The 57,671-nt window shown below is 39.9% G+C and carries 52 protein-coding genes and 1 other RNA gene (1 of these 53 running past the window's edge); 30 read left to right on the forward strand and 23 right to left on the reverse strand.

Annotated features, from left to right (window positions below; translation table 11 throughout):
- Positions 1 to 194: 194 nt before the first annotated feature.
- Positions 195 to 491, reverse strand: coding sequence for an antibiotic biosynthesis monooxygenase family protein (locus AAC026_RS12295; RefSeq protein ID WP_339698462.1), 297 nt, complete (start codon positions 489 to 491; stop codon positions 195 to 197).
- Entirely contained in the window at positions 491 to 1,258 is a 768-nt protein-coding gene (locus AAC026_RS12300; RefSeq protein WP_339698465.1) for an SAM-dependent chlorinase/fluorinase, read from the reverse strand. Before AAC026_RS12300 ends, AAC026_RS12295 begins: the two co-directional genes overlap by 1 nt.
- 94 nt (positions 1,259 to 1,352) lie before the next feature.
- On the opposite strand from AAC026_RS12300, the gene AAC026_RS12305 reads away from it, so the two are divergent.
- From AAC026_RS12305 to AAC026_RS12320, 4 genes are all read left to right on the forward strand, one after another.
- Positions 1,353 to 2,324 carry a PhoH family protein gene (locus AAC026_RS12305; protein WP_339698468.1) on the forward strand — a complete coding sequence of 324 codons (972 nt, stop codon included), beginning with the start codon at positions 1,353 to 1,355 and terminating at the stop codon, positions 2,322 to 2,324.
- Entirely contained in the window at positions 2,296 to 2,730 is a 435-nt protein-coding gene (locus AAC026_RS12310; RefSeq protein ID WP_339698471.1) for a GNAT family N-acetyltransferase, read from the forward strand. The genes AAC026_RS12305 and AAC026_RS12310 overlap by 29 nt, the downstream gene beginning before the upstream one ends.
- 137 nt (positions 2,731 to 2,867) lie before the next feature.
- A complete protein-coding gene (locus AAC026_RS12315) occupies positions 2,868 to 6,050 on the forward strand; it encodes a carboxypeptidase regulatory-like domain-containing protein (protein WP_339698474.1) in 3,183 nt (1,060 codons plus the stop codon).
- Positions 6,051 to 6,128: 78 nt separating this feature from the next.
- Positions 6,129 to 7,469 carry an ectonucleotide pyrophosphatase/phosphodiesterase gene (locus AAC026_RS12320; protein ID WP_339698477.1) on the forward strand — a complete coding sequence of 447 codons (1,341 nt, stop codon included), beginning with the start codon at positions 6,129 to 6,131 and terminating at the stop codon, positions 7,467 to 7,469.
- Positions 7,470 to 7,558: 89 nt separating this feature from the next.
- Here AAC026_RS12320 and AAC026_RS12325 read toward each other — a convergent pair whose 3' ends face one another.
- A complete protein-coding gene (locus AAC026_RS12325; RefSeq protein ID WP_339698479.1) occupies positions 7,559 to 8,158 on the reverse strand; it encodes a Crp/Fnr family transcriptional regulator in 600 nt (199 codons plus the stop codon).
- A 148-nt stretch (positions 8,159 to 8,306) separates the two neighbouring features.
- On the opposite strand from AAC026_RS12325, the gene AAC026_RS12330 reads away from it, so the two are divergent.
- From AAC026_RS12330 to AAC026_RS12380, 11 genes are all read left to right on the forward strand, one after another.
- The gene (locus AAC026_RS12330; RefSeq protein ID WP_339698482.1) at positions 8,307 to 10,388 is read left to right on the forward strand and encodes a ComEC/Rec2 family competence protein; all 2,082 of its coding nucleotides are present in this window, start codon (positions 8,307 to 8,309) and stop codon (positions 10,386 to 10,388) included.
- Entirely contained in the window at positions 10,385 to 11,158 is a 774-nt protein-coding gene (locus tag AAC026_RS12335; RefSeq protein WP_339698911.1) for an enoyl-CoA hydratase-related protein, read from the forward strand. The genes AAC026_RS12330 and AAC026_RS12335 overlap by 4 nt, the downstream gene beginning before the upstream one ends.
- Positions 11,159 to 11,294: 136 nt before the next feature.
- Positions 11,295 to 13,670, forward strand: coding sequence for an ABC transporter permease (locus tag AAC026_RS12340; protein ID WP_339698485.1), 2,376 nt, complete (start codon positions 11,295 to 11,297; stop codon positions 13,668 to 13,670).
- 120 nt (positions 13,671 to 13,790) lie between these two features.
- Positions 13,791 to 15,725 carry an ATP-dependent DNA helicase RecQ gene (locus AAC026_RS12345; RefSeq protein ID WP_339698488.1) on the forward strand — a complete coding sequence of 645 codons (1,935 nt, stop codon included), beginning with the start codon at positions 13,791 to 13,793 and terminating at the stop codon, positions 15,723 to 15,725.
- A gap of 9 nt (positions 15,726 to 15,734) precedes the next feature.
- Complete coding sequence (locus AAC026_RS12350) at positions 15,735 to 16,328, forward strand: hypothetical protein (RefSeq protein ID WP_339698491.1); 594 nt, start codon at positions 15,735 to 15,737, stop codon at positions 16,326 to 16,328.
- Between the two features lie 10 nt (positions 16,329 to 16,338).
- A complete protein-coding gene (locus tag AAC026_RS12355; protein ID WP_339698493.1) occupies positions 16,339 to 16,707 on the forward strand; it encodes a carboxypeptidase regulatory-like domain-containing protein in 369 nt (122 codons plus the stop codon).
- Entirely contained in the window at positions 16,697 to 17,251 is a 555-nt protein-coding gene (locus tag AAC026_RS12360) for an NUDIX hydrolase (RefSeq protein ID WP_339698495.1), read from the forward strand. The genes AAC026_RS12355 and AAC026_RS12360 overlap by 11 nt, the downstream gene beginning before the upstream one ends.
- 56 nt (positions 17,252 to 17,307) lie before the next feature.
- The gene (locus AAC026_RS12365; RefSeq protein ID WP_339698497.1) at positions 17,308 to 20,145 is read left to right on the forward strand and encodes a FlgD immunoglobulin-like domain containing protein; all 2,838 of its coding nucleotides are present in this window, start codon (positions 17,308 to 17,310) and stop codon (positions 20,143 to 20,145) included.
- 51 nt (positions 20,146 to 20,196) lie between these two features.
- Positions 20,197 to 20,913: a tetratricopeptide repeat protein gene (locus tag AAC026_RS12370; protein ID WP_339698500.1), complete on the forward strand. Its 717-nt coding sequence runs from the start codon at positions 20,197 to 20,199 to the stop codon at positions 20,911 to 20,913.
- The gene (locus AAC026_RS12375) at positions 20,913 to 21,869 is read left to right on the forward strand and encodes an L-threonylcarbamoyladenylate synthase (RefSeq protein ID WP_339698503.1); all 957 of its coding nucleotides are present in this window, start codon (positions 20,913 to 20,915) and stop codon (positions 21,867 to 21,869) included. Before AAC026_RS12370 ends, AAC026_RS12375 begins: the two co-directional genes overlap by 1 nt.
- A 15-nt stretch (positions 21,870 to 21,884) precedes the next feature.
- The gene (locus AAC026_RS12380) at positions 21,885 to 23,069 is read left to right on the forward strand and encodes a phosphoglycerate kinase (protein ID WP_339607224.1); all 1,185 of its coding nucleotides are present in this window, start codon (positions 21,885 to 21,887) and stop codon (positions 23,067 to 23,069) included.
- An 84-nt stretch (positions 23,070 to 23,153) separates the two neighbouring features.
- On the opposite strand, the gene AAC026_RS12385 is transcribed toward AAC026_RS12380, so the two are convergent.
- The 6 genes from AAC026_RS12385 to AAC026_RS12410 all read right to left on the reverse strand — a co-directional run bounded on the left by AAC026_RS12385 (position 23,154) and on the right by AAC026_RS12410 (position 28,779).
- Entirely contained in the window at positions 23,154 to 23,639 is a 486-nt protein-coding gene (locus AAC026_RS12385) for a hypothetical protein (protein WP_339698506.1), read from the reverse strand.
- Positions 23,640 to 23,701: 62 nt separating this feature from the next.
- On the reverse strand, positions 23,702 to 24,319 hold the full coding sequence (locus tag AAC026_RS12390; RefSeq protein ID WP_339698509.1) for an ATP-binding cassette domain-containing protein: 618 nt from the start codon (positions 24,317 to 24,319) through the stop codon (positions 23,702 to 23,704).
- A 1-nt stretch (position 24,320) separates the two neighbouring features.
- Positions 24,321 to 25,103 (reverse strand): acyl-ACP--UDP-N-acetylglucosamine O-acyltransferase, encoded by a 783-nt coding sequence (gene lpxA, locus AAC026_RS12395; protein WP_339607221.1) that lies wholly within the window; start codon positions 25,101 to 25,103, stop codon positions 24,321 to 24,323.
- Complete coding sequence (locus tag AAC026_RS12400) at positions 25,100 to 26,488, reverse strand: bifunctional UDP-3-O-[3-hydroxymyristoyl] N-acetylglucosamine deacetylase/3-hydroxyacyl-ACP dehydratase (RefSeq protein ID WP_339698512.1); 1,389 nt, start codon at positions 26,486 to 26,488, stop codon at positions 25,100 to 25,102. Before AAC026_RS12400 ends, lpxA begins: the two co-directional genes overlap by 4 nt.
- Positions 26,489 to 26,512: 24 nt before the next feature.
- Positions 26,513 to 27,532 (reverse strand): UDP-3-O-(3-hydroxymyristoyl)glucosamine N-acyltransferase, encoded by a 1,020-nt coding sequence (lpxD, locus tag AAC026_RS12405; protein WP_339698515.1) that lies wholly within the window; start codon positions 27,530 to 27,532, stop codon positions 26,513 to 26,515.
- A 17-nt stretch (positions 27,533 to 27,549) separates the two neighbouring features.
- Entirely contained in the window at positions 27,550 to 28,779 is a 1,230-nt protein-coding gene (locus tag AAC026_RS12410) for an HD domain-containing protein (protein ID WP_339607218.1), read from the reverse strand.
- 50 nt (positions 28,780 to 28,829) lie between these two features.
- Here AAC026_RS12410 and AAC026_RS12415 point away from each other — a divergent pair, with 50 nt between their 5' ends.
- The 3 genes from AAC026_RS12415 to AAC026_RS12425 are packed head-to-tail and all read left to right on the forward strand — an operon-like array spanning position 28,830 to position 32,048.
- Positions 28,830 to 30,395: a PglZ domain-containing protein gene (locus AAC026_RS12415; RefSeq protein ID WP_339607217.1), complete on the forward strand. Its 1,566-nt coding sequence runs from the start codon at positions 28,830 to 28,832 to the stop codon at positions 30,393 to 30,395.
- Positions 30,395 to 30,829, forward strand: a complete 435-nt coding sequence (tsaE, locus tag AAC026_RS12420; RefSeq protein ID WP_339698518.1) for a tRNA (adenosine(37)-N6)-threonylcarbamoyltransferase complex ATPase subunit type 1 TsaE — start codon at positions 30,395 to 30,397, stop codon at positions 30,827 to 30,829. The genes AAC026_RS12415 and tsaE overlap by 1 nt, the downstream gene beginning before the upstream one ends.
- The gene (locus tag AAC026_RS12425; protein ID WP_339608247.1) at positions 30,822 to 32,048 is read left to right on the forward strand and encodes an alanine dehydrogenase; all 1,227 of its coding nucleotides are present in this window, start codon (positions 30,822 to 30,824) and stop codon (positions 32,046 to 32,048) included. Before tsaE ends, AAC026_RS12425 begins: the two co-directional genes overlap by 8 nt.
- Here AAC026_RS12425 and AAC026_RS12430 read toward each other — a convergent pair.
- Positions 32,045 to 32,464 carry a BLUF domain-containing protein gene (locus tag AAC026_RS12430; protein ID WP_339698521.1) on the reverse strand — a complete coding sequence of 140 codons (420 nt, stop codon included), beginning with the start codon at positions 32,462 to 32,464 and terminating at the stop codon, positions 32,045 to 32,047. The two genes, AAC026_RS12425 and AAC026_RS12430, sit on opposite strands and share 4 nt — an antisense overlap.
- 131 nt (positions 32,465 to 32,595) lie before the next feature.
- On the opposite strand from AAC026_RS12430, the gene AAC026_RS12435 reads away from it, so the two are divergent.
- Positions 32,596 to 33,048, forward strand: coding sequence for a GreA/GreB family elongation factor (locus AAC026_RS12435; RefSeq protein WP_339698524.1), 453 nt, complete (start codon positions 32,596 to 32,598; stop codon positions 33,046 to 33,048).
- A gap of 9 nt (positions 33,049 to 33,057) precedes the next feature.
- On the opposite strand, the gene AAC026_RS12440 is transcribed toward AAC026_RS12435, so the two are convergent.
- The 4 genes from AAC026_RS12440 to AAC026_RS12455 form a co-directional block, all read right to left on the reverse strand.
- On the reverse strand, positions 33,058 to 33,267 hold the full coding sequence (locus AAC026_RS12440; RefSeq protein WP_339698526.1) for an alkylphosphonate utilization protein: 210 nt from the start codon (positions 33,265 to 33,267) through the stop codon (positions 33,058 to 33,060).
- A gap of 65 nt (positions 33,268 to 33,332) precedes the next feature.
- Positions 33,333 to 34,928, reverse strand: a complete 1,596-nt coding sequence (locus AAC026_RS12445; RefSeq protein WP_339698529.1) for a M1 family metallopeptidase — start codon at positions 34,926 to 34,928, stop codon at positions 33,333 to 33,335.
- Positions 34,929 to 34,982: 54 nt separating this feature from the next.
- On the reverse strand, positions 34,983 to 35,435 hold the full coding sequence (locus tag AAC026_RS12450; protein WP_339698532.1) for a DUF1569 domain-containing protein: 453 nt from the start codon (positions 35,433 to 35,435) through the stop codon (positions 34,983 to 34,985).
- Between the two features lie 24 nt (positions 35,436 to 35,459).
- Positions 35,460 to 36,884, reverse strand: coding sequence for an amidohydrolase family protein (locus AAC026_RS12455; protein WP_339698535.1), 1,425 nt, complete (start codon positions 36,882 to 36,884; stop codon positions 35,460 to 35,462).
- 92 nt (positions 36,885 to 36,976) lie between these two features.
- Here AAC026_RS12455 and AAC026_RS12460 point away from each other — a divergent pair, with 92 nt between their 5' ends.
- Both AAC026_RS12460 and AAC026_RS12465 read left to right on the forward strand, forming a co-directional pair.
- Positions 36,977 to 37,831 carry a sterol desaturase family protein gene (locus AAC026_RS12460; protein ID WP_339698538.1) on the forward strand — a complete coding sequence of 285 codons (855 nt, stop codon included), beginning with the start codon at positions 36,977 to 36,979 and terminating at the stop codon, positions 37,829 to 37,831.
- Positions 37,832 to 38,347, forward strand: coding sequence for an MOSC domain-containing protein (locus tag AAC026_RS12465; protein ID WP_339698541.1), 516 nt, complete (start codon positions 37,832 to 37,834; stop codon positions 38,345 to 38,347).
- Here AAC026_RS12465 and AAC026_RS12470 read toward each other — a convergent pair.
- On the reverse strand, positions 38,313 to 38,624 hold the full coding sequence (locus AAC026_RS12470) for a hypothetical protein (RefSeq protein WP_339698544.1): 312 nt from the start codon (positions 38,622 to 38,624) through the stop codon (positions 38,313 to 38,315). The two genes, AAC026_RS12465 and AAC026_RS12470, sit on opposite strands and share 35 nt — an antisense overlap.
- Before the next feature lie 187 nt (positions 38,625 to 38,811).
- On the opposite strand from AAC026_RS12470, the gene ssrA reads away from it, so the two are divergent.
- Positions 38,812 to 39,181: a transfer-messenger RNA gene (ssrA, locus tag AAC026_RS12475) on the forward strand.
- A gap of 39 nt (positions 39,182 to 39,220) precedes the next feature.
- Here ssrA and AAC026_RS12480 read toward each other — a convergent pair.
- Positions 39,221 to 39,367, reverse strand: a complete 147-nt coding sequence (locus AAC026_RS12480) for a hypothetical protein (RefSeq protein ID WP_339698547.1) — start codon at positions 39,365 to 39,367, stop codon at positions 39,221 to 39,223.
- 65 nt (positions 39,368 to 39,432) lie between these two features.
- Between AAC026_RS12480 and AAC026_RS12485 the strand changes: the two genes are divergently transcribed.
- Positions 39,433 to 39,678, forward strand: coding sequence for a GIY-YIG nuclease family protein (locus tag AAC026_RS12485; RefSeq protein WP_339698550.1), 246 nt, complete (start codon positions 39,433 to 39,435; stop codon positions 39,676 to 39,678).
- A gap of 21 nt (positions 39,679 to 39,699) precedes the next feature.
- Here AAC026_RS12485 and AAC026_RS12490 read toward each other — a convergent pair whose 3' ends face one another.
- Complete coding sequence (locus tag AAC026_RS12490) at positions 39,700 to 40,740, reverse strand: hypothetical protein (protein WP_339698553.1); 1,041 nt, start codon at positions 40,738 to 40,740, stop codon at positions 39,700 to 39,702.
- 473 nt (positions 40,741 to 41,213) lie between these two features.
- Between AAC026_RS12490 and AAC026_RS12495 the strand changes: the two genes are divergently transcribed.
- Positions 41,214 to 42,101, forward strand: coding sequence for an ABC transporter ATP-binding protein (locus AAC026_RS12495; protein ID WP_339698556.1), 888 nt, complete (start codon positions 41,214 to 41,216; stop codon positions 42,099 to 42,101).
- Positions 42,102 to 42,112: 11 nt separating this feature from the next.
- Positions 42,113 to 45,685, forward strand: coding sequence for a M1 family aminopeptidase (locus AAC026_RS12500; RefSeq protein ID WP_339698559.1), 3,573 nt, complete (start codon positions 42,113 to 42,115; stop codon positions 45,683 to 45,685).
- A gap of 69 nt (positions 45,686 to 45,754) precedes the next feature.
- On the opposite strand, the gene AAC026_RS12505 is transcribed toward AAC026_RS12500, so the two are convergent.
- From AAC026_RS12505 to AAC026_RS12515, 3 genes are read right to left on the reverse strand one after another with little or no spacing between them, the layout of a single operon-like run.
- Positions 45,755 to 46,813: a HipA domain-containing protein gene (locus AAC026_RS12505; RefSeq protein WP_339698562.1), complete on the reverse strand. Its 1,059-nt coding sequence runs from the start codon at positions 46,811 to 46,813 to the stop codon at positions 45,755 to 45,757.
- Positions 46,810 to 47,136, reverse strand: coding sequence for a HipA N-terminal domain-containing protein (locus AAC026_RS12510; RefSeq protein WP_339698564.1), 327 nt, complete (start codon positions 47,134 to 47,136; stop codon positions 46,810 to 46,812). Before AAC026_RS12510 ends, AAC026_RS12505 begins: the two co-directional genes overlap by 4 nt.
- 4 nt (positions 47,137 to 47,140) lie before the next feature.
- Positions 47,141 to 47,353: a helix-turn-helix domain-containing protein gene (locus AAC026_RS12515; protein ID WP_339608539.1), complete on the reverse strand. Its 213-nt coding sequence runs from the start codon at positions 47,351 to 47,353 to the stop codon at positions 47,141 to 47,143.
- 200 nt (positions 47,354 to 47,553) lie between these two features.
- On the opposite strand from AAC026_RS12515, the gene AAC026_RS12520 reads away from it, so the two are divergent.
- Together AAC026_RS12520 and AAC026_RS12525 are read left to right on the forward strand one after the other, a co-directional pair.
- Positions 47,554 to 47,802, forward strand: a complete 249-nt coding sequence (locus AAC026_RS12520; protein ID WP_339608538.1) for a hypothetical protein — start codon at positions 47,554 to 47,556, stop codon at positions 47,800 to 47,802.
- A 134-nt stretch (positions 47,803 to 47,936) separates the two neighbouring features.
- A complete protein-coding gene (locus tag AAC026_RS12525; protein ID WP_339698913.1) occupies positions 47,937 to 49,199 on the forward strand; it encodes a replication-associated recombination protein A in 1,263 nt (420 codons plus the stop codon).
- 161 nt (positions 49,200 to 49,360) lie between these two features.
- On the opposite strand, the gene AAC026_RS12530 is transcribed toward AAC026_RS12525, so the two are convergent.
- From AAC026_RS12530 to AAC026_RS12540, 3 genes are read right to left on the reverse strand one after another with little or no spacing between them, the layout of a single operon-like run.
- A complete protein-coding gene (locus tag AAC026_RS12530; protein ID WP_339698567.1) occupies positions 49,361 to 50,137 on the reverse strand; it encodes an SGNH/GDSL hydrolase family protein in 777 nt (258 codons plus the stop codon).
- Between the two features lie 3 nt (positions 50,138 to 50,140).
- Positions 50,141 to 50,398: a hypothetical protein gene (locus AAC026_RS12535; protein WP_339698570.1), complete on the reverse strand. Its 258-nt coding sequence runs from the start codon at positions 50,396 to 50,398 to the stop codon at positions 50,141 to 50,143.
- Entirely contained in the window at positions 50,385 to 50,897 is a 513-nt protein-coding gene (locus tag AAC026_RS12540) for a DUF4494 domain-containing protein (protein WP_339698573.1), read from the reverse strand. The genes AAC026_RS12535 and AAC026_RS12540 overlap by 14 nt, the downstream gene beginning before the upstream one ends.
- 156 nt (positions 50,898 to 51,053) lie before the next feature.
- Between AAC026_RS12540 and AAC026_RS12545 the strand changes: the two genes are divergently transcribed.
- The 3 genes from AAC026_RS12545 to AAC026_RS12555 all read left to right on the forward strand — a co-directional run.
- Complete coding sequence (locus AAC026_RS12545) at positions 51,054 to 52,250, forward strand: THUMP domain-containing protein (RefSeq protein ID WP_339698576.1); 1,197 nt, start codon at positions 51,054 to 51,056, stop codon at positions 52,248 to 52,250.
- 9 nt (positions 52,251 to 52,259) lie between these two features.
- The gene (locus tag AAC026_RS12550) at positions 52,260 to 54,437 is read left to right on the forward strand and encodes a patatin-like phospholipase family protein (protein WP_339698579.1); all 2,178 of its coding nucleotides are present in this window, start codon (positions 52,260 to 52,262) and stop codon (positions 54,435 to 54,437) included.
- A 137-nt stretch (positions 54,438 to 54,574) separates the two neighbouring features.
- Positions 54,575 to 57,671, forward strand: the 5' portion of a protein-coding gene (locus AAC026_RS12555) for a methylmalonyl-CoA mutase family protein (protein ID WP_339698582.1). 284 nt of this gene lie beyond the right edge of the window; the window shows 3,097 of its 3,381 coding nt (coding positions 1–3,097); its start codon is at positions 54,575 to 54,577; its stop codon lies beyond the right edge, outside the window.

The raw sequence follows: 57,671 nt of genomic DNA on the forward strand, positions 1-57,671 counted from the left end.
CGTCTACCAATTCCGCCACCTGGGCATTTGTTTGCTTCAGCGGCTACCTCCCGAAACTTCGGGACCGCCACCTGAAATTAAAGCCTCTGTAATGATTTCTCTATATTTTGGAGAATCCACCGAGGAGGTGTTGTATTGGGGTTGCAAAAATGAGTAAAGATTTTTTATGAAACAATAGCTTCTGCCAGTAAATTTTAGTCTACTTGAATAAAGCCTTTGAGCGAAAAAGCAACGGGTTTAGCGGCAAATTTAGCCTTGGTGGCTTTCCATACTTCGCCAAATAATTCCGAATGGCGATAGCGGTTTAGCGCCTCTTCGTTTTCCCAATGACTGTAAGTAGCAAAAACGCAGTCATCATTATAATCTCGCATCAACTCAAGATATTGGCAGCCTTCAAAATGACGAATACGGTCTTTGGTTTCATTGAACAATTCGATAAAGGCTTCAACTTCTTCAGCCTTAAAAGTCATTCTTACAATTCTTGTTAACATTATTCTTCAAATTGAATGAGAATTGGGCTGTCGTAGCTCAACCCCAAAAGTGTAGAGGCATTCCCCTGATTGATTCCTATTTCCAAAACGTTCAGGCTATTGAATACAAAGAAGACTTCGCCAGGGTCTACATCGTAATATTGTGAATGAATACTAGGTGCAGATTCTCTTCCAAATACCAGTTTATAATTTCTGTTTTTACTGAGAATATCGAAATCCACTTTACTGATATTGGTAATGAGGTTGCCGTAACGATCCACTCGAATGACATGGCCAGAAATTTCTTTTTTGGTAGCCCTAGGCTTTCTTAGCATCAGTTGCGTGTATGCTGTAACGGCCTCACCTAGATTGGAAACGTCTTCATTTGTGGCCAAGCGCAGCACAAAATCGGCCAGAACACCGCGCTGAGGAAAAGTAGAATGATCGTCAATGGATAACTTTACAATAGCTTCTGGAGTTTTATCACTGATCAAACTTAATATTCCGTTATCAGGGGCAACAAAAAAATGATCTTCAATTTTAGCGGCTAAATAAGAATCTTGATTAGCTTGTGCTACGTTAGTGCTAAGCATGTGAATAGTGCCTTTGGGAAAATCTCTAAACACGGCACTTACCACAAATGCCATATGGGCAATATCGAAAGGTTCGATATCGTGGCTAATGTCAATAAGTTTTAATGCATTGTCCTTAGAAATCAAAGAGGCCTTTAACGCGGCCACGTAATGGTCGGTGTGTCCAAAATCAGAAGTTAAAGTGACAATGGCCATAAAAGACTATTCGGTTAAAATTTCTAAGTTTGTGAATAGCAAAAGTATTGAAATTTTTGGGGCTTAATCAATCAAATAAAACATAGTTCAGCGTTTGGTAGAAAAATTAATTATACTCGAAAACATAGCCATGGTCGACTTTTTAGGCGTGGCAAATGAGAACATCAAAGAAGTGGCCTCTGCTTTTCCTAAAAGCAAGATTGTATCTAGAGGTAACGAGATTCTCATTCAAGGGAATGCATCTGAGATTATCCAAATCAATGATATTCTGAACTCGTTGGTGCAGCACTACCATAAGTATGGAAAGGTGACGCATGACAATGTGAAATCGTACATCAAGAGCGAAGCAGAGTATATCAATGGGCAAAGTGATGAAGGCGTCTTGGTTTATGGTAACAGAGGAAATACCATTAAGCCTAAAACAGCTAATCAAAAAGCATTGGTGAAAGCGGTTGAAGAAAATGATTTGGTTTTTGCTGTGGGGCCAGCTGGTACAGGTAAAACCTACATTTCTGTGGCCATGGCTGTTCAAGCTTTAAAAAACAAAGAGGTAAAGAAAATCATCATTACGCGCCCTGCGGTTGAAGCAGGTGAAAATTTGGGTTTCCTTCCGGGAGATCTTAAGGAGAAAATTGACCCTTATTTAAGGCCGATTTACGATGCCTTAGATGAAATGATACCTTCAGAAAAACTAAAATTTTATCAGGAGAACAGAGTTATAGAAATAGCGCCTTTGGCTTATATGCGGGGTAGAACGCTGAATCATGCATTTATTCTTTTGGATGAAGCTCAGAATACCACGGCCATGCAAATGAAAATGTTCTTGACACGTATGGGGCCAAACTCGAAGGTAATTGTTACAGGAGATATATCTCAGATAGATTTACCTCGAAATCAAAAGTCGGGTTTGGGAGAGTCGCTTAAAATTTTGAGTGGCGTTAAAGGAATTGCAAGAGTAGATTTAGATGCCAAAGATGTGGTGCGCCATAAATTGGTAAAGGAGATAATTTCGGCTTACGATAAACATCAAGAAAAAAATGATAAGAGTAAAAAAAGTGGAGAATAAGGAAGAGCTTAATCAAGCTTTTGCCATCCGTGAAAAAGTGTTTATTGAAGAACAACTTTGCGATCGCGAAGAGGAATTCGATGAATTCGATGCGGATTCCGCTCATTTTATTGCTTATTATAATGGAGAGCCAGCAGGGACATCGCGTTACCGAGCCACAAAAAAAGGTGTGAAACTAGAGCGTTTTGCTGTGTATGAAGAATACAGAGGTAAAGGGGTAGGGAAGCGTTTGGTTCAAATGGTTTTGGCTGATGTTGAAAATAATGCTGCCAAACCCGGCACTTTAATTTACCTCCATGCCCAGCTCACTGCCATGCCATTGTATACTAAATATGGCTTTGTGAAAGTGGGCGAAAAATTCGTAGAAGCTGCTATTGAGCACTTCGAAATGCAGAAGAAAGTTTAGTCTTTTGTTTCCCCAATATTAAGAAAATGTAATACTAACCAGTAGGCTGGTTAGGGTATTGTTAACCTTTTTGCAGATGTTAAAATCTAACATTTGCTCGAGAATGGTAGCCATAGTTTTGTGCAAAAAACAACACTATGAAACTAAAATTCTACCTAATCAAAATCAATAGTAGGCAACTGGGGATGGCCTTACTATTGTTGACCTTCACGGTTTTTCAATCCCTAGCGCAAGCAACTGATGCAACAATTCAAGGGGTTATCACAGCTACAGATAACAGCACACTGCCAGGAGCAACAGTACTTATAAAAAACACGGCTACTGGTTTTCAAACAGGTACCGTAACCAATGCAAATGGTGAATATCGCTTTATTCAGGTGCCATTAGGTGGTCCTTACGAGATCACCGCTTCTTTTGTGGGCTATGGTTCAAAAAAGAAGGAAGGCTTTATGGTCAACCAAGGCGATCAATTAAAAATCAACTTTGAATTATCTGAGGCGGTTACAGAAATGGAAACCATTGTGGTAACTGGTGATCAAATCCGCTCTTCTATCGATAGACAAGGAGAAGCGACTATTGTAAGTACGCAGCAAATTCAAAACTTGCCTTCTGAAGGAAGAAACTTTACTCGTTTGGTAAGCCTTTCTCCATTACAAGGTGGAGGAAGCTTGAACTTGGGTGGACAAAGAAGAACCTCTACAGGTGTTACTATTGACGGTTTGAACGCTAGGAATACATTGACTGCGGGTGAAATCGGGCAGGGGCCATATACCATTTCACAAGAAGCGATTAGAACTTTCGAAATTTCTACCAATGACTATGATGTAACGCAAGGCCGACAAGGTGGTGGAGCTATTAAGGCGGTAACCAAGTCTGGTACCAATGATTTACAAGGAAGTGCTTTTATATACCATAGAAACGACAAGCTTCAGAACGATCTTGACATTAGAGAAAACCCAAGAACGGCTGACTTCAATAACACACAATACGGTGTGAGTTTAGGCGGGCCAATTGTAAAGGATAAGGTTCATTTTTTCGCAGTGTTCGAAAGACAGGAAGCAACCGACCCACTTTTTATTGCAGACATTCAAACTGCTGATGACGAGAACAGATCAGGCTTGACCAAAGCCAATTTGGACCGTTATTTACAAATAGCAAGAGCGAAATATGGCTTGAGCAATGACCAGCAGGTTGGTCAATTTGAGCGTTCGTCTGAAGCAAGTACCTTCTTTGCCCGTGTTGACTGGCAGTTGAATAACATTCACAGACTGACGATTAGAAATAACTATAATAAATACACAAACCCATTTAGCACTAGCGATAACTCTAGTTTTGAATTGGCCGAAAGTTATTCTGACTTCAATTCTCAAGAGAACACTTTGGGCGTTTCATTGCGATCGGCATTCAACGCCAACTTAACCAATGAATTCAAATTGCAATATCAGCATGCTGAAAGAGCTTACAACCCAAGTTCGCAATTGCCTTCTTCAAACATTCCCAGAGCGATTGTAAATGTGCAGTCTACACTTCCTGATGGATCTTCGGCCAGCAGAACTGTTCAGTTGGGTGGTCAGCGTTATTCTCCTGAAACTAACTTGGAGAACATGATCCAGTTCACCAACACGGCTTATTTGTCTAGAGGAAATGTGAATTTCACTTTCGGAACGGACAACATGATTACTTATTTGGAGACCTTACTTTCAAATGAGCAAAACGGTCGTTTCTTCTTCGATTCACTTGATGACTTCGAGAACTTAACGCCAAGTCGTTATGCCAGAGAAGTGCCATTGCAAGGTTTGCCAATTGTAAAACAAACCGTATTGGATTTATCTCTTTTCGCGCAAGCAGAATTTAGCCTACACCGTGATTTGGAAGTGATTGCTGGAGTAAGATGGGATGGAACAATCTTCACTGAAGGTGCAGAATTCAACCAAACTGTTTTCAATGAATTAGGAATTAGAACGGATAACCGTCCGCAAGATTTGGACAACATTCAGCCAAGGTTACAAGGGATATGGAATATTGGAGGTAAAGATTCAGACATCATCAAATTGGGTGGAGGTATCTTTAACTCTCAGCCACATTACTATGCTCAGGTAAACAACATTCAGAATTCTGGAACCTTGTTGGGGGCTATTGATGTGACGGGTGCGGATGTTCCAACTCCTGATTTCAACGCATACAGAAATGATCCAAGCACAGTGCCTGGCGTACCAGCAGGCCAAGTGCCATTCAGCACCATTAACGCAGTAGGCGACAATTTTGAAGTGCCAACCACGGCTAAATTCAACGTTGATTACACGCACTACTTCGGTGATAAGTATTCTGTTTCAGTAAACTACTTGGCAAGTAAAACCACCAATAACTATGTTTATCAGGAAGCCAACTTGGCGAAAGACCCATACTTTGTGACCAACGAAGGTAGAGAAGTGTTTGTGCCTGCGAATACCATTACCGCAAGCGGAATTACTGACTGGACCAACAGTAGAATTTCGAACCAAGTAGGTAGAGCATTAGTATTGGAATCTGACGGTGAAGTAAAGCAGCATGCCATTATCATTTCCGGATCTGCTCAAGTAGGAAAGGATGGATACTTTAACATTTCCTATACAAGAAACAGCTCTAAGGATAACTCTTCTTACAACTGCTGTGTAGCCAACACTTCTACTTTCTTGCCAGTTACTGGCGATCCAAGAGACTTGAACTACGGTTATTCTGACAACAACTTCCGTTCGAAATTTGTAGTGAACACTGCTTCACCTTCTTTCCATGGTTTTGTTTTAGGAGCTACCATAACGGGTTCAGGCGGAAGTCCTTTCAACTTTGTAGTAGATAATAACAACAGAAGTGCAAATGGAGACTTTAACCTTTCCAACGATCAGGCTTACATATTCGATCCCAACGATGCAAATACGCCACAGGCTATTAAAGATGGTTACATGAATATTTTGAATAATCCTGATGTGCCTCAAAACTTCAAAGACTACCTACAAGATAACTTCGGTCGTTTTGCAGAAAGAAACGCAGGTGTCAATGGTTTCTATGCCAACATCGACCTTCGTTTATTGAAGAAGATTAAGTTAACAAATGGTCATGGCTTAGAACTTTCTGCTGATCTATTCAACTTCGCAAACTTCTTAAATAGCTCAAAAGGGAACAGCCATGAATACAGCAGAAACTTAGAGTTAATGCGAATTACAGGCTTTGATCAAGTAGCTAAATCTTATGATTACTCGGTGCAAACTGGAGCTGGTAACAAACCAATTGGCGGAACGCCATGGAGGGTTCAGCTAGGTTTACGCTATACTTTCGGCCAGTAATGGTATTTTAAAATAGATAGATTAATGCTAAGGGTAGGTGCGAAAGCGCCTGCTCTTTCCTTTTAAAATTAGAAACAGATGAAAAAGTATATAGCAATAGTTTTAGTAATGATTTTAGGCTTGAGTTTAAAGGCCCAGCAGTCAGAACATGTGGTTTTGATCTCTATTGACGGTTTCCGTCCCGATTTTTACATGGAAGCCAAATGGCCTGCGCCAAACATGAAATGGATGGCCGAAAACGGAACAAAAGCGGAAGGCGTTCGTGGTGTTTACCCTTCGGTAACTTATCCATCGCACACTACATTAATTACTGGGGCTAAGCCTGCCCGTCATGGTATTTACTACAACTCTCCATTCGAAGAAAAAGGCCAGACGGGCGCTTGGTATTGGTACGAAAACCAAATTAAAGTACCAACACTTTGGGACGCAGTTCGAGCGAAAGGAATGAAATCAGCAGCCTTTATTTGGCCTGTTTCCGTAGATGCACCTATCGATTATAATATTCCTGAATTCTGGTATTTGAAAGAAGGAACAGATCGTATTGAGCCAATGCGGGATAAGGACATTCCGAATGGTTTTTTCGAAGAACTAGAGAGAGAAGTTTTAGGGAAAATGAATAACAACACTTTTAATGGTGAGTTTTTCAACAGAGAAGATAGAACTGGTGAAATGGCTGCTTATGTGTTGGAAAAGCACAAGCCTAATTTCATTGCACTACACTTAATCGGTACAGATCATTTTCAGCACCAAGGCGGAAGAGACGGTGAAATGGTGCCTTTTGCTGTAGCCGCAGCCGATAGGGCGATAGGTAAAATTAAGGAGGCCGCAGAAAGAGCTGGAATTCTAGATAAAACCACTTTTATCATTTCAGGAGACCATGGTTTTGTGGATGTACATTCACTTTTGAGCCCGAATGTTTGGTTGGCAAATGCAGGCTTAATGTCTACTGCCCAAGATCGAGGAAACTGGAAAGCTGCTTTTCACACTTCTGGCGCAGCCGCGTTTTTAATGTTGAAAGACCCCAAGGACACTAAAACTTTAAATCAAGTAAAGCAGATTTTAAACGACCTTCCTGAGAAAACCAAAAAGCTTTTTAGAGTAGTATCGAAAGAAGAGTTGGCTCAAGTAGGTGCCGACCCAAATGCGCTTTTGGCTATAGCACCTATACCGGGCGTGGCAATGTCGGGTTCAGCATCTGGCGATGATTTGAAAAGAGGTTCAGGCGGAACACACGGGTATTTTCCAGACTTCAAACAGATTGAAACTGGTTTTGTAGCTTGGGGCGCAGGTGTTACTAAAGGTAAACTTGTACACAAAATGGGCTTGGAAGATGTAGCGCCTGTAATCGCAACTTTATTGGGCTTAGACTTTACAGCACCTGATGGAGTTTTGTTTCCGGGTATTATTGAAAAGAAGTAAGTATCGCCCCTGGTTTGTTTGCTTTGCTAGCAGGAAGTGTTGAATAAGAAGAGGGATCATGACGATCCCTTTTTTTATTGCTGATGTTTTTAGGCAGTTTTCTTTAACCTCGTGGGTTTTAATTTTTTAATGATCTGACTTACGGTTTGACGTGTCATGCCAGTTAAATCACCTATTTCTTGTTTGGTGAGCAATGAAAAAAGGTGGTGCTTTTTATTTTCCGAGTCTAAAACCTCCCTGTCAAAATCATTGTAAATTACTTGCAGTCGCTCAATACTATTGGCCGAACGAATACTGAATAAGCGTGCTTCAGCAATACTCCATCGTCTTACTGCATTTTTATTAAACCACTCAGAAACTTTGGGGTCTTCTACGATGATACGCTTAAAAAAATCGAGTTGATAGACACGCAAACGGCAGGGGATTATCGTTTTTGCGAACTCAAAAAACTGCCCATTCAAGTATTTTAAATTTCCAAAGGTGTCTGGAGCGCTCAGAATATCATAAGTAATATCTTGCCCTTGACTTCCATAACTGCCCAATTTTACAGCGCCAGATACAATTTCATAAATAGAATTGGTCTGTTGGCCAGGTTGATAAATCTGCTGATCCTTAGCAACGTAGATTTCTTTTACTACTCTATCTAATGAATAGTCATCAGCAGAACGCAAGTATTCAATCAGGTTCATTGTTTAGATCGATGAGTCAGTTCAAATTTAAAGATTGATTGCCTGATCAATTTAACCTTAGTGTTATGCTTTCTTTACTTGGTATAAGTGGTGTCAGTATTATTCACAACCCCTTCATTGTAATAAAATAAATAATTATTTTGACTGTGTGAATTTTAATTCGTTTCCATTTATTCGATTCTCTGCTGCCTTTATCCTTGGGGTGGTTGTTTACCATTATGATAATGAATGGATTGATATTAAGATTTGGTTACCTGTTACGCTTTTCATTATCTATGTTTTTCTAGCGCTCCGTAATTCGTTGCGCTTTCAGTATGTGCTCTCTGTTTTGGCTTTGGTCATTCTTTTTTGCTCAGGATTTCTTCGGTTGAAGGAACATAGAGTTGATAATTCACCCGACCATTTGCTTCACATCAACCAAGAAATTGAAGCGTACCGAGCGGTGATATATGAAGAGCCAGCCGTGAAGGCCAACTCGATCAATGTTCGGCTTAAGGTTACAGATGTACTCACTGGAAAATGGCAAACTGCTTCGGGTTATGTAAATGCTTATGTAAGTAAAGAGGTGGGTGCAAACCTTCAGTATGGTGATATTTTATTGGTCAAAGGTTCACCAAACCTTACAGAAGCACCTGCCAATCCGGGCGAATTCAACTTCAAGAACTATTTGGTCTATAACAATATCTTCCATCAGCAATTTATCGGAGAGAATTTTCAATTGCTTGGCCATGATTTACCTTGGTGGAAATGGCCTGTTGCGACTTCGATTAAAATTAGGAATAAATGTGCCGAATTACTCAAAGCCAGAATTTCAGATCCTGACGCTAGGGGTGTTTTGTTGGCCATTACTTTGGGGGTGAAAGATGAGTTGGATACTGAACTTCAAACCTCATTTTCGGCAGCAGGTGCTATGCATGTTTTGGCCGTTTCGGGTTTGCATGTGGGCATTATCTACGGAATTATTCTACTGATTTTTAAGCGGCTTAAACTCAATACTTGGAAAAGGCGCTGGTGGATGGCGGTGATCAGTATTGTGCTTTTATGGTGCTACGCATTCATTACTGGCCTTTCTCCCTCTGTGCTTCGTGCCGTGACGATGTTTTCGTTTGTTGCAATTGCTAAAGCGAAAAACACCAACAGCAGCATTTATAATACGCTGGCCGCTTCGGCTTTTGTGCTGCTTTGCTGGAATCCCTATTTGATCATGAGTGTAGGTTTTCAGTTGTCGTATTTGGCTGTTTTTGGCATCGTATACCTTCAACCTAAGTTTTACAACTTATTCGATATTCATAATACTTGGCTTGACAAGGTTTGGGCAATAAGTTGTGTTTCTTTAGCAGCTCAAATTGCGACCGCCCCTTTGAGTATTCTATATTTCCATCAATTTCCGAGCTATTTTCTATTCTCCAATTTGTTCGTAATCCCAGCCGCTTTTGCCATGCTTATTCTGGGTTTGGTGGTACTGGCCTTGGGTGGAATTCCTTATTTGGGCGAAGCCGTAAATTGGCTTACAGAATCCTTTGTTCAAATCGTTAATTGGCTGGTGCATTGGGTAAGATGGCTTCCGGGCAGTACTTTAGATGGCATTCATTTAACTACAGGCGAAACATGGCTGATTTACGCAGTCATTATAATGCTTATCATTTTATTGGCTGAAAGGCAATTCAAATACTTAATGTGGGCATTGAGTTTTTGCCTTTTGTTTGTGTTGAGTCAAATGAATCATTGGAATGAATACAGAAATGCAGAGTTCAGCGTATTAAATGTTTCTGGTGAATCCGTATTGGATTTTAGGGTGGGAAATAAAAGTAAGCTGGTGGCAGATACTTCATTCTCACAAAATTTAGATCGAATTCAATTCCATTTAGAACCCAAGCGGCAATTAGCAGGCAGCAGCCTTCTACCTTTCGAAGATGAATTAGAATTAGCGATCGAAGATTTTAATGGGTATCAGTTGATTGTTTTTCAAGGCCAGCGAATTTTTAAACTTAATCAAAAAATCAAGGTTGAATTTGAAAGACCAGTGGAAGTGGACTGCCTCATTCTTTCAAATGAAAGTGTTTACGACCTAAAGGATTTAGAAGGCAAATTTGAGTTTCAAGAATTAATTATCGACAAATCAAATCGGAAGTTCTTGGCCGATAAGCTCACAAATCAGGCAGAAACGCTAAATTTGAAAGTGCACTCCATCTATCGCGATGGCTATTATTCAAGAATATGGAAGAAATGACTTTAGTGAAATACGAAGTGGCCAACCGCATTGCCACCATTACTCTTAACCGACCAGAAAAAAGGAATGCCCTAAATGCCGAAATGGTTACGCAACTCAAGCAGGCATTCACTCAGGCGGCAGTAGATGAAAATGCAAAAGTCATTGTATTGGATGCCGCTGGTGATTCCTTTTGCGCTGGTGCCGACTTGGCGTATTTACAGCAACTTCAGAATAATACCTTCGAAGAAAATCTGGCCGATTCAAATCATTTAAAAGAGCTTTTCTTACAAATCTATCAACACCCTAAAGTGGTGATTGCCAAAATTCAGGGGCATGCTATCGCTGGCGGTTGTGGTTTGGCTACGGTTTGCGATTTTTCATTCACCGTACCCGAAGCCAAATTCGGTTATACTGAAGTCCGCATCGGTTTTATTCCGGCCATTGTAAAGGTTTTCTTGCTTCGGAAAATAGGAGAAGGAAAAGCGAAGTCACTATTGCTCACTGGTGAGTTGATTCCAGCCGAACTGGCCGAATCCATGGGCTTGGTAAACACCGTAGTGGAGGCTATTGACTTGGATATGGAAGTGGCCAATTTTGCTCAAATGTTGGTAGAGAAAAACTCAGGTCAGTCTATGGCTTTCACCAAGCAAATGATTGCCGCTGTGCAAAGTATGGATGTGGAAGAAGGCTTAAGTTATGCTGCCGAAATGAATGCGAAAGCCCGCGCTTCTGAAGACTGCCAAAAGGGAATTGCCGCTTTTTTGAATAAGAAAAAGATTGTTTGGTAGATGTTTGGCTGTTTTTTCAAATCAGTTGAATACAGAATTATGACTATTGAGTGTAACCATAAAGCAGTTGGTGTTGTCCAACTTTTGGAAGTATAAGTTATCGCTTACATTTCTATAGGTTTAAACTCAAAAGGTCATGTTAAAAAATTACGCAAAGGTTGCCATGAGAAATCTCATGCTCCACAAAAGCTACTCATTCATCAATATATTCGGTTTATCGGTAGGCATTACGGCTGCCATTCTCATTTTGCTTTATGCCCAAGGCGAATTGAGTTATGATAAAATGCACACACAAGCCGATCAAACTTATTTGCTCTACAAACAGCGGATTACGCCTACTGGAACGCAAGATACTTATGACACTTGGGTACCCACTTTGGACGCACTCAAAGATGAATACCCCGAAGTAATTGGCGGAGTTAGGGTGGCGGAAAACTCCCTTTGGTTACAAGTGGGAGAAAAGCGTTTCAACGAACCTGCAATTTTAACTGATGACAGCTTCCTTTCCATTTTCAACTTTGAACTTAAGGCTGGAAATAGAGATAAAGTATTTGAGAACTTGAACTCCATTGTGGTTTCAGAAGAAGTAGGGCAACGACTTTTCCCGAATGAGAATCCAATGGGAAAAACGGTTTCTATTGCCAGTTTAGGACAAGATTACATCGTTTCGGGTGTATTGGCAGAGCCACCTTACAATAGTAGGCTGCAACCTAATGTATTACTTCCAATCCAAAGCGATCCTGAATATGAGGGTGTGGCGGGGAATTGGGGCTCCTCATTTTTAGAAACCTATCTGCTACTGCAAAAGGGCACAGATGTTCAGGGTTTAGAACAACGCTTTGAGCCCTTTATTGCTAAGATTTGGGATGAGCAAACTGCCGAAACAACGGACTTCAAATTGGTCAACCTTTTGGATTTATATGATCAACTAAATGGTAACCGTAGGTACGCTTATATTTTGTTGGTGGTCGCTTTGGTGATCGTGGTGATCGCCTCTATCAACTTTATGAATTTGGCCACTGCCCGTTCCATGGACAGGGCCAGAGAAGCAGGGGTAAGAAAGGTGCTGGGAGCCTTAAGGCGAGAAATGGTCATGCAGTATATGGTTGAATCTTTGAGCATTTCATTTCTTTCCTTGATTATTGGTTTGGCCTTGGCGTTGCTGTTGCTCCCGCAATTCAATAGTATGTATAATGTAGAATTGAGCCTCAGTTTTACTAATAATATGGAGCTACTTTTGGGGCTAGTGGGCTTGGGTTTGTTAATTGGAATTGGTTCTGGACTCTACCCTGCTTTGTACATTTCTTCCCTCAAAAGTGTAGATTCTTTAAAAGGAAAAGTGCTCAAGTCGAGTAAAATGAGTCAAGCTGTTCGGAATACTTTGGTAGTGCTGCAATTTATGTTTTCGATTTTGTTAATCGTAGGCACTCTGGTATTGAACAAGCAAGTCAAGTTCATGAAAAACCAAGACATGGCTTTTGATAAAGCTGACTTGCTGGTGTTGCCTATCAATCAAAGGGATTTCCCTGGGGAGGAAGAAGGCCAAAACGGATTGGCTTCCATGCGGAATAACTTAAGTCAAAATTCGGCCATAGTTTCGTTAAGTGCTTCCGCTTCAGTTCCTGGAAACTTTCCGGGCCGTTTTACTTTTGTGGTACCCGATGGTTTTACACCTGAACAGCGATTGCGCATGCGCTATACTTATGTAGATCATGATTTCTTCCCTAATTTGAAGATGGAATTTACGGAAGGAAGAAATTTCTTAACCAACAGTGAAGACGATCAATCGAATGCTGCCATTGTAAATCAATCCGCCTTTGATGCTTTCGGTTGGGAAGGAATTGATGGAAAGTATTTGAACTTCGGAAGTAGGAAAATGAAGGTAATTGGGGTGGTTAAGGATTATAATTTTGAATCATTGGCCAATGAAGTGGCGCCCATCATTCACTTTTATCGACAACCAGAAAACGCAATTCACGGCTTTACAGTAGCCAGAATTCAGTCGGGCAGAGCACAAGATGTGTTAAAATTAGCCGAAGCGGAATGGGCAAGGGTACTTCCTTCCGTGCCTTTCGATTACTATTTTCTTGATGATCAATTTGCCCAACTTTATGAAAATGAAGATCGATTAACTGGAGCAATTGGAGCCTTTTCTATCGTGGCGATTATCATTGCATCCTTGGGCTTGTTGGGGCTCTCTTCTTTAATTACTACCCAGCGCACTAAGGAAATTGGAATTCGTAAAGTATTGGGCGCTTCAGTTTCTAGCATTGTAAAAGAACTCACACGGAGCTTTGCTCTGCTGGTGCTCATCGCTTTCGTAGTTTCCGTTCCTCTGGCTTTTTGGGTGCTGAATGGCTGGTTAAATGACTTTGCCTACAAAACAGATATTGGAATCTTGGTTTTCGCGTTGGCTCTTTTATGTACATTTTTGGTTGCCATACTAACCATTGGAATTCAAACCATCAATGCCGCAACTAAAAACCCAGTAACCGCTTTACGTTCCGAATAGAGAGCGATAAACTTAACGTTTAGCCCTTAAATTCCTTTTTTTGAAGTTTTGATAAACTCCAACGCAAAACTGCTGTTCTTTGCAGTCTACAGTTTGAATTAATCTTTATCTTCACTCTTAATGAACCAAGGGCTAAACATTCTAAAAAAATACTGGGGCTATAATGCCTTTAGGCCTTTGCAGGAAGATATTATCAATGCTTCGCTAGAAGGCAATGATGTGCTTGCTTTGCTACCTACGGGTGGAGGAAAATCCATTTGCTTTCAGGTTCCTGCATTGGTAAATGAAGGGCTCTGTGTGGTGATTTCACCGCTGATCGCCCTGATGAAAGATCAAGTATATCAGTTGAAAAAACGTGGTATTTCTGCCGAATCTCTTCATGCAGGAATGTCCAAACGCGAGATTGATTTTGCCCTAGATAACTGTGTCAATGCCGACATCAAGTTTCTTTATGTTTCTCCTGAAAGGTTGAAAACCGAGCTTTTTCAAGAACGAATCAAGATTGTTCGCGACACACGAGGGGTTAACTTAATTGCCGTAGATGAAGCGCATTGTATTTCGCAATGGGGTTATGATTTCCGCCCTGCTTACTTAGAAATCGCTGCCATACGTGAGTTGCTGCCCGAAACGCCAATTATGGCTTTGACAGCAACCGCAACTGAAAAGGTAAAAGCTGATATTCAGGAAAAGCTTGAATTCCGAAACAAGAAGGTATTTACCAAGAGTTTTGCCAGAGCGAATCTTTCCTATTCAGTTCGGTTTGAAGAACACAAGGAAAGAAAACTTTTAGAGGTATTGAATCGAGTACGTGGATCTGCGGTGGTGTATGTAAGCACCCGAAGACACGCCAAAGAATTGGCTCTAATGTTACAAAGAAGCCACATCAGTGCTGATTTTTATCATGCAGGCTTAACGCATGAAGAGCGAAGCTTGAAACAAGAAAATTGGATTCACAACCGTACACAAGTGATTGTTTCTACTAATGCCTTCGGAATGGGGATCGATAAACCAGATGTTCGGTTAGTGGTTCATATGGATTTGCCCGGAAACCTAGAGGCTTATTATCAAGAAGCAGGCAGGGCTGGGCGCGATGAGAAAAAGGCCTTTGCAGTAATTATTTGTCACCAAAAGGACATTGAGGAGTTACGAAAGAAGACCAAAAATTCGTTACCCGAAGTGAAATTGATACGGGAGGTATATCAAATGTTGGGTAACTATTATCAGTTGGCCAATGGCAGCCATCCGCAAGGCAGCTTCGATTTCGATTTCCAAACCTTCTCAAAAAACTTCGATCGACACCCGATGGAGATTTTCAACGGCATTAAAGTGTTGGAGTCCCAGGGAGCGATTTTATTGAGTGAGTCTTTCTATCAGCCTTCGCGGTTGATGTTTGGGTTGAACCAAAAGCTGATGTATGAGTTTCAGATTGCCAGCGCCCAGTTTGATCCACTGATTAAAGCCATTCTTCGACTTTATGGTGGAGAAGTTTATAACAACTTAATCATCATCCAAGAAAATAACTTGGCCGCCAACTTAGGGCTTACCGTGGATGCCTGCCGAAAAATGCTGAAGCATCTACATGAGCGAGAAGTGCTTGAGTATATTCCTCAAAAGGATCAGCCTCAGTTATCGTTTTTGATGCCAAAATATCCAGCCGATAAGTTGCCAATTGATAATCACCAGATTGAAAGCAGGCGCAAGTTGATTACCGTAAAAATGGAATCAGTAATTGCTTATTTACACAATGAAGAGCGCTGCCGAACACAACAGTTGCTAGAGTATTTTGGTGAGGTGAATTATGATCCTTGCTTGGTCTGCGACAATTGCGTTCAGAATAAAAGAAAGGCTGAAGAGCTAAAACTGAGAGCAAAATATGAAACACAAATTTTCTCTCTATTAGACCAATCTACCGAATTTGATGTTAATGGTTTGGTGAATGCCATAGCGCCTGAAAACAAAAATGTATTGACAACGCTTGTAGCTGAACTGGTTGATCATGGAGTTTTGAAGTTTGACGAATTTGGGAAGCTAGAAAAGGGCAGGAAGAATACATAAATATTGACTATGAGTTTTTTTGACGATATATATAATAAGATTTTTAAAGGGAAGGCCGAAGGCCCAGCTGAGTTAGTCCATGAAACATTAGAAAGAACCAGTAAAGAATCTGAGAGCTTTCAATCGTGGTTGGCTAGTAATAAAAAGACTGAATTACTGACTGAAATCTATAATGCTTACCATCTGAAAAAGAAAGGTATTGTAACTAAACTCAATATTCACTTGCTAGAAACCAAGTATTCAAATGGCTTTGCGGTTACTTATGACAATGAAATATCAAGTGATGACTTCAGAAACTTGTTCGATTATTTAAAAGAGAAAACCCTTGAGTTCGAGTATAAGTTGGCGCAAAACGACCGTAGAATCATCGATCGTGAATCTTATGAAGAGGTAATCGAGAAATGGTATTTGAAACCTCAAGGTTTAGAATTGGAAGAAAAAAAATCTAACCAACTTTACGGCAATATTCTCATCGAATACGTTATGATCGATCGAAAGCCCAGTTATATAAAATTGATGGCCAATGTCTATCAAGATCGTTTATATTCCGAGGCCTTACCTTTCGAGGTATTTATTGAAAAATTGTTTGACCGAAACCTCTAATTTAAAAAGAATGAAATCTGTATTGATTACCCTAACATTGATTTTTGGCACCCTATTTACGCCTTCTGAGCAACCAGACCAAATTTTTAACACCAAACTTAAGCTTACCATTTTAGATGAACTTGGTAATGTAGTGGAAGGAGCCAAGGTAACAATCTATAAAACTCAAGCAGATTATAATGCCGAAAAAAATGCAGTTCAAGATGCTCAGTTAACCAATAACAAAGGACAAGTGACTTTTAAGAAATTGGATGCCATTTCTTATTACGTATTGGTTAGAAAAGGAGATATGGATAACTCAGGTGGTGGAGAAATGGTGAGTAAGCTTGAGAAAAAGAAGTTGAACAAAGCCAATATTGTAATTTCGGATGGAGTTTAATTTAAGACAAAAACTCCTTATAGAAATTAAGGAATACCAATCTGAATACAAAGAAGAGCAGGCTTTCAAACCTAGGTTTGAAAGCCTGCTTAGTAATTATGAAAATTGCTTTGAACGATCTTTGCTAATGGGGCATATAACGGCTTCTGCTTGGGTTTTGAATCATAAGCGAGACTCCATATTGTTGCTACATCATGCCAAATTGAACAGATGGCTGCAGCCGGGCGGTCATGCCGATGGCGATGAAAACGTGAGGGCAGTGGCCTTAAAAGAAGCTGAGGAGGAAACTGGTATTTCAGATTTCGTTTTCGCTTCAAACCAAATATTTGATTTGGACATCCACACCATTCCTGAAAGGAAAGGAGTGCCTGAGCACGAACATTATGATGTTCGGTTTTTACTCGTAGCGCCAGAAAGAGCCGTGCCGCAGTTGAACCATGAATCAAACGATCTTAAGTGGATTCATTTCAGTAACCTGAAGGAAAGGATAAGTCACGAGTCCTCTTTAGTGCGTATGTATGCCAAAACAAAGCAATTTATTTAGTTGAAAACCACGCTCCTATGCAATAAAATTGCTTGAGTGCCCTATATTTATCATTGATGAAGGTGAACAAAAAATCTATTTCATTTCTGGGTCTTATTGGCTTGTCAGTAATAGTGGCTATAGTGTTTATTTCAACACCTGAGCCAAAGAATAATCAAACCGTAGTAGATCCGCCTAAGGCAAGGTCGGAGTTTTTTTCAAGGGAGAATGTACAGCAGAGGGGTGAATATATTCACCAGATGTTGGCCAATCCCTCAACTGACGAAATCCCAATCAATATTCGTGAGCTGGAAAATCAATTTGCTCAAGAGTTGGCTTTTAAAGCTAATTTGAATCGCTTGCGAATGCGTGCCGCAGGCACGGACTCGAAAAATGCACCCAGCTTACTGACATGGAGTTCGCTAGGCCCGAACAATGTAGGAGGTAGGACAAGAGCCGTAGCTATAGATGTTCAAAATGAAAATATAATACTTGCTGCAGGAGTTTCTGGAGGCGTTTGGCGCTCTTCAAATGGAGGTCAGAGCTGGACAAAAACAACAAAATCTGATCAGTTGCAAAGTGTAACCTGTATTGTTCAAGATACACGACCAGGAAAAGAGAATGTTTGGTACTATGGTACTGGTGAACTGGTTGGTAATTCAACACGATCTCCCGGTGCACCTTTTAGAGGGGATGGAATTTATAAATCGACTGATGGTGGACTAAACTGGCTTCCGTTGCCTTCGACCCAAGTCAATAATCCAGAAAAATTTAACTCACCCTTTATGTACGTATGGGATATTACGATTAATCCCAACAGTGTCAATGACGAAATTATTGCAGCTATTTATGGTGGAATCGTGCGCTCTGCCGATGGCGGTCAAACTTGGGCTACCGTTTTGGGTAACTCGTTATATGAAATTGGAAATAATGTGGATTTAAATGATGTTACCGCCATCTTCTATACTGAGGTGTATCGAGCGAACAATGGTGTCTTCTATGCCACGCTTAGCAATGCTACCAATGCAAATACATTATCTTCAGTTGCTGGAATATACAAATCGATTGATGGCGTGAATTGGACAAGGATTATTACTTACACAAACCGGGTGTATAGACGGACAGAAATAGGTGCTTCCTTGAGTAACGCGAATATTGTTTACTTTCTTTCAGACACTAGCGAAGGGCATAGGCTAATCAGATATAATAACTCCACCGGTGCTATCGATGATAGATCAGTTAACCTGCCTGATGGAACGGATGAAGAAATTGAATCTTTTGACTCTCAAAACTCATACGATTTATTTGTAAGGGTACATCCAGCTGATGAAAATATAGTGTTTGTTGGTGGAACAAATATTTACCGATCTACAGATGGCTTTGCTACAAAGGAAAATGTTCAATGGATAGGTGGCTATAATCCAGATGAAGAAGGGGATAATAATTATCCAAATCATCATCCCGATCAGCATGACTTGATTTTTTTGCCGTCAAATCCTAATGTTATGATTTCGGCCAATGATGGCGGACTGTTTAAGACCAATAATAACTTGGCAAGTCCTGTGGTTTACGAGTCGTTAAATAACGGCTATATCACAACTCAATACTATACTGTTAATATGAGCCAATCGCCTGCAGACAACTTTGCTTTCGGTGGGCTACAAGATAATGGTACTATTCTTTCTGCCTTTGGCGGTAATAATAATGGTATCAACCTGATTGGTGGAGATGGCGGCTTTACAGCATCTACAAGGTTTGGGCTTAATTACTATACATCATTTCAAAATGGGCAAGTTTATCGTCTTACTTTGAACCGCAATTTTGCACTCTCTTCCTTTGCCAGAGTAGACCCATCTGGCGCTGGCGCTGATCCTTCTCAGCCTATTCTTTTTATTAACCCATATGTGTTGGATCATAATAACGGAAATAGGATGTTTTTCGCGGGAGGAGATTTTTTATGGAGAAATAGAAACCTGAGTCAAATCCCTTCTGGCTTACAAACGAAGACTGACGTTAACTGGGAGAGGCTAGAAAGAACAGAAATTGCTTCTGGCTCTATTTCGGCATTAGAAACTTCTTCCGATCAAGAGAATATTTTGTATTACGGCACCTCAGCTGGGCAAGTATTTAGAATGGATTTTGCTCATTCTGACGGGTATGCGGTGACTGAGATTACTTCTGATATTTTACCATCAGGAGGCTATGTCAACTCTATAGCAGTAAACCCAACCAATGCTGATGAAATCGTTGTGGTCTTTTCTAATTACCAAATAAAGAGTGTTTTTAGGTCAACTGATGGAGGTGTAACTTTTGAAGGAATTTCTGGAAATTTAGAAGAAGACCCTACGGGAATGGGAGCTGGCCCTTCAGTACGTTGGGTAGAAATTGTTCCGAAAACAGATGGAGTCACAGAATACTACTTAGCTACAAGTGTTGGTCTTTTTAGTACTACGGCCTTAAATGGCGAGAATACAATTTGGTTACAAGAAGGTGAACAGTCTATTGGGAATGTGCCTGTGAATATGCTTGATTACCGTAGGTCTGATGGCAAAATAGTGATAGCTACTCACGGAAATGGACTTTATCAAAGTCAAATTCAAGGTGTAGTTCCAGAGCCCGTAATACCGAGCGGTAGCGGCTTGATTGTTCAAAATGCATTTCCAAACCCGTTTACAGATAACATTGCGATTAGTTATACATTACCTGAAACCGATGCGGTTAGGGCGCGGGTATATAACTCTAATGGGAAGTTGGTGAAGACTATTGCTTTAGGTTTAGGTTTTCAAGGAGAGAACGAAATTTTTTGGAATGGAACCGATGTCTCTAATAGTCCCGTTCCTCCCGGAGTATATATCATTCGTTTAGAGTATCGCGGTGAAATTAAAGCTCAAAAGGTGATTTATACTAGAGAGTAATTCCTTTCAGAAACAATTGTGGTTTGTATCTTTGCGGCTTAAATCACAGATATGAAATCTATACTTAAGGGAATCTTCTGTTTTACTTTTTTGCTTGTTTTAACTTCTTGCGGAAAAAGCGAAGAACAATTGGTTGAAGAAGGAAGGAATTTGATGGGGCAAGAATCTTATGCCGAAGCCATTAAATCATTTAATAAGGCACTTGAGAAAAACGGCAATAATTATTTAGCCTTAAATGCCAAAGGAGTAGCCTTGCTAAGAATTGGTCAGTTAGATGAATCTGTGACTACTTTTAACCAAGCCATAAGAGTAAATAGTACCGATTACAGAGCTTTTTATAATCGCTCAAATACAAGACGTTTACTTTCTGATGACCAAGGAGCAATGCTCGATTTAGACAAGGCGATTTTGCTTCAGCCCAATGTAGCCGACTTGTATATTAATCGAGGAGCTATCCTTTTCAAATATGGAGAATTTGATCGAGCACTTTTCGATTTCGAATTTGCTTTGAGATTTGAAGCAGATAACCCATTGGTTTACTTGAATAAAGGTAAAGCCGAGCTTAGAATTAACAATTCAGACGATGCCATTTTTGATTTCAAGAAAGCAATTGAATTGAACCCGCAATATGGTGAAGCTTATTATTGGTTAGGCCTTGCCGAATTAGCACTTGATAATAAAACTGACGGTTGCAGTTATTTATCTACTGCCGAATCACTGAATTTTGAAGGTGCTTCAGAAGCCATCAGCCAAAACTGTTTGCAATAGTGGCCATCATCGGAGTCGATATTAATGCAGCTAAATCCATTCTAGAACGAGGAGATTTAGTGGCTATTCCTACAGAAACTGTGTACGGTTTGGCGGGGAATGCCTTAGATGTTGATGTCGTAGCCAAAATTTTCAAAACGAAAAATAGACCTACTTTCGATCCACTTATTGTACATGTGGATAGTTTTGAAAGACTAAGTGAGTTCACTGAAGAATTGCCTAAAAAAGCGGTTCAATTGACGAGTGTCTTTTGGCCTGGGCCGCTTACTATTCTGTTAAAAAAGAAAGCAATCATTTCGGATTTGGTAACCGCTGGACTCGATACCGTGGCGGTTCGAATGCCCCGTCATGAACTCGCTAGAGAATTATTGAGAAGCCTAAACTTTCCTTTGGCTGCCCCTAGCGCAAACCCTTTTGGGTATATCAGTCCAACCTCTGCCCAACATGTGCAGCAGCAGTTAGGAGATAAAATTGACTACATTTTAGATGGAGGAGACTGTGGAGTTGGTGTGGAATCAACTATTGTCAGCTTTGAAAACGAACTCCCAGTGGTTCTCCGATTGGGCGGAATTTCAATAGAAGAAATTGAAGGGGTGATTGGTAAGGTTGAAGTCAATTCGCACTCATCATCTCAGCCCAAAGCACCTGGAATGCTCAAAAGTCATTATGCTCCGAAGAAGAGGATAATTGCTATAGATGCTTTGAACTCAGAAACTGACGACTTATCGACTTTTGGTTTTTTAGGGTTCAGTAAACTAGATTATCGCTTTAAAGCAGAAAATCAGATATTACTATCTGAAACAGAAAGCCTGAATGAAGCTGCCAAAAACTTATTTGGGAGTTTACGCACACTTGATGAAAACCCAAGTATTAATACCATTGTAGTCAGCTATGTTCCTGAAAAGGGGCTGGGCAGGGCCATTAATGATAGACTAAGAAGAGCAACGGCAAAATAGAAAAGCACAGAAAATATGAAGAACATTACCGACTTTGACTTTAAAGGAAAGCGAGCATTAATCCGAGTTGACTTTAACGTTCCACTCAACGATAAATTCGAAATAACTGACGATACACGTATTAGAGCTGCCATTCCAACCATTCAATATGTATTGGACAATGGAGGCGCAGTAGTTTTAATGTCGCATTTGGGTAGGCCTAAAACGGGGCCAGAAGATAGATTTTCACTACAACATTTGGTTGCTCATTTGAGTGAAGTGTTTGGAAGAAAAGTATTGTTCGGAGATGATTGTGTTGGCGATCAAGCTAAATCGCTATCCGCCAATCTAAAGAGTGGAGAAATTCTTTTGCTAGAGAACTTGAGGTTTTACACTGAAGAAACCAAAGGCGATTTAGACTTTGCTAAATCATTGGCAGGGCATGGTGATGTATATATTAACGATGCGTTCGGAACAGCCCACAGAGCTCATGCTTCAACTTCTATTATTGCTCAGTTTTTTAATGAAAAAGGCTGTGGGTATGTAATGCAGGCTGAGCTTGAAAACGCACAAAAAGTATTAGATAAATCAGAAAAGCCATACACTGCCATTATGGGTGGAGCTAAGATTTCCGATAAAATCATGATTATTGAAAGGTTGTTGGAGAAAGTGGATCATCTTATTATCGGTGGTGGAATGTCCTATACTTTTTTTAAAGCCATGGGCGGAAATATCGGTAATTCTTTGGTAGAAGAAGATAAATTGCCACTGGCTTTAGAGCTGATTCAAAAGGCCAAATCACTAGGGGTTGACCTTATGCTTCCTATCGATTCGGTAATTGCCGATGCTTTCAATAATGACGCTAATACTGATATTGCTATGAACAATGCCATTCCTTCTGGTTGGATGGGATTGGATATTGGGCCGCAAGCAGCTGAAGTTTTCTCTCGTACCGTGAGAGATTCAAAAACCATACTTTGGAATGGCCCAATGGGTGTTTTTGAAATGGAGAATTTTGCCAATGGTACCAAAGCAGTTGCCGAGGCAATAGTTGAAGCTACAAAGAATGGAGCATTTTCATTGATCGGTGGTGGAGACTCTGCAGCTGCAGTAAACCTCCTAGGCTATGGAAACGATGTCTCCTATGTGTCTACTGGTGGTGGTGCTTTGCTTGAATATATGGAAGGGAAAGAGCTTCCGGGCGTTGTGGCTTTAGGGTAAAATAATACCAGATCGAATTAAAATTAAAGAGCCGTTTTAGAATTTCTAAAACGGCTCTTTTCATAGTTAGGGTTGATTGATTTCTTATTGTTTCACTAGGTTGAACACGTAGGTACCGTTAGTGCTATTCGTTCCTGCGGCTACTCCTCCACTAGCTACAAAATTTACAGTTAAAGTAAAAGTGCCTGCACTCGCATTAAAAGCCGACACCACGAAAGTATTACTAGAGTTGCCATCAATAAATATTTGATTGATGTTAGTACCATTGAACGCCCAAGATCCAGTAGCTTTAAAAACGGGATCTCCATCTGTAGTTGAATAAGTTTTGCTCGAAGCCGTTCCTCTTAAGGTAAGGGTGAAATTGTCAAAACCAGTAGCGGCAGCACCATTAAAGGTGATAGAAGTAGCTTCGTAAGTAACGCCAGTGGTTCCTACCAAGTCTAAAAGTCTTTGCTCTTCGGCAGTAAGTGTGGGAGTGTCGTCTCCACCGCCACCTCCTCCACCGCATGAAGATAATGTAAGGGCAAAAAATGCGATAAATACAAAAGAGAAATGTTTGATTCTAAGCATGATTTAGTATTTGTGAGTTCTAAAATAATTATAAAAAGAGGAAGTTTACACTTTTCTCAAGTTTATTTGAAATCAGGAATGTTAACGGCCTGATCACAGAAATCATATTCATATTTCTGATTTGAACTTATGATGACCAGTTTTTTCTCCAATGCTTTTTTTACATGGGTCAAATACCAAGCAGTACCTTGCTCATCTAAATTAGAAGTAGGTTCATCTAAAAAACAAATGGGGCTTTGCGAATAGAAAGCCAAGCCGAGCTTTAGCCTTTGTTTCATTCCAGATGAAAAATTCTGAAGATGCTTATCTCTATCTTTCTCTAAATAAACATGTTCAAGAAAACTATCAATAGTTACTCCTTCCGCCAATTGCTTAAACTTAAAATGGAATCTTAAGAATTCGTCAAGGGTAAACTCTTCGATCAACTCCAAATAAGGGGTGACAATATCTAGATGTTTATAGAAGTCCTCTTCAGGAATATTTTTGTCGTTGTTGGAGTATGAGATTTTTCCTTCTGTTGGTAAAAATACACCGGTAAGTATCTGAAGTAAGGTTGATTTTCCACTACCATTTGGGCCAGTAATGGCATAGGAAAACTGAGAATCGAAATGCATATCTAGTTTCCTGAATATCCATTCCTTCGCATATTTTTTTCCTAGGTTTTCAACCTCAATCTTCATTCTATCTGGCTGTATAGCCTTTCATTACTCCTCTATCAGAATTTCTAAAGAAATTGATGATTTCATCTCTTTCTTTAGAAGGTGGCATTTCAACCTCCAAAAGATCAAGCGCCTTAGAGTTGTTCAATCCTTTAAGAAAGATGTAACGATATACTTCTTGAATTTCAGCTATTTTCTCATTCGCAAAACCTCTTCTTCTTAAGCCTACAGAATTGATGCCCGCATAACTAAGAGGTTCACGTCCAGCTTTAGTGTAAGGAGGAACATCTTTTCTGACTAAAGATCCACCGGAAACCATGGTGTGTGCTCCAATTTTCACAAACTGGTGTACGGCAGCAGCACCTCCAATAATGGCCCAATCTTCAATGGTTACATGCCCCGCCAACTGAACAGCATTAACTAAAATACAGTTGTCACCAATATGGCAATCGTGGGCTACGTGCGTATAAGCCATCACTAAGCAATCTTTTCCAATAGATGTTTTATTGGTCGCGTGGGTACCTCTGTTTAAGGTAACACACTCTCTAATTACGGTGTTGTCGCCAATTTCAAGGGTGGTGTCTTCTCCTCCAAACTTTAAGTCTTGAGGAACAGCTGAAACTACAGCACCTGGAAAAATCTTAACATTTTTACCAATTCGCGCACCCTCCATGATGGTAACGTTTGGGCCAATCCAACTACCTTCATCAATAGTTACGTTTTTACTTATGGTCACAAAAGGCTCAACTACCACATTTCTGGCAATTTTTGCTTCTGGGTGAATATATGATAAAGGCTGGTTCATTGATTTTTAACGATTCTAGCGGTCATAGCGGCTTCGCAAACTAAGGTATTACCTACGTAAGCAGTGCCATTCATTTGAGCAATTCCTCTTTTTATTGGGGCTGTAAGCTCACATTTAAATTTAAGAGTATCTCCTGGAACCACCATTTTTCTGAATTTACATTTGTCAATTCCAAGGAAGTAAGGAGTGTAGTTTTCTGGATCGGGTACAGTGTTAAGCACCAAAATCCCACCGATTTGAGCCATAGCTTCTATTTGTAATACACCTGGCATTACAGGGTTTCCTGGGAAGTGCCCCAAGAAGAAGTGCTCATTCATGGTTACATTTTTGATTCCAGCCACCATAGTTTCATCCAAATGAATGATTTTGTCAATCAAAAGGAAAGGGTAACGGTGTGGAAGAATCTGCATGATCTGGTTAATATCCATTACCGGATCTATTTTCGGGTCATATTGAGGGGCTGAATTCTTGGCCAATTGCATCTCTTTTTTCACTTTTTTTGCGAAAGCTACATTGGCGGCATGGCCTGGTCTGGCAGCTAAAATTTGTGCTTTTAGTGGCCTTCCAATTAGCGCTAGGTCACCTACAACATCTAATAACTTATGTCTGGCAGGTTCGTTTTTGTGTCTTAATTCTACATTGTTAAGAATACCTTCATGCCTAACCTCAACTTTTGGCTTGTTAAATAGTCCAGCCAAATAATCGAGCTCGTTTTCTTTAACCACGCGATCTACAACCACGATGGCATTATTTAAGTCACCACCTTTTATAAGGTTATTTTTGTGAAGCATTTCCAACTCATGTAGAAAGCAGAATGTTCTACTTGAGGAGATTTCCTTTTTGAAATCGCTAATATGGTTGAGAGAGGCATGCTGACTTCCTAATACTGGAGAGTTATAATCGACCATTACCGTTACACGGAAATCGTCTAAGGGGAGAGCGGCAATTTCTACGTCTCTAGCAGGATCTTTATAGCGAATACTTTCTGTAATTTCATAAAAGTTTCTGAGTGCATTTTGCTCTTCAAAACCTACAGTTTCAAGGGCATCAATAAACATTCGAGAACTTCCATCCAAGATTGGAGGCTCAGGGCCATCTAACTGAATAAGTACATTGTCGATCTCTAAGCCAACCAATGCGGCCAAGGTATGTTCAACAGTGTTTATTCTTGCACCATTATGTTCAATTGTGGTTCCTCTAGAAAGATCCACCACATAATCTACATTGGCATCAACAATTGGGCGAGTTTCAAGATCTATTCTCTGAAACTTAATCCCGTGATTTGCAGGGGCGGGGTTGAATGTCATGTTTGATATCACCCCAGTATGTAAACCTACGCCTGATACCGTTACCGGTCTTTTGATCGTATGTTGTTTGTTCTTCATTTTCTCCTCAAAAATTCGACAAATTTAACCCTTTTTTTCGAGTTGGCTGACTCTTCTTAATAACTCTGGAAGTTTTCTTAAAGCTATGCTGGACTTTAGAAACTCTCTATGATCCATAATTGGGGTTCCAGTATAAATGCCTTGGTTTTCAATGGTTTTTGGTACGCCAGACTGCGGTCCAATGACTACCTTGTCGGCAATTGTTAAATGGCCAGTAATCCCCGCTTGCCCACCAATCATTACATTTTCGCCAATTTTAGCACTGCCTGAAATTCCAGCCTGTGATGCTATAGCCGTATTTTTGCCTATTTCAACGTTATGCGCAATTTGTACTAAGTTGTCTATTTTGGCACCATCTTTAATGATAGTAGAGCCCATTGTAGCACAATCCACCACGGTATTTGCACCAATATCTACATGGTCGTGAATAATGACATTGCCCGTTTGGGGTATGGCTTTGAATGTACCATCTGGTTGTGGTGCATAACCAAAGCCCTCACTACCGATTACTGCTCCTGAATGAATTTTACAGTGGTTACCAATTTTACAATCGGCATACACCTTTACTCCGGCAAATAAAATGGTGTTTTCTCCAATGGTTACATTGTCGCCAATTACGCAATTGGGATATATTTTAGTACCCTTGCCTATTTTTACATTTTCACCCAAATAAGAAAAAGCACCAAGGTAAACGCCATCCTCAATTTGGCTGGTGATGCTTTGGAATGAAGGTTGCTCAATTCCTGATTTTTCAATTTGAGTTAGCTTTTGGTACTCTTCTAAAAGTTTAGAAAAGCTTGAGTAAGGATCGGCAACTCGAATAAGGGCTGGGCTTATTGCTTGTTTAAGCTCTAAATCTTGTTTTACGATTATAGCAGATGCCTTGGTGGTGTAGATATACTCCGTGTATTTTGGGTTGGCCAAAAAGGCAATACTTCCAGCGGTGGCTTCTTCAATTTTTTCTAGGCGACTTAGCATTAAGCTTCCATCTCCATCTACCTTTCCCTCAAGAAGTTGCGCGACTTGCTGTACTGATATTTCCATTCATAAAATTTTGAGTGTCACAAAGATATGTCTTTTGGCCAGCATCGATAGTATTTGCGCACGATTTTGCTCATCGCTTTGATGTTCGGTAAATCTGCTGCTTCGGTTACTCCTCTCACTTGACCTGATTTAGAAAGAATGAGGATTTCTTGATCTGAAGTCATATAAGCGTTATTGGTTAGCTTACCATGAGAGAAGAAGTACTTTACTTCCTTTGCTTCAATTTGATAGGCTTCTGCAATTTTAGCTTCATCGGCTTTAATTTCTTCTCTGCTTGGTGGTTCATTCGAAAGCACTATTCGGAAGAGGTTTCTGTCTAAGAGCATTCTGCATAATTTGGATAGAATTGGGTCTTCATGATGAACCCAAACTTTTATTGCTCCCCAAATATCATAATCATCTAATTGAAGGAAGGCTTCTAGAACTGGAGCTTCAGTGGCAAAGCGTTCAATCCCCACTTGTTCTTTCAAAAAGACGCCCAGAGCTGGTGTATGGAATAATTCGTTTTCCTTTTTTGCTAATTTCCTCGCGCGTTTAATGATAGAAATCAACATTTTTTCGGCACTTACACTGGCCTTATGTAAGTACACTTGCCAGTACATTAACCTACGGGCACTTAAAAAATTCTCAATACTATAAATACCTTTTTCTTCTACAACCAAACGGCCTTTATGCACATCCAGCATTTTGATGATTCTATCTGCTCCAATTGTTCCTTCTGAAACACCGGTAAAGAAACTATCCCTTTTAAGGTAGTCCAGTCTGTCTATGTCTAATTGGCTTGAAACCAATTCAGAGAGAAATTTCTTTTTGTAAGTTCCATTGAAAATTTCAAGCGCTAAATCTAATCGTCCATTGAATTCTGCATTCAACTTAGAAATTATCATTCGAGAAATCTGTTCATGCGGAACATCTTCAAGCAAACTAAATTCTAAGGCATGAGAAAAAGGGCCATGACCAATATCGTGAAGCAAAATGGCAATGAGTGCTCCTTCAAATTCTGGGTCAGAAATCTCTACACCTTTGTTTCTTAGGTTTTCTAAAGTGGCTCCCATCAGGTGTTTAGCGCCCAAAGCATGGTGGAAACGTGTGTGGTGAGCACCAGGATAAATCAGTTCAGTAAGGCCCAATTGTTTGATCCTTCTGAGGCGCTGAAAATAAGGGTGATCGATGATGTCGAAAATCAGTTCGCTTCTGATTGTGATAAATCCGTAAACCGGATCATTGATTATCTTTTTTTTGTTCAAAGTTTGTGCGTTAATTCCTTTAAATTCGGGCTTGTTGCTAAAGCGAAGCTATGCAAAGATATAATATTTTATGGGCGGACGATGAGATAGATCTGCTTAAACCACACATCTTGTTTCTTACCGATAAGGGTTATGACATCACTCCTGTAGCGAGTGGTGCGGATGCCATTGAGTCGGTTGAAAATCAACAGTTTGATGTTGTGTTTTTAGATGAAAACATGCCTGGAATGTCTGGGCTTGAAACCCTCAAATACATCAAAAGTAAGCGGCCTTCTTTGCCTGTGGTAATGATTACCAAAAGTGAAGAAGAAAGTATTATGGAAGAGGCTATTGGCTCTCATATTGCCGATTATTTGATCAAACCGCTGAATCCAAGCCAGATTTTACTTTCGGTAAAGAAAATTCTTGATAATAAAAGATTGGTGACGGAGCGTACCAATATTGAATATCAGCAAGAGTTTAGGAACATTAGTATGGCCTATAATGAATACATGGATCATAATGAATGGATAGAAATTCATAAGAAATTGGTGTATTGGGAATTAGAGATTGATAAAACAGAGAACAAGAGTATGGCTGAAATTCTGGATATGCAGAAAATTGAAGCCAATAGTAACTTTGCTCAGTTTGTAATCGATAATTATGAAGATTGGCTGAATGATCCGAACATCGATCGTCCGTTGCTTTCTAATAACTTGTTGAAAACAAAGGTGTTTCCTGAGGTAAAAGATAAACCGCTGTTTCTAATTGTCATTGATAATTTACGCTACGACCAGTGGAAAACTATTGAGAGTGAGCTGACAGATTATTTTAATATACTTGAAGAATTGGCCTACTATTCTATTTTGCCAACTACTACCGCTTACGCTAGAAATTCTATTTTTTCAGGGCAAATGCCTTTAGAAATGTCAAAGAAAGAAAGCGATTTATGGGTGAGCGATAATGATGAGGATGATGAAGGGAAAAACAATAATGAAGAAGAGTTTTTGAAGCGACAGATCAAAAGATTAAGACTCAACATTAAAACGAGTTACAATAAGATCATTCACTCTTCGCAAGGCAAGCAGTTAAACGACCAGTTCAATAACCTGTTGCAAAATGACTTGAATGTGGTGGTTTACAATTTTGTAGATATGCTTTCTCATGCTAGAACAGACATGCGCATGATTCGAGAATTGGCAGCAGACGAATCGGCTTATCGTTCATTAACTAAGTCCTGGTTTTTGCATTCACCTTTGTTTGATCTACTAAAGATGATAAGCGACAAAGGGCTTAAAGTAATGATCACCACCGACCACGGCACATATAGAGTTAAGAAGGCATTTAAAATTGCGGGTGATAAAACCGTAAACACCAACTTGAGGTACAAGCATGGTAAGAATTTGGGCTATAAGGACAGTCAGGCCGTTTACTCCGTTAGAGAACCTGAAAGATTGCATCTACCGCGCCCAAACGTTTCTACTTCTTATGCCTTTGCTACTGAGGATTTATTCTTTGCGTACCCAAACAACTACAACCACTATGTGAAATACTATAAGGATACGTTTCAGCATGGTGGCATTTCTATGGACGAAATGATAATTCCTTTTATTTCGCTAAATTCGAAGAGGGCATAATGAGTACTGAATTGCTTTTGAAATCCAAAGGGCTGAACGATTTAGAAAAGGTTGCCCAAGAAATAATTTCGTTCGGTAAGGAAAACGATATTTGGCTACTTATGGGCCAGATGGGGGCAGGAAAAACAACCCTTTCAAAAGAACTTTGTAGGCAGTTGGGTGTTGTAGATTTGGTTCAGAGCCCAACATTTTCTCTGGTAAACGAATACCTTACCAAAAGCGGAAATGTTATATACCACTTCGATTTTTATAGGATTGAAGATATTGATGAGCTGGCCAATATTGGAGTTGAAGAATACTTTGACTCAGGCAATTTATGTCTTATTGAATGGCCAGAAAAAGTGAGTGAATTAATTCCTGATAAATATTTGAAGATGTTTATCGAGGTGTTGGAAGATGATACGAGAGTAATTAAACTGACTAAACATGACTGAGGGTAAGAAATCGGGGTTTGCTGAATTGGCCAAAGAGAGTAGTCTTTACCCCCAAGAAAAGTTAATGAAGGTTAAGTCGGGCAGTAAGTCGCTCAATATTTCTATTCCTAGAGAAATTTCATATCAAGAAAGCCGAATTGGGCTTACCCCCGCAGCTACGGGTATTTTAGTGAATAATGGGCAAGAAGTTTTGGTAGAGCAAGATGCCGGGAAAAAGACTTTTTTTCTAGACAACGATTTTAGTGAGCAAGGAGCAAAAATAATATACTCTAATAAGGAAGCTTTTGAAGCCAATATTATTGTGAAAGTAGAGCCACCTACTTTGAAGGAAATTGCCTTAATGAAACCCGGTTCAACCGTTTTCTCTGCTTTACAACTTGGAAACTCTTCTTCTGAATACTTTGAAGCACTAAACCGAAAAAAAATTACGGCCATTGGCTATGAAATGCTGGAAGATAAAGTTGGGGGTCTGCCAATTGTAAACGCAATGAGTGAACTGGCAGGCAGTATGGCCATTCCCATAGCTTCGGAATTAATGAGCACAGTAAGCGGAGGTAAAGGAGTGGTTTTAGGAGGAATTACGGGAGTTCCACCGAGCAGGGTAATTATTTTGGGAGCAGGTACTGTAGCAGAATATTCGGCCAGGGCTGCTTTGGGTTTAGGTGCCGAAGTTCGAATTTTTGATAATGAAATCTATAAGCTCCGAAGAATTAAACACAAACTAGGAAACCAAGTGTTTACCTCAACTATCGATTCGGCTAATTTAGCGCAATCACTAAAATCGGCAGATGTGGTAATTGGTGCTTTGAGAGCAGAAAAGGGAAGGGCGCGCTGTGTTGTAACGGAAGAAATGGTGGCTCAGATGAAACCAGGAGCCGTTATAATTGATGTGTCGATTGACCAAGGTGGTTGTATTGAAACCTCAGAATGTATGAGTCACGATAAGCCAACTTTTGTAAAGTACGATGTGATTCATTATTGCGTTCCGAACATTGCCTCAAGGGCTGCTCGCTCAGCTACAACAGCTTTGAGTAATATTCTTACACCAGTACTATTAAAAATTGCCGATGTAGGTGGGGTAGATGATATGATGTATCAATATGGTTGGTTCAATAAGGGTGTTTATGCTTACAAAGGAAGCACGACCAATTTAGGAATTGCCAGAAGATTCAATCTTCCATTTAAAGATTTGAGCCTTCTTTTAGCCGCTCGCTTTTAGTGTGACACTGGAATCACTTTATTCATAAAATTGAATATCTCTTTCGATATTTTTCCAAAGTTGTTCTTATGAATGATGTCGTGAAACTCATTGATTTCTAGCGTATTTTTTATTGAGTCATTTGAGAATTTTTGGTAAGCCATACTCCAATTTTGGTAAGATCGGGTTTTGATCTCTTGCATGTGTAAGGTAATCACGCTATGATGTCGTTGGTCAGATCGAATGCTCTTATAGAGTGCGTTTACTTTGTCGAAATCACCTTCAAGTATTTGCAAAAATTGATTGTTATGAAAGAGTAAACAGCCTGTAATGTGATGCTTGGAATTGAACTCACGAGCAGTTTTGAGAATGCTTTCAATCTCGTAATCTTCAATATTGAGCACAGCTTTGCTATGGTAAATCAGTTCAAAAAGCATGAGAGTCTCGGTTTGATTAGAAAGTTAACAATACTTTTGAAGTTTTTTAATCATATCGGAAATAGGTCTTTTGAGAAAGAATTTAGCTTTCTGAATTTGTAAGCAAGTTTTTCTTGAGCCACCTTGCGCAAATGTTGAAAACCAAAGCTAAACTTTATGATTCATGCCTGAAACTCGTTGATGAACGAGTGGCTCATATTGAAGATGCTATGCGCAATGCACAGGCTTCGGCCAATGAGGAAACCAAGAGCAGTGCTGGAGATAAGTATGAAACAGGACGTGCTATGATGCACCTCGAAAAGGAAAAGTTAGCAACCCAGCTTTCTGAGGTTTCTAAAATGAAAATGGGCTTATCTCAAATCAATATTGACAAGAGAAATGTGCAAGTTGAGCTTGGCGCCTTGGCCATTACCGCAAGCGCTAAATATTTTCTTTCCGTTTCTTTAGGGCAAATTAAAGTTGAAGAGGAGGTGTATTTTGCAATCTCACCAGCTTCGCCAATAGGCAGGGCCATGCTGGGCAAAAAGAAAGGAGATTCATTTGAGTTCGGTGGAAAACAAATCAATCTCCTAGATGTATTTTAGAATGAAGGTTTAGGCCTTCTTCAGAAACATAGTTTTCAATACAATTTGGCTTTTTCCTACTCTGCACTCTACTTCTTCTGGACTACCTGTGAGTCGAATGCCTTTTATTAAATTGCCTCTTTTTAGGGTAGTGTTCATTCCTTTAACTTTCAAATCTTTGGTTATGTGAACTGAATCACCGTCTTCTAGAATATTGCCGTTGCTGTCTTTCGTTTCCATTTTTTATTGAATAAGCTGCAAAGATAGAGGTTTAAATGAGTAGGGCTTTTTCAATCGAGTAAACTCTATTTTTCAATTAGTGTAGTTTCAAACAGTAACCACGCATCCGGATCCAGAATTACCTTAACAGGTTTGCTATCTAGCGTTGGTGTCCATTTTTGATTTTTTTGATTGATGAGTACGGTTTTTCGTTCTGTTTTTCCGTCTGCATACACCAATTCAATTTCTAAATCGAAAGTGAAGTTCTCTTTCTGAGTTTGGTTCAGCTCTAGGTTCAATTGGCCTTTAGAGTAACTCCATGTGGCTTCTATTTCTGGTTGACCGGCTTGATACACCCATTGCTTAAAAAACACATCCAAATCTTTGCCTGAAACGGACTCAAACACTTCTTTCAAGTCGTCAGATAAGGCATTGGAGAGCTTGTATTTGTTATAGTACTTGCGAATTGCTTCCCAAAACATCTCATCTCCCACTTCCTTTCTAAGCATATGCAGCACCCAGCCCCCTTTTTGGTAAGTGTTGGCGTTCAGAATCTCCATATAGTTTTCTACAGAAGTGTCTACAATAGGCACTCGGTTCTTTTTACTGAAGGCAATTACTTGATTTCTATTTTCTAAAACGGTTTCCCAGGCTTTTGCTCTGCCATACTTTTGTTCCATATATAGGATGGTGAAATAGGTAGCAAAACCTTCGCTCAACCATGCGTGATGCCAGTTGCCTTCCGAGGCAGAATTACCAAACCATTGGTGGGCAATTTCGTGTGCGAGTAATCCTTCCACGCTACGTTTTCCTGTTACGGAGTTTTCAGAATAGAAAATATTTCCTGCGTTTTCCATTCCTCCAAACTGAGTTTTGGATTGAACATTGGCCAATTTAGCAAAGGGGTAATCACCCACATGATTAATAAACCAATCTAAAATTGGAGCTGCTGGAGCATAATCGTAAAAGCCTTTTTCTCTGTCTTGAGGGTAAATCCAGCTGGAAACTGTAGCCCCATAAACATTGGCTACATTTTGAATGGCAAAACGGGCCGCACCTATCACCATTACTTTGGTAGGTAGCTCAACTTCCGTTTTCCAGTGTGTGAGCGTGGTTTTATCATTAATGTTAGTGCGCTCCACTAAAAGTCCATTGCCCACCACCTGATAATGACTAGGAGCAGTAACAACCCATTCCACGGTAGCTTTGTCCGAAGGGTGGTCTACAATGGGTAACCAATGTTGACCACGATCGGGATAATTATCTCCGAAGAAAGTGCGGTCGCCATATTTGTTTTTGGAAATGATAAGGCCAGTTTCTGGAATTCCTTCATAAGCAATTGTAAAAGTTTGGCTTTGCCCTGCCTTACCTACATAATTGATGTTTAATTTATTCCCAGAATGCTCAAAGGGTACTTTTTTATCATCTGCCATTAAGGCAATCATCGTCATCCCCTTGCCGCTTGGTTTTGTTTTAACTAGGTCTAAATCAAACTGCTGAACATCTTTTTTGAATTTTACTGTAACCAAAGTAACTCCATTGATTTTGTCAGATTCGTCAGTCAATTGAATTTCAAACCTGTAATGCTGAACATCAATTGCACTAAACCTTTCTTGGTGTTTTTGGGCAAGAAGGAGGTTACTGAATAAGCTTAGAATAACTGCTAAAGTGAATTTCTTCATGATGAATAATTTGGCTCAAATTAATGAAAATGGCGAAGCAGTAAAAACATTTTCCTATACCCTGAATTGACTTAAATGATGATCAAGGTGTTTATAAAACATGTTGTTCCATTCGCTGATACTTAGTCGCCCAAAGGAAAGTGACTCCTTATTGTCGAAATGGGCTTCACCGAGTTCTTGTGTTTTTATAAGGTAGTCAATCAACCTTTTTTTCTCAGTTTCGAAGTCTTTTTCGGTAGTCATTAAAAACTGAGGCGCAGTTCTTAAATTCTTCTTGTAAGGTTTTTCGCCTGTCACCATTCCTTTTACAAAGAACTTCAAAATCAATTTCATCATACCCTTTGGCGGCTGATGTATGCCGTCATAAATCATTTCATAAGTCACACTGCAGTGGGCTAGCATTTGCCCCACGTTCATTTTTCCCCAAAGCGGTTGGCTTTCTGGTGTGAGTTTATTGATTCTGTCAATGACCTCTTGAGTAACTTCTAGTTTAAAAATGTTCTTCATAATTGAGTCTGTAAAAACTGAAATCTAATACATGCCTACTTTGCCATTCATTGATTTAAAAATAGCCGGAGAGTTAAACCCTACGCCATCTTTAAACACAACTTCCATTTTTCGGATATTGCTCACGTCTGCTTCTAAATCTCCATCGATGATTAGGATATCGGCTTGCTTTCCTACTTCTAAAGAACCTACTTTATCAGCACGTTCTAAGAATTTAGCGCCATCTAAAGTTGATATTTTTACAGCTTCGGTTAACGAAAAGCCTGCCTCAATAAAAAGCTCAATCATCCGCTGATTGGCGTAGCCTGCAATCGTTCGACCTGCTCCAGTGGGGTCGGTGCCTGCCAAAAGTTTTCCGCCCATTTCGTAGAACATTTTCTCCCAAGCCATTTGTTTTTGAAATGCAATAATAGAGGTTGAATCTCTGCCTTGTTGACGTTTATGGCTGATCTCTAAGCTTTCCCGAATCTCTGGACTCATGGCTTCTAAACCACCACCCAAAACTACTTCTCTATTGGTATAAGGTTCAAAAACGGTAAGGGTAGAAGTTACGGCTACATCTTTCTCGATCAAAAACTCCATGAGCTCTTTCATTTCTGGCGCGTCTACTGGCAAGGCGCGTAAAGCTTGCCCACGTTTAAAAGCAGGACAGAAATCATCTACCTTATCTCCCACAAAATCGGAACTTTGGAAAAAGCCATGCTCAATATTGTCAATGCCAATTTCGGCTGCTTCACGATAGGTGACAGAACAGATATGGCCAGTTACTTTTTTGCCTTTGGCGTGCGCAGCGTTCACTACGCTTTTTAGGTCTTCTTTCGTAATATTCTGATAAACCTTAAAGGAATTGATACCTCGATCTGCCCAATAATTCACCATTTCTGCAGCTTCATCTGAACTTTTAATAACACCTACCTCAGGTACTGATGTGCCTTCTCTTTCAATAAACGGGCTCGTTAAGTCCATTTTTGGCCCCAACATTCTGCCTTCCTCAATCCATTTTCTAATGTTCAAATCCGTTTGCGGTTCAATGCTTCCAGCAGTACGGATGGTAGTTACACCTCCAGCTAAATACAGACGCGGAAAAGTAAACGTCATTTGAGAAACGCTAAAAATGCCATCGAAAGGTTTGGGGTAGAAAATATGTTCGTGAAGCATCACCATTCCGGGCAATATCGTTTTGCCTGTGCAGTCAATCACCTTAGCACCAGCAGGAATGGTTACTTCGCCCGTATTTCCCATGGCGGTAATAACTCCATTTTCGAAAATCAAAGTTTGATTCGTTTTGATGTCTGCACCAGTGCCGTCAATGGTTTTGGCATGAGTAAGGGCTACAATGTTTTCTTGTACAGCCACATAAGGTCGTACTGCCCTTGAAAATTCTTGAGCTTTCAGTATTTGGGTTGAAAAGAAAATAAGCAGAACGAGGACTGAGTTTTTAAAGGACATAGTATTGATTTGAGTATTGAAAGTTAAAGAATTATGCTTTCTAAATTAAGCTCGAACGTTGCATATGTTAGGCAAGCAGAATAAATTGTAAGATGGAAAGTTTGGTAAATTTCTTTGATAATATTCCCACAGAGTTTCGGGCGGGGATTTTAATTGGCGGAGTGGTGCTTTTTTGGATTATTGAAGGTACGCTTCCGCTTTTTGCTTTCCAGTATAAAAAAGTGAGACATGCAGGGCTCAATTTATTTTTCACTTTAACTACCGCCATTATTGGCTTTGGCTTAGCAGGTGTACTTTTGGCCGCTTCAGATATGGTAGCCAATAATCAGTTTGGACTGCTATATGTCATAGAATTACCACTTTGGGGGCAATTGATTGTTGGTGTTTTATTGCTTGATTTTATAGGTGCATATTTGGTGCATTATACCGAACATAAGGTGAAATGGATGTGGAAATTTCATTTGGTGCATCATAGCGATACTACCGTAGATGTTACTACGGGTTTGCGACATCATCCAGGTGAAACCATTTTCAGAATTGCTTTTACCATTCTTGCTGTAATTATTGTGGGGGCACCTATGTGGCTTATCATGGTGTATCAGAGTCTTTCTGTACTTTTCGCTCATATAACTCATGCTAATATTCGCATGCCGAAATCAGTAGACAGGGCACTTTCTTGGCTATTTGTAACTCCCCTAATGCACAAGGTGCATCATCACTATACACAACCATTAACGGATACCAACTTCGGAAATATCTTTTCTATTTGGGATCGCATTTTTGGTACTTTTGCTCAAGTAGAAGATACAAAGGAGTTGATTTATGGGATTGATACCCATATGGACCCCAAAGAAAATGATGATATGGTGAACCTACTCAAAATTCCTTTTCAGCCTTATAGGGTTCCGGATGAAGCACAAGTTCAGAATCTGATTCCGAAGAAATAGATGAAGCTTTCTCTCGAACAAAAAACCATTCCTTATTTAACTACTCAGTTCGCTCAGGCGGGCAAAGTGGTCTTTATTTCTATTCGTCCAAAAAGAGGTGAACTGCCGCAAGCTGTGCAAGAAGTTAAAGCCATTGAAGAAATAGGTTTAGAAGGAGATCATTACGCTTCGAAGGGAGGTAAGCGCCAAGTAACACTGATTCAGGCTGAGCATATTCAGGCTGCGGCTTCCATGATTGGCCAAGCTGAAATTGACCCTTTATTATTGAGAAGGAATATTGTGGTGGAAGGAATAAATCTTCAAGCCTTAAAAGGAAAGAAGTTTAGAATTGGAAATGCAGTGCTGGAACATACTGGTGATTGTCATCCTTGTTCCAGAATGGAAGAAAATCTAGGAAATGGCGGCTACAACGCCATGCGTGGGCACGGAGGAATAACCGCCAGAATTTTAACCTCTGGTTTAATTTCTATTGATGATGAACTTAGTCCAGTGGAGCAGCCTCTGGAATTTCCTTGACCAGATCTACATTCTGCGACTGGTCAGGTCCTCCTGCCATAATTAATGTGCCTCTAGTGCCATCATTGGCTTCGATTACAAAAATTTCTTCCTCATCTCCTGGATCGGTCATGCCATCAAAGCGGTATGTTTTCACAATTTTGAGTTGGTAAGGGGTGTATGTTTTTTTACTGGCTGTGGCTACAATATTGTTTTCATTGGCCGTGAACTGCTCTTTAAAGCCTTGCTCGTTTAGCTCTGCCAATACCTGCGAAAGTGTTCTATCGTTAGTTTTCATAATGCTTAATTTAAAATTTGTTCTTACATAACCTTTTAGGCGGCCTAGGGTTTAAAGAATAGCGAAAGGGTTAGTTTCTGAAACTTTATAGTCATATTCTTTTGCTCAAGATGTTTCAGAAGCTGTAGAAAAGACCGTACTTTCGCAGATTCAATGGAAAGGCAAACGGCCTTTACTTATATAACATGGGGCCGACTGGAATTGACAGTAGGTGTAATGCAAGTGTAAGCATGCAGGGAGTTGTGAGTATTTCCCTTAAATAAAACTTTCACATTTATAATTGGCGAAAGACAATACGCCCTTGCTGCCTAATTAAGAATTAGTAGCAATGTGTCTCTCTCACCCCCTGGTCTGCCGGGTGGGAAATCGAGGCATCACACGCAGACCTGGCTGTTTCTAGGTATCGTGATAGAAGCGGTAAGACCAATTGCGGATAAGGTGTAGATTAGGTTGGTTGCTGACCTTGCTACACTCGAAAACTAATCAGCGAATAAGCATGTAGAAGGCGCTTAGTGTTCCTTATCTGGACGAGGGTTCGAACCCCTCCGGCTCCACCTTCGCCCACCGAAGCTCGTTAGAGCGTAGGTGGGCCTTTTTTATTGCCTCCAACGCTCGTTGTTTCGAAGCCTCAGTACATGCGGGCTACGGTGGAGAAACTCCACCACTGCGTCCACCGTAGCTTTAGCGAAGGTGGACTGTCTATTATAGCTTCTTGGTGAAGCTGGACTGTTTAAAGTTTTCAAATTCACTTTTCTTGTGTGTAAATAATCTCATAAATTTTTATCTTGAATGATAAGTAATTTCACTCATGCACACTGTTTACATTCTCAAATGTTCTGACGACTCTCATTATGTAGGCTGTACTGGTAATCTTGAAGAAAGATTAAAAAGGCACAATAATGGAGAAGTGAGTTACACGAAATCAAGGTTGCCTATTGAGGTAGTGCTCACCATTAATTTTCCTGATAAATATAAGGCCTTTGCTTTCGAGAAGTATTTGAAGTCTGGCAGCGGCAGAGCTTTTATGTATAAGCGACTTGTTTTGAAGAGTTGATGCAGGTTGTACTCTTTGAACTCATTTAAGATCCATTTTGAACTCGATAATCTCAGCTCCAGCTTTATCAAACGCCCATAATTTCGACCCAGATATTGTAATTTCTTTGAAATATGCTTCTGGCAAATGTAAATTGAGCACCTTTTGGATTTGCATCCTTTTTTTGGAAGTATCAATAACTAAAACCTGGTTACTATTAGGCACTTCGTAGTCCCCGATGAACAGGAGGTATAGCTTTTTGTCACTATAGTATACATCATTATAATAGGCAAAGGCTAATCTGTATTTGTATTGCGGATTCGTTTTAATCAACTCCAGTTTTCTGTTAGTTCGAAATTGGAAAAAATCAGAAAGGTCTAACTCGTCTATTAAGTTACCTTCTTGATTAAATTTTTTGATAATAGGTACCGAAGTCCATATGGATAAAAGCTCGTTTTCTTCTGTTACTACAAGATTTCTATTGTTAAGGGCTCTTTTGTGGTCTTCATTCTCATAGGGTTGAAATTCTCCAAACTCTCGAATTACTCTGCCTGTTTGATCGAGTTGAGTGATTGGGTAATTATTCGTTATATCAGTATAGTAAACGTAGCCATTGTCATCAACAGAGAATTTATATAAAAAACTAGACATGTCAGAATGGGGAGGGTTGATGCTACTTAATGGGTTTCTATCTGCATCAAAAACACTAAATGTGTTTTTCCCAAAGTCAGAAACGTAGTATCTATTTTTTCGATATTCTATGTGATATGATTCTTTGATGTTGTCTGGGCCGAAGCCATGATCAATCTCAAATAATACCGATAAGTCTTTAATGTTTAGACTGAGTGTTTTAAGCGCTTTTCTGTCACTAATTAAAAGGTTCTCATTTACAAAACTCATGTGGGAAACTCCATCGGTAATGAATGTTGAGTCATTTATTTGAGAGATAATTGTAGAAGGGAAAAGATTTAGTTCGTTTACTCTTTCATTATTACTGGAACAACTAATGAAGGATTGGAAGGTGATGCAAGTAAGAAAAATAGCAGAGTAAGGGCTTGTAAACCAGTTGTTGTACTTTGTCATCGTAAGGAGATTTAATTATTTTGTCTAGAATTAAATATGATTCTGAAATACAAACTGTGTTTGTCGATGATTTAAGCTACTTGAATGCTTCAAAAAAATCAATTGTATAACATCTAAAACAGTGCCATATTTTTAATATAGTAAGCTCATTTTGGATTAATTCATCGAGACTTCAAGCCCCTTTTCTCATTTACGCCAATACGCTGCGCGTACTCACAAAAGTCATCTTAGTAGAAAAAAAACGTTGGTCTTAAAGCTTGTTGTTTCACTACCGTCATTAAAGCACCATCCATTAGTAGTGAAAAGAACGTCATCGCAGTGTAAACCACCCTCAGCCCCTCTATTATATATACATCAATTTTTCATTGGATTCTTTACTGATTTAAGCTGTGTTCTGCTTTTATTATTTTTTGACTAGATTGTATTGTCAAATATGTATAAATCAACACATTAACCAAATCATAATCGACCATATGGCACAGCTTAAAATCTCGAATCTCTCAAAGACTTATCCCAATGGCGTAAAGGCTTTGGATAATGTTTCATTAGAAATCAACAATGGAATGTTTGGTTTACTTGGGCCAAATGGAGCCGGGAAATCTTCATTAATGCGTACGCTAGCTTCATTACAAGAGGCAGATTCAGGTTCGGTTTTTTTGAATGACCTCGACATTCTTAACAATCCCAAAGAACTAAGAAGAACGCTTGGCTACTTGCCACAAGAGTTTGGAGTTTACCCACGAATAACGGCTGCCCAGTTATTGGATCATATGGCGATTTTGAAAGGTGTTACAAACAGTAAGGAAAGGAAAGAGTTGGTGAAATACCTTTTAAACAAAGTGAACTTATACAAGCAACGCGATAAGAGTGTAAAGAGCTTTTCGGGTGGAATGAAACAGAGAGTAGGTATTGCGCAAGCGCTTATTGGCGATCCTCAATTGATTATAGTGGATGAACCAACGGCTGGTTTAGATCCGGGTGAACGCAATAGGTTTCACAATCTTTTGGCTGAAGTAGGGGAAGAGGTTATTGTAATTCTTTCCACACATATTGTGGACGATGTGCAAGAGCTATGTACCGATATGGCCATCATGAACTTGGGGAGAATAGTGTATAATGGGTCACCATTAACTGTACTAGATGATTTGGTAGGTTTGGTTTGGCAAAAACAAATAGAAAGAGGAGAGTTAGAACAGTATGAAGCAAATTTTAGGGTGATCTCGGACAAAATGGTTGCAGGTAAACCTCAAATCCATGTCTTAAGTGAATCTAATCCAGGAGAAGGTTTTGTGAGCGTTCGACCGAACTTAGAGGATGTTTTCTTCGCGAAAATAGGTGTGTCTGAAACTGTAGCCTCTTAAACCCATTCATTATGTTTAAGATATTCTTTTTGAAAGAATTGGGCGATGCATTTAAGCGTCCAATGGTCTACATCTTCATGTTTGTAATTGCACTGCTGGTATTCTTTGCTGTAGTGAGTGATTCGGTACAAATTGGTGGTTCGGTAGGTAATGTCAATCGAAACGCACCTTATATCATTACGGATTTTATTATGATAATGAGCGTTTTTGGTTTGCTCATCGCAGCTGCATTTTTCAATAATGCAGCACTCAGGGACTACAGTCATAATTTCAATGAAATTTTATTCAGTTCTCCAATCAATAAAGGAGGTTACTTTTTTGGAAGGTTTTTCGGAGCTTTGATTTTAGCCTGTATGCCTTTGATAGGGGTTTTCATAGGGATGTTAGTAGGCTCTTGGGCTGGCGTACTTTTTGGGTGGGTCGAAGCCAAAGACATAGGGCCTTTCTACCTTGAAACCTTCGTCAATAACTTTTTGCTGTTTATTCTTCCCAATATGTTTTTGGCTGGTGCGATCACTTTCGCGTTGGCCAATAAATTCAAGAGCACGGTGATTTCATTTATTGGGGTAATCGTGGTGATGGTGGGATACATTATCTCAGGCACTTTACTTTCTGATATTGAAAATCAAACAATAGCTGCCTTAAGCGATCCTTTTGGAATAAGAACATATACTGTAGTAACACAATACTTCACACCAGTTGAGAAAAACTCTTTGAGTCCGATGTTCGAGGGACTTTTGCTTCAGAATAGATTGATTTATTTGAGCATAGGCATCGCCATCCTCTTACTTTCCTATTTCACCTTCTCATTCGCAGAAAAGCAATCATCAAAGAAGAAAACCGAAAAGGTTAAAAAGGAATCAAGTACAAGTTTTTCACTTCCAGTAATTCATCAGATTTTCAATAACAATACAGCTTGGCAGCAGTTTAAGAGCTTTTTTAGGGTAGACTTTATCAGTATTGTAAAGTCTACAACCTTTAGGATTTTATTCTTTTTCACACTAGTGATGATCCTAGGTGAGTTAAGTTTGGGATTTGAATATTTCGGCTTGCAGTCCTATCCTGTCACTTATAAAATGGTGGATGTGATTGCGAACAACGCTTCCATTTTTGTAATTATTATCATCGTGTTCTTTAGTGGTGAACTGGTTTGGCGCGACCGCGAGAATAAGATCAGTGAGGTAATTGATGCATCTCCGTTTAATTCATTGCCTTCGCTTTTTGCCAAAACTTTGGCCTTGTTCTGTGTTACCCTTTCTTTATACATCTTTGGAATATTGATTGGAGTAGTTTACCAGTTAATGGAAGGCTATTCGAACATCGAATTTGGTGTTTACTTCGGAGCATTCTTTTATCAGTACTTAGCGCTTTATGCGGTTACCAGTGCCTTATTAGTATTCATACAAGTAGTAGTCAACAATAAGTACTTGGGTTATTTCGTGTCTGTGCTTTATTTGTTCTTGATTGACTTGTTTCTACTTTTCTTAAAGGTAGACTCGAATTTATTGAGCATTGGGGCAACGCCAACCATGATCTATTCAGATATGAACGGTTTTGGGCCTGCAGCGGAAGCAGTAGTATGGTTCAACGCACATTGGATGCTCTTTGGGTTACTTCTGCTTATGATTTCAGGTTTGTTATTGAAGCGCGGACAAGTAGGAGGAAGGAAAGAAACTTGGGCTATTGCTAAACGAAACTTCAAAGGGGCTTTCGCAAAGAGTTTTTACATAGTGTTAGTACTTTGGATTGGTGTTGTTGGTTTTGTCATTTACAACGTCCATATTTTAAACAAAACTCCGTCAAACGATACAAGAGAAAAGCTTTCTGCTGACTATGAAAAGAAGTACAAGCAATACCAAAAAGTGGCACAGCCAAAGCTTTTAGCAGCCAATTATGAGATCGATATTTTTCCAAAGAAAAGAGATGTGATTGCTAATATTGCCGTGTCTTTGATCAATACTACCGATCAGGCTATTGATTCACTTCACTTTACGGTGGATGAAAATTGGAATCATAAAATCGATATTGCGGGTTCAGAGCTTGTGTTGAACGATGAGGAAATAGGCTATCAAATTTATAGACTTTCATCTCCAATAATGCCAGGTGATACAATTTCAGCATCAGTTTCAGCAGCGTATATCAGCAAAGGTTTCGAAAATGAGGTAAGTAATACCAGTGTAATTAGAAACGGTACTTTCCTCAATAATTTTCAGATTTTGCCAGGCTTGGGTTATTCGGAGGGTTTTGAATTAGGAGACAATGATACGCGTAAGAAATACGACTTACCTGACAAGGAACGCTCTCCAAAATTAGTAGCGGACTGTGGGCCAGAATGCGACAATAACTATTTGTCGGATGGTAAATCGGATTGGGTAAATGTAGAAACCGTTATTTCTACTTCAAGCGACCAAATTGCGATTGCGCCCGGTTCTTTAATTGAAGAATGGGAAGAAGATGACAGAAAGTATTTCAGATATCGAGTTGATCATCCTTCTCAGAATTTCTATGCTTTTATTTCAGCTGATTATCAAGTAGCCAAGCGAGATTGGAACGGAATAAGCCTTGAAGTCTATTATGATCAAAAGCACGAAGTGAACGTTGAGAAAATGCTTGATGCACTTCAGAAGTCCATGAAATATTATACCGAGAATTTCGGGCCTTACTTCCATAAACAAGCAAGGATCATCGAGTTTCCTCGCTACGAGACTTTTGCTCAAGCTTTCCCTGGAACTATGCCTTATTCAGAAGCCTTTGGGTTTATCATTAACCTAGAGAATGAAGACAAGAACAATGTGGTTGATGCGGTGATTGCACATGAAATGGGTCATCAGTGGTGGGCACACCAAGAAGTTTCTGCTAACATGCAGGGAGGCACTATGCTGACTGAGAGCTTTTCGGAGTACTCTTCATTAATGGTGATGAGCGAAGAAACAAGCCTTTTAAAAATGAAGGATTTCGTGAAGTACGATATGGACAGGTACTTATCAGGTCGAAGCGCTGAAACGGTAAAGGAACTTCCGCTTTACAAGGTTGAAAACCAAGGCTACATTCACTATGGAAAAGGAGCTGTGATTTTATATGCCCTACAGGATTACATTGGTAAGGAAAAAGTGAACAATGCACTTCGGAATTTCCTTGACGAGTATCGCTATTCAACGCCTTACCCAACCTCTTTGGATTTCTTAAGATACCTTGAGCCTGAAGTTCCAGATTCGCTGAACTACTTAATTGATGACTGGTTTAAAGAGATTACTTTATACGATAACAGGCTAACAAACGCTTCAGTTGAAAAATTAACGAATGGGAAATTCAAGGTCACTATGGATATTGAAGCCTACAAAATCAAAGCCGACACAGTAGGAAACGAGACTAGAGTAGACCTCAACGATTGGATTGACATCGGAATCTATGCAGACTCTGAAGAGTCTGACCTTATATTAGAAAAGCGTGTAAAGTTTAATGAAAGTAATTTTCAATTAACTTTTGAAGTAGACAGACAGCCGTTAAGAGCTGCTATTGATCCCAGAAGAATATTGATTGAAAGGGTATATACAGACAACGTTAAGCGATTAGAGGAAAAATAAATTGATTTTGACTTAATAAATTCTCCTAAAAAGAGGCTGAATTGTGATTCCCTTTAAATTACGGGACGTCTATTTTAGCCTCTTTTTATATGAGTAATTAATCGCCTTCAACCGGTCTTCATAAAAAGTGTAGTAACGGCTTTTGTTCTTTTCTGAAAGAAAGCTTCGGTCTATAAAGGTTTTGATTAATTCGTGTTCAGTACGGAAGCTCTGGAGTATTCTAATGGCTCTTTTCTCCTGTAGACCTATCCGCTGGGCGAACTCATAAAAGTCATCATAAGCATAAAAACCATTGGCCTTAAAGCTTTCGGTTTCATAATCATCCAGAAAGAGACCATCCTTTAATGCCATAGCCGTATCGTTTTCGATATGGATTCGAGTGTTTAACAAGTCATAAGCCGGAGCAAGAATATGATCTCCTTGTGGTGTTTGTTGCAAAGAGAAATTTTTGAGGTGAGCATCGCCATTCGAAAAAAGGTAATTGAACAACACTAGTGAAAAGAACTTTTCAATTTCGATCGGGTAGGCTGGAACAAATTTTTGCATTAATAATGCGATGCTTTGATAAGCCCCTTCATACTTAAATGCAGCTCCTTTGTTTTCACTGGTATAACCCGATAGCGCAGCAAAATCCTCTTGACCAATTTTCTTGAAAACGCTTTTTCCTGAAATGTCCTGATTGGGCGCAATATCGAAGCGCTTGGTGATATAAGCAGGTTCACCATTGTTAAAGAAAATAATTGCGCATTCGGCCACATTGAGTTTAAAAACCTGTCTGGCAATTTGCATGGTGAGGTGTTCATTGGCAGGAAGATCGAGGACTTGTCCAATCGTTTCTCTATGTGGGATAGGCTTTAAAATGTAAAGTCCCTGCTGACCTTCTTCTACGAGTTGCAATTGGTTTTTCTCCAGTCGCATCGACTGCTTGATTTGCACCCCCGAAATCGACATTTGCTTACGGTTTTGTCGAAAATCTTCCGCTACTTTTTCATCCAGTTGTGGAGGTGGAAATGGTAAAACATGATTTACCTTCTTGCCATAAAAAACACGCTTTAGGGCCGTAGGGCTATAACTGTTATAGCCTTCGGAAAGTGTAGACGGGCAATATTTGATAATCGAATTACTCATCCTATAGTAGCCTTTAAGGTAACAGGGCCAATTGTATCATACTGGGTGGTGGCACACAATATTCCGAAAAAATCCTGCTTGTCTATTTTTAGATATCTGCTCTGTAGACTTAAGTTGGCACCTTCAGCAATCAGATTATAAAAGAATGGAAATAGCGTGTCAGAATTATACTCTTGTTGACTTTTGGGTAAAGTGAGGCTTATGGCTGGTTTTTTAGCGTTCGCAAAATATTGATCTGAATAGCGGAAACAGAACTTTTTGTCAGAGCTCTCGGAAAGCACGCCTGCCTTTTCTTCATTATAGAAAACATCTGCCTGTCTCATTCAATTATGTGTTTAGCTGCTTTACCTCTAATTTGAGTTCCATGCCTAGTACATTGGCCAAATCGTAAAGCGTTTGTAGTGTTGGGTTTCCTTTGCTCGATTCTATCGCTTTTAAGGTTCTTAAGCTTACGCCAGACAATGAAGCCAAGTCTTCCTGACTAATCCCAAGGGCTTTTCTTCTCTCTTTTATGTGCTCAGCTACTTCTTGAAGGTGCATTATATTGCTCTTTACAGCATAAATGTAAGCAATGTTTTATAGAAAACATTAAATAGTGCGACATAATACACTATTACGTAGCTAAAGATAGTTTGGGAGGTGATTGTCATACAATAAGTGCAGTTTAGTGCACTATTGTAGAATGATGATTTAGCCACTGTAGATTATCTTAACCAATTCCTCTTCAGTATCTTTGCACTATGCGTTGCTCCTCAGGTAAAGTTCAATACGATTCTCAGCAGTTGGCCGAAGATGCCCTGATCGATCAGCATATTTACAAAGGCTTTGCAGAACACCAAGGGCCACAAAATGTATATGAATGTCGTGACTGCGGTTACTGGCATATGACCTCTAAAAACGCGGAGCGCCTACCTCGCCTTCAAGAAATGATAGACTCTGGCGAAATGCGTAAAAAGCAACAAGCCAGCCAGTGGGAGCGAAGGTTTTGATGCTCTTGATAAACTGTCCAAAAGTTTAGGTCGTAATAAAACGAACTTATATAGAACCATAAAAAATGTTGAATAACTTTTGGAGAGTTGTCGTCACTCTTCTCACATAACCTTCCTAATTTCGTTGCATGGAAATGTCTCAAAAACCCCTTGCCGAACGCATCCGTCCTCAAACCTTAGACGACCTGATTGGTCAAGAACATTTGGTAGGGATAAACGGAGTTTTGCGCAGGGCCATTGAGTCGGGCGGAATTCCATCCATGATTCTTTGGGGACCTCCGGGTGTGGGTAAAACCACCATTGCCAATATTATTGCGAATACGGTTAAAGCACCTTTTATCCCGTTGAGTGCCATCAGTTCTGGCGTAAAAGAGATAAGAGAAGTAATTCAAAGAGCAAAATTTCAATCGAAAACCATTCTTTTTATTGACGAGATTCACCGCTTTAATAAGTCGCAGCAAGATGCCCTTTTGGGTGCGGTGGAAAAAGGGGATGTTACCTTAATTGGAGCTACCACTGAAAACCCCTCGTTCGAAGTCAATTCGGCACTTTTGTCGCGATCGCAAGTGTATACGCTCAAAGCACTTTCTAAAGAGGATTTACTTCGTTTGGTAGAAAGTGCCATTCAGAAGGATAAAATCTTAAGTCAGAAAACCATTCATTTAAAGGAAACCCAAGCCCTATTTAGTATTTCTGGTGGCGATGCCAGAAAGCTGCTCAACTTACTCGATTTGGTGGTGGAAAACCTTGGTGGCCAAGAAGTAGAAATCACAGACGATAAAGTAATCGACATTGCTCAACAGCGAGTGGCCATTTATGATAAATCGGGCGAACAGCATTACGATATCATTTCTGCTTTCATCAAATCCATTCGCGGCAGCGACCCCAATGCTGCTGTATATTATTTAGCGAGAATGATTGAAGGCGGTGAAGACATTAAGTTCATTGCTCGCAGGTTGGTCATATTGGCTTCCGAAGATATTGGAAACGCAAACCCCACTGCTTTGGTGATTGCCACCAATGCATTTCAGGCGGTGAGTATGATTGGTTACCCTGAAGGTAGAATTGTGTTGTCGCAGTGCGTTACTTATTTGGCGGCTTCCGCTAAAAGTAATGCCGCCTACATGGCCATAAACCAAGCCCAAGCTTTAGTGCGTCAAACTGGTGATTTACAGGTGCCATTACCTATTCGTAATGCGCCAACCAAATTGATGAAGGAAGAAGGTTATGGCAAAGGCTATAAATACTCTCATGACTTCCCAGGTAACTTTGTAAATCAAGAATTTATGCCTGCGGAAATCAAAGGCACCAAGCTGTACGATCCGGGTAAAAATCCACGCGAAGAAGAAATGCGCAAGCGCTTACAAGCCATGTGGAAAGAGAAGTATGGGTATTAAAATAGTACTAAGAACCTAGTACCTAGCTATTAGACTTTAGCGTTCTCCATTAATGGTCGGAACCCTCCAAAAGTTTTCTTTCATTCATTCAATGAAGCCATTAACTCCTGTTGATCTAGGAGCACCAACTTTTGGAGGGTTTTCTCAGAATATAGTAGAGCCTAATCCTTGATCAACGAATTCTGAACTACATAATTAGCAGTCTCTTTCGCCCAAACCTGATAGGTAAGTTTAGAGGGATGAACGCCATCACTAAAGAAATCTGCGCTGGTCATAGATGGATCTATTTTATCGATCCAATTTTCAAAACTGATTTTCTGGGCATCGTAAAAAACATTTTCATGTTTGGCGATGGTTTGCTCAAGCCTTTCGCCCAGCATTTCAACCAAGTTCCCCATAGAAAACTTTATGAGGCTGGTAAAAGCAGGGAAGAGCTTAATTGGGGGCATGCTGGTGAAGAGAATCGGAGTGTTTCCGAATTTTCTCTTCAAAGCAATAATCAAAGCATCGATATCCTTTGCCCATTGTTTAGGGCTATTGAAAGTAAAGGAATCATTTCCGCCAAGGCCAACTACGAGGAGGTCGGCTTCCGTTTCTTTAATTTTTGGGATTAACCTTTCCGTTACGCGCTTAGCAGTATAACCACTTTTCGCATAGACCTTCCAGTTGATATTTGTATTGAGTTGAGTGGCCAAGTGATTGGCAAAAGTTCCGGTAAATCCTTCTTCGTGTGTTCTCACACCTACACCAGCAATGGTACTTTCACCAAGGGTAATGATTTTAAGTGGTTTGGAAGAAGGGAATGATGAGGTACTTCCTTCAGTACCTTTTGCCTCGGGCAAAGAAGGCACGCTGGCGCGAATTCTTTTGCCTTGAAAGTACATAATTGGCAACAGGGGAATAGTAATCAATGCACCAAAAATGTACTTACTGTTCATCTTTTATCCTCTACATTCAGAAATGGCCTTTTCTAAAATGCCGAGTACTTTGTCTTTGTTCATGCCAATCATTGAGGCAGGAAAACCTACTTCGAGATTAGAAATGCTTAAGCTTTCTTCTGCTTCAGAGTAAGCGAAGTCGAGCGATATTCCATTTTTAGACAGATAACCACTGATACCTTGAAGTTCGATGCCCTGACTTTTTAATTTACCTCTCAGGCATTCAAAGGTTGCGGGATTTACTTGATTAAATTTCTTCATCTTCTTCGTCTTCATCTTCTTGTGAACCTTGAACTTCAGCAATAGGCTTAAATCCTTCTGGTACTTTTTGCTCTGCTGTATGATGGAAAATCTCCAAAACTGGCGATTCCTTCACTTCAGGAATGGTAAAAGTAACCAACATATTGTTCAAACTTTCGCGAATACGTTCGTAAGCCTGTTTTACATCGCTGGCGGTAACCATCATCAGATTAGAAATCTTCTTTTCTTTACCAGAATCAGCATCTGCAGCCATGTATACTACTTTGCAGTTAAAGAATGTATCAGCATCTGGGTATTCAAAAACATCTGTAACTCTGCTTTTTGCAATACCAGTCACTTGAAATTCGCCCATTACACGCTGGCCAATTTCTTCATAGATTTTAGCTTCGGCTTCGGTAAAAGAAAGGGCATCGGCCAAGTAAGTTTCGCTCACGCTTTTAGTGCGACCTTGCTCATCTTCCTTCATATACTTCACCTTACAGGTAAACCAAGTCTTCATAATTCCATTCTTTAAATGAGGGGTCAAAAATACAATTGATATTGATGAAAACAGTAGAGATTTGGAATTTCTATCGAAGAAACTTGCCCGAGATTTAGATGTAATTACCTCTGGCTTATAAGTTTTATATCAGCTATCTTCTCGAAGTCGAATAATTTGTTAAAAATTTCGGTACTTCACGCCAATATGAGTCAAGTATTCCCTTACCCCAGTCAAATTGTTGTCACTTGTTTTCCAAAACAAAGCCCTTGGCTTGCCCAAGAAATTGAAGCGCTAGGCTTTAAAATTGAAAGCCAGAGTATTACAGAAGTAGAAGTAAACGGCTTTATGGATGATTGCTTAAAGCTGAATATGTTTTTACGTACGGCCGGAAGGGTTCTTTTTCAAATCAGAAGGTTTAGGGCAAAAGATGCGGATGACCTGTATAGAGAATTATCCAAGATTCCTTGGGAAGATTATTTTGACACAGATGATTATTTTTCGATCACCTCTTATGTAAGGAATGATACCATTACAGATGATCGTTTTGCCAACTTAAGAGCGAAGGATGCAATTGCTGATCGATTTGTAAAGAAAACGGGTAAACGCCCAGATTCTGGCTCAGATAGAGATGGGGCTGTTATTCATTTATACTGGAAGGAAGACAAAGTGCGTGTTTACTTCGATACTTCAGGGCAAACCATTGCCAAGCACGGTTATAGAAAAATACCAGGCAAAGCCCCAATGATTGAGTCTTTGGCGGCCTCGGCCATTATTGCCAGTAATTGGGATAGGAAGAGCACATTTGTAAACCCAATGTGTGGAAGTGGCACTTTGGCCATTGAAGCAGCTTTGATAGCCACCAATACTGCCCCGGGTTTATTCCGCGAAAACTTCGGTTTTATGCATATTAACGGCTATAGCGAAGACTCATGGCAAGGCTATATACGTCTAGCAGAGTTGCAACGTAAAAACCAGCTCGGCTTTAAACTTATTGCATCAGATTTGAGTAGCGGTGCGGTTACAGCTGCTAAAATGAATGCTCGAACAGCGGGAGTTGATCATTTAATCGATTTTCAGGTTTGTGATTTTAGAGAAACTGAAATTCCTGAAGAAGCAGGTGTAGTAATGTTCAACCCCGAATACGGAGAGCGGCTTGGAGCTGATAAAGACTTGGAAGAAATCTACTCTGCCATTGGCGACTTCTTCAAACAGCAGTGTAAAGGATATATGGGTTATGTGTTTACTGGGAACTTAGACTTGGCCAAGAGGATAGGTTTGCGTACTAAAAGAAGGGTTGAATTCTACAATGCAAAAATTGACTCTCGTTTGTTAGAGTATGAATTATATGCAGGAACACGTAAAGAGAAGTAATTGAAGCTATTGAAGAAAATATGGTCCAGTTTTCCAGTACAACTGATTGTTGTACATGTTAAATACAATCAATTTTTATTGGTCTACTGGTTCATTTTGTTTTCGGCAGTAGGAGGCAGTTTTGGTGAAAATTTAGGGATTCCCTATCTATTTTTAGATCCTGTTTATTTGGATGAAGTCTCTATTTGGGGCTTTATTATTATGGGTATTGCCGTGGCTGGGTTCGGTATGGCCTTTAATGTTACCAGTTATATTTTGGATGGTTTCAGGTTTCCATTTTTGGGTACTTTGCCCAAGCCCTTAGCGCATTTTTGTATCAATAACTCGCTGATTCCTTTTAGTTTTTTGGTGTTCTATGTGATTAAAATCATTGAATTTCAAAGAGATGCAGGGGTTGGAGAAAGCTCAGAAGCTTATGTCAAAGTAGCAGGTGTATTGATTGGCTGTATTTCTTTTCTGATCTTTTTGTTTGCCTATTTTTTCAAAACCAATCGAGACATTTTTAAAGTGTTGGGAATTAACCAACAGCTTAAAATTAAACGAACCAACAGCCAAAAATTAAAAGCTTTTAGAAAACTACAATCCTTAAAAAGGAGCAGGGTAAGAGTAGACTATTATTTGAGTCTCCGTTTTAAGGTGTATTCTACTAAGCGTTTTGAAGAGTATTATGATCGTTTGGCGATTTTAAGAGTTTTTCTACAAAATCAGAGAAATGCGATAATTATAGAGTCGTTGGTGCTGTTGCTCATTTTTAGCTTAGGGCTTTTTCAGGATGTTGCCGTTTTTCAAATTCCCGCTGCCGCTTCAGGTACGCTATTACTCACGATGATAGTAATGCTGACAGGTGCGCTAAGTTTTTGGTTTAGGTCATGGATTATCAGTGGAGTTCTAGGGGTCTTCATTATTTTGAATCTAGCTTTCACTACAAATTTTTTGAGTTACCAGTACCCAGCTTATGGTTTAAATTACGAAAGCACTCCAGCAGAATATAAATTAGAAAACCTCCAAGAATATGCCTCAGAGAAAAATGTAGAAGCTTCTAAGGAGTATATGCTTGAGGTGCTCGAAAACTGGAAAGCAAAGTTTAAGGAAGATAAACCAAGAATGGTTTTGATTACTGTAAGTGGTGGGGGGCAACGCTCTGCTTTATGGACAACAAATGTTTTGCAGAAGGCGGACTCTGTTTTCAAGGGTGACTTAATGAACAATACCTTTATGATTACAGGTGCCTCTGGAGGCTTGTTTGGTGCCGCTTTTTATCGAGAGCTGGCTTGGAAGAATTTAGACCCACAAGCGCAAGAACATTTAGCTGATATTAGTAAAGATGTGCTTAACCCAGTTATTTTTTCTCTATTGGTAAACGACCTGTTTATCAAATTTAGAAATTTCGAATACGGTGGTTTCAAGTATAAAAAGGAAAGGGGCTACGAGTTTGAACAGCGTTTAAAATCTAATCTACATGGCTTATTAGATAACCCAATTTCGGCTTATAGAGCACCAGAATATAATGCCGAAATTCCTCTGTTGATTGTAGGTTCTACAATTACCAATGATGGCAGAAAACTCTATGTTTCACCTCATCCCACTGCTTTTTTTAATACCGGAGCAGACAGAGATCACTCAAAAATTCAGGGGGTAGATTTTAATTTACTTTTGGCTCAGCATCAGCCCGACAGCTTACGTTTTCTTACGGCTTTGCGAATGAGTGCCACATTCCCTTATTTTTCCCCCTCAATTGTGTTACCTACAAAACCTCGAATGAGTATTGCAGATGCTGGGATTTCAGACAACTACGGAATTTCAGATGCAACCACATTCCTACATGTATTTGAGGACTGGATCATGGAGAATACTTCGGAAGTAGTGATGATTACCATTAGAGATTCAAGCAAAGAACCCCCAGTGGAGGCTGATCATTCAAAAAATCTAATTCAGAAATTCATTTCACCTATTCAAGGTGCAGTGAAAAGCTGGGATCAGATTCAGACGATTAAAAATGAACAACGCTTCGATATGATTTCATCTGACTACGGAAGCCATTTAAGGCGTGTTGAATTTGAATACCAAAATCAGAAATCGAACCGTGCTTCTTTGAGTTGGCGATTAACAGACCGTGAAATTCTGAATATTCTCGATGGCATTAAAGACGACATCAACCAAAAGGCCTTGAAGGAACTAGAGAAGTAATTTCATTTTGGCTTCTGATAGTTGCTTTACTTTATCATTTCATTTGTAAAGGCACAACTCCCATTCCTCCTAACAACTGTTAGGAAACTCACTGCTTTTGCTTAAATTCGCAATCCAATAGCTTAGAACACCATTTTATGCAAGAAGTAGCACCATACAAACCTAAAAATAAAGTAAGATTAGTTACAGCCGCCTCACTTTTTGATGGTCACGATGCCGCGATTAACATTATGCGGAGAATCATTCAGGCCACTGGTTGTGAGGTGATACATTTGGGGCATGATAGAAGTGTAGAAGAAGTAGTAAACACTGCCATTCAAGAAGATGCACAGGCCATTGCAATGACATCTTATCAAGGTGGTCATGTAGAATACTTCAAATACATGCATGATTTATTGAAGGAAAAAGGCGCTGGTCACATCAAGATTTTTGGTGGTGGAGGTGGTGTAATTCTGCCTGAAGAAATTAAAGAACTAATGGACTATGGCATTACCCGAATTTATGCACCAGATGATGGTCGTAAAATGGGCTTGCAAGGCATGATCAACGATATGGTGCAGCAATGCGATTTTCCAACGGGAGAAAACTTGACTGATGAGGTTGACCATATCGTGGAAAAGAACACAAAGGCGATTGCGAGATTGATCTCTGCTGCGGAAAACTTTCCTGAAGAATCAAAAGGCGAAATGGACAAGGTACATGCCATGGCCGATAAGGTAGAAACGCCTATTCTTGGGATTACAGGCACTGGTGGTTCGGGAAAATCATCTTTGGTAGATGAATTGGTGAGAAGATTCTTAATGGATTTTGAAGATAAAACCATCGCCATTGTGTCGGTTGACCCTTCGAAAAGAAAAACAGGCGGAGCGCTTTTAGGAGATAGAATTCGAATGAATTCCATTAACAATTCTCGCGTTTACATGCGTTCATTGGCTACCCGTCAATCAAATTTGGCACTTTCGAAACACGTGAGGGAAGCGGTTCAAATCTTAAAAGCCGCTCAATACGACCTAATTATTTTAGAAACTTCTGGTATTGGGCAATCCGATACTGAAATATTAGACCACTCTGATGTATCGCTTTATGTGATGACGCCAGAGTATGGTGCGGCAACACAGTTGGAGAAAATTGACATGCTCGATTTTGCCGATGTAATTGCCCTCAATAAATTCGATAAGCGCGGAGCTTTAGATGCCCTTCGTGATGTTAAAAAGCAATTCCAACGTAACCACGGACTATGGTCCGCTAAGGTAGATGATATGCCTGTTCATGGCACTATCGCTTCGCAGTTCAACGATCCTGGAATGAACTCGCTTTACCGAGTAATCATGGATAAAGTGGTGGAGAAAACGGGTGCCAAATTGGAGTCTGTTTTTGAGATTACCAATGAGATGTCCGAGAAGATCTTCGTGATCCCTCCAAGCAGAACGCGTTACCTTTCTGAGATCTCTGAATCAAATCGTTCATATGATGAGTGGGCTTTAAATCAAGCCGATGTGGCAGATAAACTTTACGGTTTGCACACCTCAATGGCCACGCTCAAGAACTCAACCATTGCCGATCGCGACCGATTGATCAAAGGGTTACAAGAAACTTACGAGCAAGTAAAGCTTGATTTGGATCCAAGAAATTGGATTTTAATTGAAGGGTGGGAAGCCAAGAAGAAAACCTATACCGATCCTGTTTACTCTTTCAAGGTTCGTGACAAAGAGATTAAAATCAAGACACATACCGAGTCACTTTCTCATACGCAAGTGCCGAAAGTATCTTTGCCAAAATTTAGAAGTTGGGGAGATATTTTAAGATGGTCGCTGCAAGAGAATGTACCGGGCGAATTCCCTTATACTGCTGGTATTTATCCTTTCAAAAGAGAGGGCGAAGACCCAACTCGTATGTTTGCGGGTGAAGGCGGCCCAGAAAGAACCAACAGACGTTTCCATTATGTGAGTTTAGGGATGCCAGCCGCTCGTTTATCTACGGCTTTTGATTCGGTAACACTTTACGGAAACGACCCTGGTTACAGACCAGATATTCACGGTAAAATTGGCAACTCTGGGGTAAGCATTTGCTGTCTAGATGATGCCAAGAAACTGTATTCAGGCTTCAATTTATCATCACCAACCACTTCGGTTTCAATGACCATCAACGGTCCTGCGCCAATGTTGCTTGGGTTCTTTATGAATGCCGCCATCGATCAGCAATGTGAAGTGTACATTAAAGAGAATGGCTTAGAAGCTGAGATTGAAGAAAAGATCAAAGCCATTTATAAGAAGAAAGGCGTGGTGCGTCCGCTATATCAAGGCGAGCTTCCTGAAGGAAATGACGGTTTGGGACTGATGCTTTTGGGCGTTACGGGCGATCAGGTTTTACCTGCGGATGTCTACCAAGAAATTAAAACCAGAACACTTTCAGTAGTTCGAGGAACGGTTCAGGCCGATATTCTAAAAGAAGACCAAGCACAGAACACTTGTATTTTCTCTACCGAATTTGCCCTTCGTTTGATGGGTGATGTTCAGCAATATTTCATCGATAAGAATGTAAGAAACTTCTATTCTGTATCGATTTCGGGTTACCATATTGCCGAGGCAGGTGCGAATCCGATTTCACAATTGGCCTTTACTTTGGCGAATGGCTTCACTTATGTAGAGTACTACTTGAGCCGTGGAATGGACATTGATAAGTTCGGGCCGAACCTTTCTTTCTTCTTCTCGAATGGAATTGATCCTGAATATGCGGTGATTGGCCGTGTAGCCAGAAGAATTTGGGCGAAGGCGATGAAGCAAAAATATGGCGCAAATGCCAGAGCACAAATGCTGAAATACCATATTCAAACTTCGGGTCGTTCGTTACACGCGCAAGAGATCGACTTCAACGATATCAGAACTACGTTACAGGCTTTGTATGCGATTTACGACAACTGTAACTCTCTACATACAAATGCTTATGATGAGGCTATCACAACCCCAACGGAAGAGTCCGTGCGTAGAGCAATGGCGATCCAGTTGATCATCAATAAAGAATTAGGTTTGGCTACTAATGAAAATCCGCTGCAAGGGTCCTTCATAATTGAAGAACTGACCGAGTTGGTAGAAGAGGCTGTTCTTTTAGAATTCGATAGAATTACAGAACGTGGAGGAGTGCTTGGTGCGATGGAAACCATGTATCAGCGAAGCAAAATTCAAGAAGAATCACTTTACTACGAGACGCTTAAGCATACGGGTGAATTCCCTATTA

It is taken from the genome of uncultured Roseivirga sp. (assembly GCF_963973945.1).
GTDB lineage: Bacteria > Bacteroidota > Bacteroidia > Cytophagales > Cyclobacteriaceae > Roseivirga.

Excerpts from the sequence above, each read along its gene's own strand:
- AAC026_RS12295 (WP_339698462.1), bottom strand. The coding sequence starts at position 491 with ATGTTAACAAGAATTGTAAGAATGACTTTTAAGGCTGAAGAAGTTGAA.
- AAC026_RS12300 (WP_339698465.1), bottom strand. The coding sequence starts at position 1,258 with ATGGCCATTGTCACTTTAACTTCTGATTTTGGACACACCGACCATTAC.
- AAC026_RS12310 (WP_339698471.1), top strand. The coding sequence starts at position 2,296 with ATGATAAGAGTAAAAAAAGTGGAGAATAAGGAAGAGCTTAATCAAGCT.
- AAC026_RS12315 (WP_339698474.1), top strand. The coding sequence starts at position 2,868 with ATGAAACTAAAATTCTACCTAATCAAAATCAATAGTAGGCAACTGGGG.
- AAC026_RS12320 (WP_339698477.1), top strand. The coding sequence starts at position 6,129 with ATGAAAAAGTATATAGCAATAGTTTTAGTAATGATTTTAGGCTTGAGT.
- AAC026_RS12325 (WP_339698479.1), bottom strand. The coding sequence starts at position 8,158 with ATGAACCTGATTGAATACTTGCGTTCTGCTGATGACTATTCATTAGAT.
- AAC026_RS12335 (WP_339698911.1), top strand. The coding sequence starts at position 10,385 with ATGACTTTAGTGAAATACGAAGTGGCCAACCGCATTGCCACCATTACT.
- AAC026_RS12340 (WP_339698485.1), top strand. The coding sequence starts at position 11,295 with ATGTTAAAAAATTACGCAAAGGTTGCCATGAGAAATCTCATGCTCCAC.
- AAC026_RS12345 (WP_339698488.1), top strand. The coding sequence starts at position 13,791 with ATGAACCAAGGGCTAAACATTCTAAAAAAATACTGGGGCTATAATGCC.
- AAC026_RS12350 (WP_339698491.1), top strand. The coding sequence starts at position 15,735 with ATGAGTTTTTTTGACGATATATATAATAAGATTTTTAAAGGGAAGGCC.
- AAC026_RS12355 (WP_339698493.1), top strand. The coding sequence starts at position 16,339 with ATGAAATCTGTATTGATTACCCTAACATTGATTTTTGGCACCCTATTT.
- AAC026_RS12360 (WP_339698495.1), top strand. The coding sequence starts at position 16,697 with ATGGAGTTTAATTTAAGACAAAAACTCCTTATAGAAATTAAGGAATAC.
- AAC026_RS12365 (WP_339698497.1), top strand. The coding sequence starts at position 17,308 with ATGAAGGTGAACAAAAAATCTATTTCATTTCTGGGTCTTATTGGCTTG.
- AAC026_RS12370 (WP_339698500.1), top strand. The coding sequence starts at position 20,197 with ATGAAATCTATACTTAAGGGAATCTTCTGTTTTACTTTTTTGCTTGTT.
- AAC026_RS12380 (WP_339607224.1), top strand. The coding sequence starts at position 21,885 with ATGAAGAACATTACCGACTTTGACTTTAAAGGAAAGCGAGCATTAATC.
- AAC026_RS12385 (WP_339698506.1), bottom strand. The coding sequence starts at position 23,639 with ATGCTTAGAATCAAACATTTCTCTTTTGTATTTATCGCATTTTTTGCC.
- AAC026_RS12390 (WP_339698509.1), bottom strand. The coding sequence starts at position 24,319 with ATGAAGATTGAGGTTGAAAACCTAGGAAAAAAATATGCGAAGGAATGG.
- lpxA (WP_339607221.1), bottom strand. The coding sequence starts at position 25,103 with ATGAACCAGCCTTTATCATATATTCACCCAGAAGCAAAAATTGCCAGA.
- AAC026_RS12400 (WP_339698512.1), bottom strand. The coding sequence starts at position 26,488 with ATGAAGAACAAACAACATACGATCAAAAGACCGGTAACGGTATCAGGC.
- lpxD (WP_339698515.1), bottom strand. The coding sequence starts at position 27,532 with ATGGAAATATCAGTACAGCAAGTCGCGCAACTTCTTGAGGGAAAGGTA.
- AAC026_RS12415 (WP_339607217.1), top strand. The coding sequence starts at position 28,830 with ATGCAAAGATATAATATTTTATGGGCGGACGATGAGATAGATCTGCTT.
- tsaE (WP_339698518.1), top strand. The coding sequence starts at position 30,395 with ATGAGTACTGAATTGCTTTTGAAATCCAAAGGGCTGAACGATTTAGAA.
- AAC026_RS12425 (WP_339608247.1), top strand. The coding sequence starts at position 30,822 with ATGACTGAGGGTAAGAAATCGGGGTTTGCTGAATTGGCCAAAGAGAGT.
- AAC026_RS12430 (WP_339698521.1), bottom strand. The coding sequence starts at position 32,464 with ATGCTTTTTGAACTGATTTACCATAGCAAAGCTGTGCTCAATATTGAA.
- AAC026_RS12435 (WP_339698524.1), top strand. The coding sequence starts at position 32,596 with ATGTTGAAAACCAAAGCTAAACTTTATGATTCATGCCTGAAACTCGTT.
- AAC026_RS12440 (WP_339698526.1), bottom strand. The coding sequence starts at position 33,267 with ATGGAAACGAAAGACAGCAACGGCAATATTCTAGAAGACGGTGATTCA.
- AAC026_RS12445 (WP_339698529.1), bottom strand. The coding sequence starts at position 34,928 with ATGAAGAAATTCACTTTAGCAGTTATTCTAAGCTTATTCAGTAACCTC.
- AAC026_RS12450 (WP_339698532.1), bottom strand. The coding sequence starts at position 35,435 with ATGAAGAACATTTTTAAACTAGAAGTTACTCAAGAGGTCATTGACAGA.
- AAC026_RS12455 (WP_339698535.1), bottom strand. The coding sequence starts at position 36,884 with ATGTCCTTTAAAAACTCAGTCCTCGTTCTGCTTATTTTCTTTTCAACC.
- AAC026_RS12460 (WP_339698538.1), top strand. The coding sequence starts at position 36,977 with ATGGAAAGTTTGGTAAATTTCTTTGATAATATTCCCACAGAGTTTCGG.
- AAC026_RS12465 (WP_339698541.1), top strand. The coding sequence starts at position 37,832 with ATGAAGCTTTCTCTCGAACAAAAAACCATTCCTTATTTAACTACTCAG.
- AAC026_RS12470 (WP_339698544.1), bottom strand. The coding sequence starts at position 38,624 with ATGAAAACTAACGATAGAACACTTTCGCAGGTATTGGCAGAGCTAAAC.
- AAC026_RS12485 (WP_339698550.1), top strand. The coding sequence starts at position 39,433 with ATGCACACTGTTTACATTCTCAAATGTTCTGACGACTCTCATTATGTA.
- AAC026_RS12490 (WP_339698553.1), bottom strand. The coding sequence starts at position 40,740 with ATGACAAAGTACAACAACTGGTTTACAAGCCCTTACTCTGCTATTTTT.
- AAC026_RS12495 (WP_339698556.1), top strand. The coding sequence starts at position 41,214 with ATGGCACAGCTTAAAATCTCGAATCTCTCAAAGACTTATCCCAATGGC.
- AAC026_RS12500 (WP_339698559.1), top strand. The coding sequence starts at position 42,113 with ATGTTTAAGATATTCTTTTTGAAAGAATTGGGCGATGCATTTAAGCGT.
- AAC026_RS12505 (WP_339698562.1), bottom strand. The coding sequence starts at position 46,813 with ATGAGTAATTCGATTATCAAATATTGCCCGTCTACACTTTCCGAAGGC.
- AAC026_RS12510 (WP_339698564.1), bottom strand. The coding sequence starts at position 47,136 with ATGAGACAGGCAGATGTTTTCTATAATGAAGAAAAGGCAGGCGTGCTT.
- AAC026_RS12515 (WP_339608539.1), bottom strand. The coding sequence starts at position 47,353 with ATGCACCTTCAAGAAGTAGCTGAGCACATAAAAGAGAGAAGAAAAGCC.
- AAC026_RS12520 (WP_339608538.1), top strand. The coding sequence starts at position 47,554 with ATGCGTTGCTCCTCAGGTAAAGTTCAATACGATTCTCAGCAGTTGGCC.
- AAC026_RS12525 (WP_339698913.1), top strand. The coding sequence starts at position 47,937 with ATGTCTCAAAAACCCCTTGCCGAACGCATCCGTCCTCAAACCTTAGAC.
- AAC026_RS12530 (WP_339698567.1), bottom strand. The coding sequence starts at position 50,137 with ATGAACAGTAAGTACATTTTTGGTGCATTGATTACTATTCCCCTGTTG.
- AAC026_RS12535 (WP_339698570.1), bottom strand. The coding sequence starts at position 50,398 with ATGAAGAAATTTAATCAAGTAAATCCCGCAACCTTTGAATGCCTGAGA.
- AAC026_RS12540 (WP_339698573.1), bottom strand. The coding sequence starts at position 50,897 with ATGAAGACTTGGTTTACCTGTAAGGTGAAGTATATGAAGGAAGATGAG.